61 protein-coding genes (2 of these 61 cut by a window edge) are annotated in these 52604 nt (G+C 68.8%); 27 read left to right on the top strand and 34 right to left on the bottom strand.

Annotated features, from left to right (window positions below; translation table 11 throughout):
- Nucleotides 1-950, bottom strand: partial view of an aspartate-semialdehyde dehydrogenase gene (locus tag M9M90_RS20305; RefSeq protein ID WP_254835043.1) — the 5' portion only. 82 nt of this gene lie to the left of the window's left edge; the window shows 950 of its 1032 coding nt (coding positions 1-950); its start codon is at nucleotides 948-950; its stop codon lies beyond the left edge, outside the window.
- A 155-nt stretch (nucleotides 951-1105) separates the two neighbouring features.
- Between M9M90_RS20305 and M9M90_RS21220 the strand changes: the two genes are divergently transcribed.
- Nucleotides 1106-1783, top strand: a complete 678-nt coding sequence (locus M9M90_RS21220; protein ID WP_305885130.1) for an EF-hand domain-containing protein — start codon at nucleotides 1106-1108, stop codon at nucleotides 1781-1783.
- Nucleotides 1784-1797: 14 nt separating this feature from the next.
- On the opposite strand, the gene M9M90_RS20290 is transcribed toward M9M90_RS21220, so the two are convergent.
- Nucleotides 1798-2784, bottom strand: coding sequence for a D-2-hydroxyacid dehydrogenase (locus M9M90_RS20290; protein WP_254835042.1), 987 nt, complete (start codon nucleotides 2782-2784; stop codon nucleotides 1798-1800).
- A gap of 85 nt (nucleotides 2785-2869) precedes the next feature.
- On the opposite strand from M9M90_RS20290, the gene M9M90_RS20285 reads away from it, so the two are divergent.
- The 3 genes from M9M90_RS20285 (at nucleotide 2870) to M9M90_RS20275 (ending at nucleotide 5638) form a co-directional block, all read left to right on the top strand.
- Nucleotides 2870-3313: a MarR family winged helix-turn-helix transcriptional regulator gene (locus M9M90_RS20285; protein ID WP_254835041.1), complete on the top strand. Its 444-nt coding sequence runs from the start codon at nucleotides 2870-2872 to the stop codon at nucleotides 3311-3313.
- A gap of 81 nt (nucleotides 3314-3394) precedes the next feature.
- Nucleotides 3395-4315 carry a bifunctional helix-turn-helix transcriptional regulator/GNAT family N-acetyltransferase gene (locus tag M9M90_RS20280; protein ID WP_254835040.1) on the top strand — a complete coding sequence of 307 codons (921 nt, stop codon included), beginning with the start codon at nucleotides 3395-3397 and terminating at the stop codon, nucleotides 4313-4315.
- A 54-nt stretch (nucleotides 4316-4369) separates the two neighbouring features.
- Nucleotides 4370-5638, top strand: a complete 1269-nt coding sequence (locus M9M90_RS20275; protein ID WP_254835039.1) for a sulfatase — start codon at nucleotides 4370-4372, stop codon at nucleotides 5636-5638.
- A 1-nt stretch (nucleotide 5639) separates the two neighbouring features.
- Here the strand turns inward: M9M90_RS20275 and M9M90_RS20270 are convergent, their stop codons facing one another.
- Complete coding sequence (locus M9M90_RS20270) at nucleotides 5640-5969, bottom strand: DUF6481 family protein (protein WP_254835038.1); 330 nt, start codon at nucleotides 5967-5969, stop codon at nucleotides 5640-5642.
- A 183-nt stretch (nucleotides 5970-6152) separates the two neighbouring features.
- Between M9M90_RS20270 and M9M90_RS20265 the strand changes: the two genes are divergently transcribed.
- Entirely contained in the window at nucleotides 6153-6758 is a 606-nt protein-coding gene (locus M9M90_RS20265; protein ID WP_254835037.1) for a DUF6134 family protein, read from the top strand.
- Here M9M90_RS20265 and leuB read toward each other — a convergent pair.
- Nucleotides 6755-7807 carry a 3-isopropylmalate dehydrogenase gene (gene leuB / locus M9M90_RS20260; protein ID WP_254835036.1) on the bottom strand — a complete coding sequence of 351 codons (1053 nt, stop codon included), beginning with the start codon at nucleotides 7805-7807 and terminating at the stop codon, nucleotides 6755-6757. The two genes, M9M90_RS20265 and leuB, sit on opposite strands and share 4 nt — an antisense overlap.
- 142 nt (nucleotides 7808-7949) lie before the next feature.
- Between leuB and M9M90_RS20255 the strand changes: the two genes are divergently transcribed.
- On the top strand, nucleotides 7950-8786 hold the full coding sequence (locus tag M9M90_RS20255) for a RimK family alpha-L-glutamate ligase (protein ID WP_254835035.1): 837 nt from the start codon (nucleotides 7950-7952) through the stop codon (nucleotides 8784-8786).
- On the opposite strand, the gene M9M90_RS20250 is transcribed toward M9M90_RS20255, so the two are convergent.
- From M9M90_RS20250 to leuC, 5 genes are read right to left on the bottom strand one after another with little or no spacing between them, the layout of a single operon-like run.
- Nucleotides 8783-9085 carry a putative quinol monooxygenase gene (locus M9M90_RS20250; protein WP_254835034.1) on the bottom strand — a complete coding sequence of 101 codons (303 nt, stop codon included), beginning with the start codon at nucleotides 9083-9085 and terminating at the stop codon, nucleotides 8783-8785. The genes M9M90_RS20255 and M9M90_RS20250 overlap by 4 nt on opposite strands.
- Complete coding sequence (gene leuD, locus M9M90_RS20245; protein WP_254835033.1) at nucleotides 9082-9693, bottom strand: 3-isopropylmalate dehydratase small subunit; 612 nt, start codon at nucleotides 9691-9693, stop codon at nucleotides 9082-9084. Before leuD ends, M9M90_RS20250 begins: the two co-directional genes overlap by 4 nt.
- The gene (locus tag M9M90_RS20240) at nucleotides 9690-10556 is read right to left on the bottom strand and encodes a VOC family protein (protein WP_254835032.1); all 867 of its coding nucleotides are present in this window, start codon (nucleotides 10554-10556) and stop codon (nucleotides 9690-9692) included. Before M9M90_RS20240 ends, leuD begins: the two co-directional genes overlap by 4 nt.
- Nucleotides 10553-11284, bottom strand: coding sequence for a hypothetical protein (locus M9M90_RS20235; RefSeq protein WP_254835031.1), 732 nt, complete (start codon nucleotides 11282-11284; stop codon nucleotides 10553-10555). Before M9M90_RS20235 ends, M9M90_RS20240 begins: the two co-directional genes overlap by 4 nt.
- A gap of 1 nt (nucleotide 11285) precedes the next feature.
- Nucleotides 11286-12710, bottom strand: a complete 1425-nt coding sequence (gene leuC, locus M9M90_RS20230; RefSeq protein ID WP_254835030.1) for a 3-isopropylmalate dehydratase large subunit — start codon at nucleotides 12708-12710, stop codon at nucleotides 11286-11288.
- Between the two features lie 81 nt (nucleotides 12711-12791).
- Between leuC and M9M90_RS20225 the strand changes: the two genes are divergently transcribed.
- Nucleotides 12792-13688 carry a LysR family transcriptional regulator gene (locus tag M9M90_RS20225; protein ID WP_254835029.1) on the top strand — a complete coding sequence of 299 codons (897 nt, stop codon included), beginning with the start codon at nucleotides 12792-12794 and terminating at the stop codon, nucleotides 13686-13688.
- 70 nt (nucleotides 13689-13758) lie between these two features.
- Here M9M90_RS20225 and M9M90_RS20220 read toward each other — a convergent pair whose 3' ends face one another.
- From M9M90_RS20220 to trmD, 4 genes are all read right to left on the bottom strand, one after another.
- Entirely contained in the window at nucleotides 13759-14268 is a 510-nt protein-coding gene (locus tag M9M90_RS20220; protein WP_254835028.1) for a helix-turn-helix domain-containing protein, read from the bottom strand.
- Nucleotides 14269-14278: 10 nt separating this feature from the next.
- Nucleotides 14279-15607, bottom strand: a complete 1329-nt coding sequence (locus M9M90_RS20215; RefSeq protein WP_254835027.1) for an SCP2 sterol-binding domain-containing protein — start codon at nucleotides 15605-15607, stop codon at nucleotides 14279-14281.
- Nucleotides 15608-15730: 123 nt separating this feature from the next.
- Complete coding sequence (gene rplS, locus M9M90_RS20210; RefSeq protein ID WP_254835026.1) at nucleotides 15731-16138, bottom strand: 50S ribosomal protein L19; 408 nt, start codon at nucleotides 16136-16138, stop codon at nucleotides 15731-15733.
- A gap of 37 nt (nucleotides 16139-16175) precedes the next feature.
- A complete protein-coding gene (gene trmD, locus M9M90_RS20205) occupies nucleotides 16176-16868 on the bottom strand; it encodes a tRNA (guanosine(37)-N1)-methyltransferase TrmD (protein ID WP_254835025.1) in 693 nt (230 codons plus the stop codon).
- Between the two features lie 113 nt (nucleotides 16869-16981).
- On the opposite strand from trmD, the gene M9M90_RS20200 reads away from it, so the two are divergent.
- The 3 genes from M9M90_RS20200 (at nucleotide 16982) to M9M90_RS20190 (ending at nucleotide 20350) form a co-directional block, all read left to right on the top strand.
- Nucleotides 16982-17845 (top strand): acyl-CoA thioesterase, encoded by an 864-nt coding sequence (locus tag M9M90_RS20200; protein WP_371876943.1) that lies wholly within the window; start codon nucleotides 16982-16984, stop codon nucleotides 17843-17845.
- Between the two features lie 70 nt (nucleotides 17846-17915).
- The gene (locus M9M90_RS20195) at nucleotides 17916-20078 is read left to right on the top strand and encodes a tetratricopeptide repeat protein (protein ID WP_254835023.1); all 2163 of its coding nucleotides are present in this window, start codon (nucleotides 17916-17918) and stop codon (nucleotides 20076-20078) included.
- Nucleotides 20079-20143: 65 nt separating this feature from the next.
- Nucleotides 20144-20350 (top strand): hypothetical protein, encoded by a 207-nt coding sequence (locus M9M90_RS20190; RefSeq protein ID WP_254835022.1) that lies wholly within the window; start codon nucleotides 20144-20146, stop codon nucleotides 20348-20350.
- Here M9M90_RS20190 and rimM read toward each other — a convergent pair.
- The 6 genes from rimM to M9M90_RS20160 all read right to left on the bottom strand — a co-directional run bounded on the left by rimM (nucleotide 20347) and on the right by M9M90_RS20160 (nucleotide 26690).
- Nucleotides 20347-20892, bottom strand: coding sequence for a ribosome maturation factor RimM (gene rimM / locus M9M90_RS20185; RefSeq protein WP_254835021.1), 546 nt, complete (start codon nucleotides 20890-20892; stop codon nucleotides 20347-20349). The two genes, M9M90_RS20190 and rimM, sit on opposite strands and share 4 nt — an antisense overlap.
- Nucleotides 20893-20921: 29 nt before the next feature.
- Nucleotides 20922-21533 carry a 30S ribosomal protein S16 gene (gene rpsP / locus M9M90_RS20180; RefSeq protein WP_254835020.1) on the bottom strand — a complete coding sequence of 204 codons (612 nt, stop codon included), beginning with the start codon at nucleotides 21531-21533 and terminating at the stop codon, nucleotides 20922-20924.
- A 19-nt stretch (nucleotides 21534-21552) separates the two neighbouring features.
- A complete protein-coding gene (gene ffh, locus M9M90_RS20175; protein WP_254835019.1) occupies nucleotides 21553-23094 on the bottom strand; it encodes a signal recognition particle protein in 1542 nt (513 codons plus the stop codon).
- Nucleotides 23095-23563: 469 nt separating this feature from the next.
- The gene (locus tag M9M90_RS20170; RefSeq protein ID WP_254835018.1) at nucleotides 23564-25681 is read right to left on the bottom strand and encodes a M3 family metallopeptidase; all 2118 of its coding nucleotides are present in this window, start codon (nucleotides 25679-25681) and stop codon (nucleotides 23564-23566) included.
- 86 nt (nucleotides 25682-25767) lie between these two features.
- Nucleotides 25768-26412: a TetR/AcrR family transcriptional regulator gene (locus M9M90_RS20165; protein WP_254835017.1), complete on the bottom strand. Its 645-nt coding sequence runs from the start codon at nucleotides 26410-26412 to the stop codon at nucleotides 25768-25770.
- A 14-nt stretch (nucleotides 26413-26426) separates the two neighbouring features.
- Nucleotides 26427-26690 carry a hypothetical protein gene (locus M9M90_RS20160; RefSeq protein WP_254835016.1) on the bottom strand — a complete coding sequence of 88 codons (264 nt, stop codon included), beginning with the start codon at nucleotides 26688-26690 and terminating at the stop codon, nucleotides 26427-26429.
- 213 nt (nucleotides 26691-26903) lie between these two features.
- Here M9M90_RS20160 and M9M90_RS20155 point away from each other — a divergent pair, with 213 nt between their 5' ends.
- Nucleotides 26904-27755, top strand: a complete 852-nt coding sequence (locus M9M90_RS20155) for a glutamate racemase (RefSeq protein ID WP_254835015.1) — start codon at nucleotides 26904-26906, stop codon at nucleotides 27753-27755.
- A 12-nt stretch (nucleotides 27756-27767) separates the two neighbouring features.
- Complete coding sequence (locus tag M9M90_RS20150) at nucleotides 27768-28301, top strand: ATPase (protein ID WP_254835014.1); 534 nt, start codon at nucleotides 27768-27770, stop codon at nucleotides 28299-28301.
- On the opposite strand, the gene M9M90_RS20145 is transcribed toward M9M90_RS20150, so the two are convergent.
- On the bottom strand, nucleotides 28298-28993 hold the full coding sequence (locus tag M9M90_RS20145; RefSeq protein ID WP_254835013.1) for a pyridoxamine 5'-phosphate oxidase family protein: 696 nt from the start codon (nucleotides 28991-28993) through the stop codon (nucleotides 28298-28300). The genes M9M90_RS20150 and M9M90_RS20145 overlap by 4 nt on opposite strands.
- Nucleotides 28994-29092: 99 nt before the next feature.
- Between M9M90_RS20145 and M9M90_RS20140 the strand changes: the two genes are divergently transcribed.
- Entirely contained in the window at nucleotides 29093-30544 is a 1452-nt protein-coding gene (locus tag M9M90_RS20140) for a PLP-dependent aminotransferase family protein (RefSeq protein ID WP_254835012.1), read from the top strand.
- A 155-nt stretch (nucleotides 30545-30699) separates the two neighbouring features.
- Here M9M90_RS20140 and M9M90_RS20135 read toward each other — a convergent pair whose 3' ends face one another.
- Entirely contained in the window at nucleotides 30700-31233 is a 534-nt protein-coding gene (locus tag M9M90_RS20135; RefSeq protein WP_254835011.1) for a carboxymuconolactone decarboxylase family protein, read from the bottom strand.
- 98 nt (nucleotides 31234-31331) lie between these two features.
- Nucleotides 31332-31889, bottom strand: a complete 558-nt coding sequence (locus tag M9M90_RS20130) for a peroxiredoxin (RefSeq protein WP_254835010.1) — start codon at nucleotides 31887-31889, stop codon at nucleotides 31332-31334.
- A 118-nt stretch (nucleotides 31890-32007) separates the two neighbouring features.
- Between M9M90_RS20130 and M9M90_RS20125 the strand changes: the two genes are divergently transcribed.
- From M9M90_RS20125 to M9M90_RS20115, 3 genes are all read left to right on the top strand, one after another.
- On the top strand, nucleotides 32008-32907 hold the full coding sequence (locus tag M9M90_RS20125) for a hydrogen peroxide-inducible genes activator (RefSeq protein ID WP_254835009.1): 900 nt from the start codon (nucleotides 32008-32010) through the stop codon (nucleotides 32905-32907).
- Nucleotides 32908-32950: 43 nt separating this feature from the next.
- Nucleotides 32951-33442, top strand: coding sequence for a hypothetical protein (locus tag M9M90_RS20120; protein WP_254835008.1), 492 nt, complete (start codon nucleotides 32951-32953; stop codon nucleotides 33440-33442).
- A gap of 79 nt (nucleotides 33443-33521) precedes the next feature.
- On the top strand, nucleotides 33522-34085 hold the full coding sequence (locus M9M90_RS20115) for a PadR family transcriptional regulator (protein ID WP_254835007.1): 564 nt from the start codon (nucleotides 33522-33524) through the stop codon (nucleotides 34083-34085).
- Nucleotides 34086-34137: 52 nt separating this feature from the next.
- Here the strand turns inward: M9M90_RS20115 and M9M90_RS20110 are convergent, their stop codons facing one another.
- On the bottom strand, nucleotides 34138-34638 hold the full coding sequence (locus M9M90_RS20110; protein ID WP_254835006.1) for a GNAT family N-acetyltransferase: 501 nt from the start codon (nucleotides 34636-34638) through the stop codon (nucleotides 34138-34140).
- On the bottom strand, nucleotides 34638-36689 hold the full coding sequence (locus tag M9M90_RS20105; RefSeq protein ID WP_254835005.1) for a prolyl oligopeptidase family protein: 2052 nt from the start codon (nucleotides 36687-36689) through the stop codon (nucleotides 34638-34640). The genes M9M90_RS20110 and M9M90_RS20105 overlap by 1 nt, the downstream gene beginning before the upstream one ends.
- A gap of 83 nt (nucleotides 36690-36772) precedes the next feature.
- On the opposite strand from M9M90_RS20105, the gene dapF reads away from it, so the two are divergent.
- From dapF to M9M90_RS20085, 4 genes are read left to right on the top strand one after another with little or no spacing between them, the layout of a single operon-like run.
- Nucleotides 36773-37600 carry a diaminopimelate epimerase gene (gene dapF / locus M9M90_RS20100; protein ID WP_254835004.1) on the top strand — a complete coding sequence of 276 codons (828 nt, stop codon included), beginning with the start codon at nucleotides 36773-36775 and terminating at the stop codon, nucleotides 37598-37600.
- The gene (gene lepB / locus M9M90_RS20095; protein ID WP_254835003.1) at nucleotides 37597-38181 is read left to right on the top strand and encodes a signal peptidase I; all 585 of its coding nucleotides are present in this window, start codon (nucleotides 37597-37599) and stop codon (nucleotides 38179-38181) included. Before dapF ends, lepB begins: the two co-directional genes overlap by 4 nt.
- A gap of 1 nt (nucleotide 38182) precedes the next feature.
- Nucleotides 38183-39478 (top strand): tRNA (N(6)-L-threonylcarbamoyladenosine(37)-C(2))-methylthiotransferase MtaB, encoded by a 1296-nt coding sequence (gene mtaB, locus M9M90_RS20090; RefSeq protein WP_254835002.1) that lies wholly within the window; start codon nucleotides 38183-38185, stop codon nucleotides 39476-39478.
- Nucleotides 39475-39948, top strand: coding sequence for a GFA family protein (locus M9M90_RS20085; protein ID WP_254835001.1), 474 nt, complete (start codon nucleotides 39475-39477; stop codon nucleotides 39946-39948). Before mtaB ends, M9M90_RS20085 begins: the two co-directional genes overlap by 4 nt.
- Here the strand turns inward: M9M90_RS20085 and M9M90_RS20080 are convergent.
- Nucleotides 39945-40586, bottom strand: a complete 642-nt coding sequence (locus M9M90_RS20080; RefSeq protein ID WP_254835000.1) for a trimeric intracellular cation channel family protein — start codon at nucleotides 40584-40586, stop codon at nucleotides 39945-39947. The genes M9M90_RS20085 and M9M90_RS20080 overlap by 4 nt on opposite strands.
- 47 nt (nucleotides 40587-40633) lie before the next feature.
- On the opposite strand from M9M90_RS20080, the gene ftsY reads away from it, so the two are divergent.
- From ftsY to M9M90_RS20065, 3 genes are all read left to right on the top strand, one after another.
- Nucleotides 40634-41569 (top strand): signal recognition particle-docking protein FtsY, encoded by a 936-nt coding sequence (gene ftsY / locus M9M90_RS20075; RefSeq protein WP_254834999.1) that lies wholly within the window; start codon nucleotides 40634-40636, stop codon nucleotides 41567-41569.
- Nucleotides 41566-42174 (top strand): inner membrane-spanning protein YciB, encoded by a 609-nt coding sequence (locus M9M90_RS20070; protein ID WP_254834998.1) that lies wholly within the window; start codon nucleotides 41566-41568, stop codon nucleotides 42172-42174. The genes ftsY and M9M90_RS20070 overlap by 4 nt, the downstream gene beginning before the upstream one ends.
- Nucleotides 42175-42287: 113 nt before the next feature.
- On the top strand, nucleotides 42288-42851 hold the full coding sequence (locus M9M90_RS20065; RefSeq protein WP_254834997.1) for a MarR family winged helix-turn-helix transcriptional regulator: 564 nt from the start codon (nucleotides 42288-42290) through the stop codon (nucleotides 42849-42851).
- Nucleotides 42852-42888: 37 nt separating this feature from the next.
- Here M9M90_RS20065 and M9M90_RS20060 read toward each other — a convergent pair whose 3' ends face one another.
- The 8 genes from M9M90_RS20060 to ccmA all read right to left on the bottom strand — a co-directional run bounded on the left by M9M90_RS20060 (nucleotide 42889) and on the right by ccmA (nucleotide 47236).
- Complete coding sequence (locus M9M90_RS20060) at nucleotides 42889-43131, bottom strand: hypothetical protein (RefSeq protein ID WP_254834996.1); 243 nt, start codon at nucleotides 43129-43131, stop codon at nucleotides 42889-42891.
- 60 nt (nucleotides 43132-43191) lie between these two features.
- Nucleotides 43192-43710, bottom strand: coding sequence for a DsbE family thiol:disulfide interchange protein (locus tag M9M90_RS20055; RefSeq protein WP_254834995.1), 519 nt, complete (start codon nucleotides 43708-43710; stop codon nucleotides 43192-43194).
- Nucleotides 43707-43850 carry a heme exporter protein CcmD gene (ccmD, locus tag M9M90_RS20050; RefSeq protein WP_254834994.1) on the bottom strand — a complete coding sequence of 48 codons (144 nt, stop codon included), beginning with the start codon at nucleotides 43848-43850 and terminating at the stop codon, nucleotides 43707-43709. The genes M9M90_RS20055 and ccmD overlap by 4 nt, the downstream gene beginning before the upstream one ends.
- Nucleotide 43851: 1 nt before the next feature.
- Nucleotides 43852-44538 (bottom strand): heme ABC transporter permease CcmC, encoded by a 687-nt coding sequence (gene ccmC / locus M9M90_RS20045; protein WP_254834993.1) that lies wholly within the window; start codon nucleotides 44536-44538, stop codon nucleotides 43852-43854.
- An 82-nt stretch (nucleotides 44539-44620) separates the two neighbouring features.
- Entirely contained in the window at nucleotides 44621-45241 is a 621-nt protein-coding gene (locus M9M90_RS20040) for a Spy/CpxP family protein refolding chaperone (RefSeq protein WP_254834992.1), read from the bottom strand.
- Nucleotides 45242-45381: 140 nt separating this feature from the next.
- Nucleotides 45382-45894, bottom strand: a complete 513-nt coding sequence (locus tag M9M90_RS20035; protein WP_254834991.1) for a Spy/CpxP family protein refolding chaperone — start codon at nucleotides 45892-45894, stop codon at nucleotides 45382-45384.
- Nucleotides 45895-45956: 62 nt separating this feature from the next.
- Nucleotides 45957-46622 (bottom strand): heme exporter protein CcmB, encoded by a 666-nt coding sequence (ccmB, locus tag M9M90_RS20030; RefSeq protein WP_254834990.1) that lies wholly within the window; start codon nucleotides 46620-46622, stop codon nucleotides 45957-45959.
- Nucleotides 46619-47236: a heme ABC exporter ATP-binding protein CcmA gene (ccmA, locus tag M9M90_RS20025; protein WP_254834989.1), complete on the bottom strand. Its 618-nt coding sequence runs from the start codon at nucleotides 47234-47236 to the stop codon at nucleotides 46619-46621. Before ccmA ends, ccmB begins: the two co-directional genes overlap by 4 nt.
- 178 nt (nucleotides 47237-47414) lie before the next feature.
- On the opposite strand from ccmA, the gene acnA reads away from it, so the two are divergent.
- From acnA to M9M90_RS20010, 3 genes are all read left to right on the top strand, one after another.
- A complete protein-coding gene (acnA, locus tag M9M90_RS20020) occupies nucleotides 47415-50105 on the top strand; it encodes an aconitate hydratase AcnA (protein ID WP_254834988.1) in 2691 nt (896 codons plus the stop codon).
- Between the two features lie 136 nt (nucleotides 50106-50241).
- Nucleotides 50242-50922 (top strand): DUF1223 domain-containing protein, encoded by a 681-nt coding sequence (locus M9M90_RS20015; protein ID WP_371876881.1) that lies wholly within the window; start codon nucleotides 50242-50244, stop codon nucleotides 50920-50922.
- A 358-nt stretch (nucleotides 50923-51280) separates the two neighbouring features.
- The gene (locus tag M9M90_RS20010) at nucleotides 51281-51613 is read left to right on the top strand and encodes a DUF2794 domain-containing protein (RefSeq protein ID WP_254834986.1); all 333 of its coding nucleotides are present in this window, start codon (nucleotides 51281-51283) and stop codon (nucleotides 51611-51613) included.
- 64 nt (nucleotides 51614-51677) lie between these two features.
- Here the strand turns inward: M9M90_RS20010 and M9M90_RS20005 are convergent, their stop codons facing one another.
- Nucleotides 51678-52427 carry a Bax inhibitor-1/YccA family protein gene (locus M9M90_RS20005; protein WP_254834985.1) on the bottom strand — a complete coding sequence of 250 codons (750 nt, stop codon included), beginning with the start codon at nucleotides 52425-52427 and terminating at the stop codon, nucleotides 51678-51680.
- A gap of 127 nt (nucleotides 52428-52554) precedes the next feature.
- On the opposite strand from M9M90_RS20005, the gene thpR reads away from it, so the two are divergent.
- Nucleotides 52555-52604, top strand: partial view of an RNA 2',3'-cyclic phosphodiesterase gene (gene thpR / locus M9M90_RS20000; protein ID WP_254834984.1) — the beginning only. The gene runs 487 nt beyond the window's last position; only the first 50 of its 537 coding nucleotides appear in the window; its start codon is at nucleotides 52555-52557; the stop codon falls past the right edge of the window.

The following is a 52604-nucleotide window of genomic DNA, read 5'->3' as shown; positions in this document are numbered from 1 at the left end:
CGCAGGTTGTCGGCGACGACCCACATGTTGAGGCCGTGCTCGACCGTGGGGTCGTTGCGGATGCGGCTGATGAAGACCGGGAACTCGCCCTGGGCCTCCTTGGGGGTCATGTAGCCCTTGTCGTGCCGCTGATCGATGACGATGACGCCCGGGCTCTCGCGCAGCAGGTCGCGGGCCTCGTCCTCGTCGATGGGGTCATGGAACTCGATGTTCACCGACTCGGAGTGACCGACCATCACCGGCACGCGGACGCAGGTGACCGTCAGCTTGATCGACGGGTCGATCATCTTGTGGGTCTCTTGCCACATCTTGGCTTCTTCGTCGGTGTAGCCATCCTCGTTGAACGACCCGATGAAGGGGATGACGTTGAAGGCGATCTGCTTGGGGAACTTCTTGGGCTCGGGCGCGCCCAGGACGAAGACGCCCTTGGTCTGGTCCCACAGCTCGTCCATGCCTTCCTTGCCCGCGCCGGAGACCGACTGGTAGGTCGAGACCACCACCCGCTTGATGCGGGCCCGGTCATGCAGGGGCTTCAGCGCCACGACCAGCTGGGCCGTCGAGCAGTTGGGGTTGGCGATGATGTTCTTCTTGGCGGCGTAGCTGACGTCGTCCGGGTTCACCTCCGGCACGATCAACGGCACGTCGGGGTCCATCCGCCAGGCCGAGGAATTGTCGATGACGATCGGGCCCTGGGCGCCGATCTTCGGCGCCCACTCCTTCGAGAACGTGCCCGAGACGCTCATCAGCACCAGGTCGACGGTGCTGAAGTCGAACTGCTCGACGTCCTCGCACTTGACGATCTTGTCGCCGAAAGAGACTTCGACCCCGATGGACTTGCGGCTGGCGATCGCGTGGATCTTGTCCACGGGGAAGTTCACTTCCTCGAGGATGTTCAGCATCTCGCGGCCCACATTGCCCGTGGCGCCGACCACGGCTACCCGATAGCCCATGGCGGTCTCCTCTAGATGACTTGTCGCGGAGCGTCCCGTTACGCCCTGTGGTTCTCGGGCGCAAGACGAAGGCTTCCAAGGGCTTAGATAGTGGGCCCATCGCCACTTGGCACGGTGGTTGCGTCGGGATTGGCGACATCCACCGGAGGACAGCCATGTCCGTCAACGGCCTCTCGCACGGAAAGCTCGCCTTGGCGCAGATCGCGCCCCTCCCGGACCGCAAGCCGGTCAAGGGCGGGGACCCCACGGCCGTTGCCCAGCAACGGATCGCCGCCAGGCTGGACACCGATGGCGACGGCGCCCTCAGCGTCATGGAGCTCCTGAAGCTGGAAAAGGGAGGACACGGCAAGAATGGTCGCCCCGCCCAGGCGATTCTTGCCGCCCAGGCGACTTCGGCCGAGCCCGCGGCCATGTCGGCCGAGCCTCCCGCCGCCCGTCGCTTCGGTCCCAAGACCCTGGACGCCCTGATCAAGAACCAGACCGTCCCCACCCCCGAGAGCATCGCCGAAAAGCTGGTGGCGGCCATCGACGGCGACGACGACGGCGCTTTCGGCCTCGATGAACTGAAGGACGCCCTCCCGGGGAAGTCCGGCCAGGCTAAAGGCCGCGCCGCCCATGCCGAGCGCGCCTTCGACCGCCTCGACGGCGATGGGGACGGCAAGGTCACCGTGGCCGAACTGGCCTTGGCGCTGGGCGCGACGCCGCCCCCGCCGGTCGAGCCGCCCGCTCCGCTGCCGCCTGTTCCGCCGCCGGTCGAGACCGCCGAGAACACCCCGCCCCCTATCGAAGAGCTCATCGCCCCGCCGCCGCCGGAGCCCCCCGCTAGCGCCTGATCACGGCCAGGGCGTCATCCCACTCCGATGTCCCCCGGATTGACCGGGTTGAGCAGGGGGGCGCCGCGGACGTAGCGGCCCAGGTTTTCGAGGAACAGTGTCTCGCCGCGCGCGCCGGTGAGCGCGCCTCGGTTGGAGGCGTGCGGGGTGACGCGGATCTTGGGGTGATCCCAAATCCAGGAGTCGGCCGGCAGGGGCTCGGTCTTGAAGACGTCCAGCACCGCATGGCCGGGCTTATCGGAATCGAGGCTCACGCGCAGGGCGTCCTCGTCCAGCAGGCCGCCACGGCCGATATTGATCAGGATCGAACCGGGCTTCATGGCCGCGAAGAAGCCGGCGTTCGCCAGGTCGCGGGTGTCGTCGTTCAGCGCGCAGGCCAGGACCACCACGTCGGCCTGGGGCAGGCGCGAGGGCAGGTCCGCGATCGTCGACACCGCGTCGGCCAGGCCCTCGGCGCCTGGCGAGCGCCGCACCGCCTCAACATGGGCCCCGAAGGCCTTGGCGCGGGCGGCGATCTCGCGGCCGATATTGCCGAAGCCGACGATCAGCCAGCGGCTCTGGCCCACCTCGCGGAAGTCCACCGGCTTCCATTCATGAGCCACCTGGTGACGGGCCTGGGCCTCGATGGGGTGCAGCAGGCTGAGCGCGTGGATCACCACATACTCGGCGATGGCCGGCGCCTGGGCGCTGGAATTGGTCACTCTCAGGCCGTCCCGCGCCAGGGGCTTGAAGCTGGGATGCTCGACTCCGGCAAACACCGTCTGGACCCAGCGGGCGTCTTCGCTATCCCGCAGCCGCCCGAAATATTCCCGTCGCTGAGGGCCAAAAGCCTCCAGGCTCAGCCACCAGACCTCGGGCTTCAGCTGGGCCGGGTCGAAGGCCGCGCCATTCAGGCTTAGGGCGCCATCGGGCTCCAGCACGACCACATCGAGATCGGGGGCGACGGCGGGAAGCCGTTCGGCGATGCGGTCGAAGGCCGCTCGAAACAGGAAAGCTTGCATGGCTCAATCGTACCGGCCGCCCGTCGAGGAAGCCAAGCGTGATCCTGTTTGACAACACCATGTCATGCGTCCAGCATCCTATATCATGCCGAACGATCCCCTCTCGCGACTCATCGCGGCGACGCATCGGGCCCACGACGCCCTGGTCAGCGCGGATGACAAATTGTTGTCCGATCTGGGCCTCAGCCACGCCCGCGCACGCATCCTGGCGACCCTGGCCGAGCAGGACGGGCCGCGTACGGTGTCGCAATTGGCCCGTGTCCTCGGTGTCGCCCGACAGGGCGTGCAGCGGTTGACCGACGATCTGGCGACGGCGGGCTTCGTCGCCTTCCAGAACAATCCCGGCCATGCCCGCGCCAAGCTGGCGCGCCTCACCGAGGCCGGATCGAACGCGCATTCGGAGGCCGAGCGCCGGCGGGCAGCCTGGGCCGAGGGCCTGGAATCCGGACTCTCGCCGACCTGGCTGGAGATCGGCGGCGAGCTGCTCACCTTGCTGCGACGGCGGGCCATCGCCGCCGGAAAGTCTTAACCCACAAGGGTTTTCTGACGGCCGGGGAAGTTGGTTGACTCAGTCAACTAACCTAGGCCAGCTATCGGCGGGAGGCTCGCCATGCTGCTTCAGGACCCGATCTCGGCCGTGCGCCGGTTCAATCGCTTCTACACCCGCCGCATCGGCGCTTTGGACGAGGCCCACCTGGGATCGCCCTACAGCCTGGCAGAGGGGCGGGTGCTGTACGAGGTCGCCCAGTCGCCCACCGGGGTGACGCCCAAGGCCCTGGCCGCCGCCTCCGGCCTCGACGCCGGCTATCTCAGCCGCATCCTCAAGCGGTTCGAGGCCGATGGACTGATGGTCCGCGAGACATCGCGCAAGGATGGCCGCAGCGTCTCCATCTGGCTGACCTCGGCGGGCATCGCGGCCTATAACGGCCTGCGCCAGACGGCGGAGGGGGCGGTCGAGGGTATCCTGGGCGGCCTGGCCACTCCGGAACGATCGCGGCTGGTCGACGCCATGCGGGAGATCGAGGGCCTGCTGGGCGGGCCGCCGCCCGGCGAGGTGATCCTGCGGCCGCATCGGGTCGGCGACATGGGCTGGGTGACCTGGCGCCACGCGGTCTTCTACGCCCGCGAGTATGGCTGGGGCGACGCCTTCGAAGCCCTGGTGGCGAAGATCGCCGCCGACTTCATCCAGAACTTCGACCCGGCCCGCGAGCGGTGCTGGATCGCCGAGCGCGGCGGCGAGATCGTCGGATCGATCTTCCTGGTCAAGGGCGAGGGTGACCAGTCCAAGCTGCGCCTGCTGCTGGTCGAGCCGTCGGCCAGGGGCCTGGGCCTGGGCAAGCGGCTGGTGGCCGAATGCGTCGCCTTCGCCCGTGAGGCGGGCTACGGCGAGATCACCTTGTGGACCCAGAGCATCCTCACCGCCGCGCGCGGCATCTACGCCGCCGCCGGCTTCGAGCTGGTCGACTCCACGCCGCACGACACCATCGGCGTCGACCTGATCGGCGAGACCTGGGTTCTCAAGCTGGCTTGACGAGCCCGGCGTCGAGCGGGCGAGGTGGCGACCCCGCACGAGAGGATTCCGCACATGAGGCCGCCCAACTTCATCGTCATCCTGGCCGACGACCTCGGCTACGGCGATCTCGGCTGTGACGGCGGCACGGTGATCCGCACGCCCAACCTCGACCGCATGGCGGCGGAGGGCGTGCGGCTGTCCGACTTCTACGCCTCGGCCAATGTCTGCACCCCGTCGCGGGCGGGGCTGCTGACCGGCCAGTACGCCATCCGCAACGGCCTAGCTCACGAGGTGATTCAGCCGGCCGACACCACCGGCCTGCCGGTCGATGCCCTGACCATCCCCAAGGCCCTGGGCGAGGGCTACGCCAGCGCGCTGATCGGGAAGTGGCACCTGGGCCACGCCGCGCCGCACTGGCCGCCCATGGTCTATGGCTTCGACCGGTTCTACGGACTGCCCTATAGCCACGATATGAAACCGCTATCGATTTTCGATAGCGCCACCACGCCGATGAGCGAGAGCAAGGCCGACTTCGCCAAGCTGACCGAATGGTTTTTCGCCCAGACCACGGCGTTCGTGGAGCAGAACCGCGAGAGGCCGTTCTTCGTCCTGCTGGCCCTGACCGCGCCGCACATTCCCCTGAAGCCAAATCCTGACGACCTGACCGGCTCGCCGGGCGGCGCCTATGGCGAGGTGGTGGAGGAGATCGACGTCAATGTCGGCCGCCTGCTGGAGCGGCTGAAGGCGCTCGATCTCGACAAGGAAACGATGGTGGTCTTCACCTCGGACAACGGACCCTGGTTCGAGGGCTCGTCGGGACCGTTCCGCGACCGCAAGGGCGGCTCGGCCTGGGATGGGGGATTCCGGGTGCCGTTCATCGCCTGGCGGCCCGGGACCTTGCCGGCCGGGACCGTGACTTCGGCGCTCTCCAGCAATCTCGACCTGCTGCCGACCCTGCTGGCCATGGCCGGGCTGTCGCCGGTGAGCGATCGCGAACTGGACGGGCGGGACATCTCGGGCGTGCTGACGGCCGGGGCGCCGTCGCCGCACCAGGAGATCGTGCTGTTCGACAACGCCCATGTGGCGGCCGTTCGCACGGCGCGCTGGAAGTATGTGGCGCGGTCATACTATCGGACCCACGACGTTCCGCTGGACCGCTATCCGCTCCTGTTCGACATGGATGCCGACCCGGGCGAGAACTACAGCGTGGCGCTGAACTTCCCCGAGGCGGCCGTGGAGATGCGCGCACGGTTGGAGTCGGCCAGGGCCCGCTATGAGCCGCTGGCCAGCGCCTTCCCGCCGCACGTGGCGCCGGCCTCGGCGGCCGATCACCCCGACTAGGTCAGCGGCGCTTCTGCTTGCGGGCCGCGTAGCGGGCGTCGCGGGCGGCCTTTTGGGCGGCGCGCGTCTCGAGCTCGCGGGTCTCGCTGTCGAAGGCCTCGATCTCGGCCTTGCGGGCCTCGGCCTCGGCGGTGACCCGGCGCTTCTCGGAGCGTTCGGCCTCGCGCTTGGCGCGCAGCTCGGCCAGTTCGGCGGCCTTCTGGGCGGCGCGGTCGGGGGCGACGGCGGCGGTGACGGTCGGCTTGACCTTCATCTTCGCCAGGAGGGCCTTCTTGGCCTCGAGTGAGGCGGCGGCGCGTTCGTCGAAACGGTTGTTCTTCAAGTCTCTCATGCGGGCGCTGACATGTGACATTTGGCGCGAAATTGCAACCGCTGCCGGGTGCGTTTCGTCGTCGCGCGCATCCGTGTGGCGCCGATGCACGTACCCGAAAGGCTTGCGGCGGGCCCTCGTCGCCCTATTCGAGGTTCACCGTTGGAGATCGACGCCAGGGACGCTCCGCGCCCGACTCGCAGGTTGTTGCTCGCCGCAGCCGGCTTCGCCTTCGCCCCGCCTGTCGCGCTGGCCGCCGCGCCGCCGCCCGGCCGCAGGCTGGCCTTCGCGGTGTTCCGCAATGGCGCCAGGGTCGGCGACCACGTGATGAGCTTCGCCGGCCAGCCCGGCGCCATGACGATCACCACGGAGGTCGCCATGACCGTCAAGCTCGGCCCCGTGCCGGTCTACCGGTATGGTCATCGGGCGGTGGAGCGCTGGCGTGGCGGACAGTTCGCGGGCCTGGAGACCAGCACCAATGGCGGCGGCAAGCTCCAGAAAGTCGTCGCCCGGCGCACGGCCGCAGGCGTGATCATCGAGACCGGCAAGGGTTCGACGACCGCGCCGGTCTCGGCCTTGCCGCTAACGCACTGGCACGCTGACGCGCTGGGCGGGCCCCTGTTCAACCCCCAGGATGGCAGGCTGCTGAGGGTCTCGGCGCGTCGCGGCCCAGGCGGGCCTATCGCCGCGGTTCGCTGGAGCCTCACCGGCGACGCCCAGATCGACAACTGGTACGACGAGGCCGGAACCTGGGTCGCGTTGCGCGGCAAGCTGCCGGATGGCTCGACGATGGAATACCGGCGCGTCTAGAGCGCCGCCAGCACGGCGTCGCCCATCTCGGTGGTCGAAAGCGTCCCGCCCAGGTCGCGGGTGCGGGCGCCGGCTTCCAGGGCCTTCACCACCGCCCCGTAGAGCCGGTCGGCCGCCGCGGCGCGGCCGAGCGACCAGCGCAGGGCCATTTCGAAGGACAGGATGGCGGCCAGCGGATTGGCGAGGTTCTGGCCGGCGATATCAGGCGCCGAGCCGTGGATGGGCTCATAGAGGCCGGGCTTGCCCGGCAGACCGAGCGCCGCCGAGGGCAGCATGCCGAGGGATCCGGTGAGCTGGGCCGCCGCGTCCGAGAGGATGTCGCCGAACAGGTTGTCGGTGACCATGACGTCGAACTGCTTGGGGTTCTTGACGATCTGCATGGCGGCGTTGTCGGCAAGGATATGCTCCAGCTGCACGTCGCTGAACTCGCGCCGGTGCAGGTCGGTGACCACCTCGCGCCACAGCAGGCCGGAGTCCATCACATTGGACTTCTCCGCCGAGTGGACCTTGTTGCGCCGGCCGCGCGCCAGTTCGAAGGCCACCCGGGCGACCCGCTCGATTTCCATGGTGGTGTAGACCTGGGTGTCCACGGCGCGCTTTCCGCCGCCCGGTAGGTCCTCGATGAAGCGCGGCGAACCGAAATAGATGCCGCCGGTCAGCTCCCGGACGATCATCATGTCCAGGCCCTCGACCACCTCGCGCTTGAGGGTCGAGGCGTCGGCGAGGGCGTTGAAGCACAGGGCCGGGCGCAGGTTGGCGAACACCTCCATGCCGGCGCGCAGGTTGAGCAGGCCCGCCTCGGGCCGCTTGTCGCGCGGGACGCCGGCCCATTTCGGGCCGCCGACCGCGCCCATCAGCACGGCCTTGGCCGCCTTGGCCGCGGCGAGCGTTTCGTCGGTGAGCGGGACGCCGTGGGCGTCGTAGCTCGCGCCGCCGAACAGCCGCTCCTCGATGGCGAGCTCGGGGGTGAGCGCCTCGGCCACGCGCCGCACCTGGGCGGTCACTTCGGGGCCGATGCCGTCGCCGGGCAGGAGAAGCAGGTCGGTCATGGCGGGAGCCCTCTTCTGGCGCGTGTTGCGAGGCGACCTCCTAGGGGAAGTGCGCCGCCACGGGAAGCCTGACGCGACAACACGGCTTGACCGTTAATCATATAAAGATATGCTTATATCATTATATCAACGAGGTTCGCCGATGTCGTTCGATGTGACCCTGGTCACCTATGAAACCCTGCCGGACGGCGGGCCCGACGATCAGTTGCTGGCCCAGGCCCTGAGCGCCACGGGCGCGCGGGTGCGGTTCGCGGTCTGGAGTGACCCGGCGGTTGACTGGTCCGCCGCGCCGGTGACGGTGATCCGCTCCACCTGGGACTACTTCCACCGGATCGCGGAATTCGCCGCCTGGCTCGACCTGGCGGCGTCGCAGACCCGGTTGGTCAACGCCCATCGCGTGCTGCGCTGGAACATGGACAAGCGCTACCTGGCCGACCTGGAGGCCCGCGGCGTCGCCGTGGTTCCGACGGTGTTCGTCCGCCAGGGCGAGACCGTCGATCTCGCCGCCCTTTGCGCGGATCGGGGCTGGGACGAGCTGGTGGTCAAGCCGACCATCTCCGGGGGCGCCTTCGGAACCAAACGGTTCGCCGCCAGCCAGATTTCCGAAGAGGCCAGCGCCCATCTGGCTGGCTTGACCGAGACCCGCGAGGCCATGATCCAACCCTATCTCGCCGCGGTGGAGACCGAGCGCGAACGCTCCCTCGTCTACCTGGGCGGCGCGTTCAGCCACGCCTTCCTGAAGTCCGCCTTCGGCATCGACTATTCCGCCTCGGTCCGCCATCCGCCGAGCGCCGGAGAGCTCGCTTTCGGCGCCCGCGTGCTGGAGGCGGTGGGCGAGCCCGTGGCCTATGCGCGGGTGGACATCGTGCCTTCGGCGAAGGGTCCGCTGCTGATGGAGCTGGAGGTGATCGAGCCGAACCTGCTGATGGGGCTGGCGCCCGGCTCGGCGGAGCGCCTGGCCGGCGTGCTGCTGGGCTAGAGCGCGCGCTCGGAGGCGGTCTCGTACAGGACGAGCCGCCGGTCGGCGACCCCGAACTCCGGCCAGTGGCTGCGCCAGGTCGCCATGTGCGGCGTCTGGAAGTGGGTGTCGAGGCAGGCCTGGTCGCGCCAGACCTCGTAGACCCGCACCAGGCCGGGCTCGGCCACGTCCTGGGCGTAGGAATATTCCAGGCAGCCGTCCTCGGCGCGGCTGGCGGTCAGCATGGCCAGCATGTGCGGCCTGAACCGTTCCAGGTTCTCGGGCGGGATTCGCACCGTGCCGGCGATGATGACGCTCACGCCCGTTCCAGCCAGGGCTGGCTGATCGCGCGCCGGCCCTCATAAACGTCGATGGAGGGCGCCTTCTGGAGCGTCTCGCCGATGGCGTCGAGGCCCTTCAGCATCTTCTCCTTGCGCTGCGGATCGATCTGGAAGGCGAAGGTCTTCCCCGAGGGGGAGATCACGGTCTGGGCCTGGAGATCGACGGTGACCATGTGGTTGCCGCCCTTGGCCTCCTCCATCAGGTCCTGGACCTCATCGGGCTTGAGCACCACGGGCAGCAGGCCGTTCTGGAAGCAGTTGTGGTAAAATATGTCGGCGAAGCTGGAAGAGATCACGCAGTCGATCCCGAAGTCCATCAGCGCCCAGGGGGCGTGCTCGCGAGACGAGCCGCAACCGAAATTATCGCCCGCCACCAGGACGCCGGCGCCCTTGTACTCCGGGCGGTTGAGGACGAAGTCGGGCTTCTCGCGGCCCTGCTCGTCGAAGCGCAGGTCGTAGAACAGGCCCTTGCTCAGCCCCTCGCGCTCCACCGTCTTGAGGAACTGCTTGGGGATGATCTGGTCGGTGTCGATATTCGCCAGGGGCAGGGGAGCGATCTTGGCGTCGAGGCGGGTGAAGGCTTTCATCGGTCGGCGGTCTCGGCGTTTTGCTGGATCATCAGGGCCGGCGCGGCGGGGACGCCCGAGCGGACAGTGAACACCTTGGTGCCCGGCTTACGGCCCGCGCGGACCTCGGAGACGTCGAAGCCGGCCGCGGCGATGCGCGCCCGCGCGGCATCGGCGTCGGTGACCCGCCAGGCCAGGCCGCCGAACCGGTCGGGGGCGTCGGAGACTGGGGTCTTCAGGCTGGCGCCCATCTCGACCACGGCGGACCCCGCGCGGAAGAAGAGTTGGCGCACCCCCCAATCGGGGTTGGAGCGGTCGAGCCGCAGGTCGAGGCCCAGCCGGCCGCCATAGACGGCGACGGCGCGCTCGGGGTTGGCGGTGTGGATCACGACGTGGTCCAGAAGGGGCGTGGCGGCGGCCTCGTCGCCCACCGGTTCGGAAAGAGGCCAGGTCGAGCCGTCGCGAGCCGGACCCACCAGCAGTATGTTCAGGCCACCCGTGTCGGCCGCATCGAGCGAGAAGTTGGTCCAGTAGCGCTTGCGCCCGTCATCATGGGTCGAGCGGGTGGAGTGCGGCTTGACCGCCCCGATCCCGCGCCGGGTGACCAGGGCGTGGGCGGCCTCGGCGTCTTCCACCGTGAAGGCCAGGGCCCAGATCCCCTCGCCATGGGTCTCGATGTGCTTGGCGATGACGCCCCCGAAGGCGCCGTCGCCGGCGGGCGAGATGACGTCCAGGGCCATGTTGCCGAGCTGGAACCAGGCGTGGCGCGCCCCGCCGTCGCCGCCGATCCAGTTGGGCGCCCGGCCCAGCAGGGCGGTGTAGCCGGCGACCGCGGCGTCGAGATCGGCGACGGCGAGCGCGATGTGATCAAGGCCGGTGATCACCGGGTCGGCCCCGGATAGCCGCCGTAGGCCGTCTCGTCTTCTTCCTCGTCCTCGTCTTCCGGCCAAAGCAGGCTGGCCGCCGTATAAAGGAAGGCGGTGGTGTAGAGGACCATCAGCACGAGGAGCGCGCCGTCGACCACGATGCGCCAGGCGCGCTGGCCGAAGGGCTTGAGCACGTTCTTGTCGTCGACGGTCATGCCGATGACCTCGTTGCGCGACAGGTAGAGGTCGGCCTTCGCCCCCTTGGGCAGCCGCATCAGGGGCACGGCCTGGCCGCAGTTGGGCCGGCCGTAGCAGGGCAGCACATAGGGTTGGACGGCGTTGTCGAGGGTGAGCGCGTAGCGGGCGCGCAGGCCGCCGATGGCCTCAACCCGCTCGATCTGGCCGCTGGCCTTCTTCACGCTGCCGAAATCGTTGAACAGGTTCGCGCCGAACGCCCACAGGCCCGCGACTATGAATGGCGCGCACATGGCCACCAGGGCCGCCTCCAGGGGGCGCTCGAACCGCTCGCGATCGCCCAGGGCCAGCTGGCTCTGTCGCATGCGGACGATCACGGCGACCAGGCCCGCCCCCGCCACATAGAGGCCGACGGCCAGCAGCGGCGTCAGCCGCAGACCGCCGACGTCGAAGCCTTCGACGATCCCCGTGAGGATGGCGATGGCGGCGCCGAGGCCCGCGCTGAGCACCGGAAGTCCGAACCAGAGCAGAAACCGGGCTCGCGGATCCATGTCAGAGGAACTCCCGGACGTCGACGATATGGCCGGCGATGGCGGCGGCGGCGGCCATGGCCGGGCTCATCAGGTGGGTGCGTCCGCCCCGGCCCTGACGGCCTTCGAAATTACGGTTGGAGGTCGAGGCGCAGCGTTCGCCCGGCTCCAGACGGTCGGGGTTCATGCCCAGGCACATGGAACAGCCCGGCTCGCGCCAGTCGAAGCCCGCGGCCTTGAAGATGGCGTCCAGGCCTTCCTCCTCGGCCTGGGCCTTCACCAGGCCGGAGCCTGGCACCACCATGGCCCGCACGTGGGGGGCGACCAGGCGGCCGTGGAGGAAGGCATGCTGCACGACGCCGGCGGCGGCGCGCAGATCCTCGATGCGGCTGTTGGTGCACGAGCCGATGAAGACGACATCGATCCTGGCGTCGCTGATCGGCTGTCCGGCGGCCAGGCCCATATAGTCCAGCGCCCGCTCGGCCGAGGCGCGCTTGTCGGGACTCGCGAAGCTCTCGGGCGCGGGGACCGCGTCGGTCACCGCGATGACGTCCTCAGGACTGGTCCCCCAGGTGACCAGGGGCGCGATCTTGGCGGCGTCCAGGCGGACCTCGCGGTCGAAGACGGCGTCGTCGTCGGAATAGAGCGTCTTCCAGTAGGAGAGCGCCATCTCCCAGGCGGCCCCCTTGGGCGCGGCCGGGCGGCCCATGATGTAGTCGAAGGTCTTCTGGTCCGGCGCCACCAGCCCGGCGCGGGCGCCGCCCTCGATGGTCAGGTTGCAGAGAGTCATCCGCCCTTCCATCGACAGGCCGCGAATGGCCTCGCCGGCGAATTCGATGACCGAGCCGGTGCCGCCGGCCGTTCCGATCGCGCCGATCACCGCCAGGGCGAAATCCTTGGCGCCCACGCCGGGCGCCGGGGTCCCGTCGATGGTCACCCGCAGGTTCTTCGACTTCTTCTGCCGCAGGGTCTGGGTGGCCAGCACATGCTCGACCTCCGAGGTGCCGATCCCCTGGGCGAGCGCTCCGAAGGCGCCGTGGGTCGAGGTGTGGCTGTCGCCGCAGACGATGGTCATGCCCGGCTGGGTGCGGCCCTGCTCGGGGCCGACCACGTGGACGATCCCGTTGCGGATGTCGCCCATCGGGAAGAACTCGATGCCGTTATCCTTGACGTTCCGATAGAGCGTCTGGAGCTGCAGGCGGGCTTCCTCGTCGGCCACGGCGTCGACGCCCAGGCCCTGGCCCTCGGTCGGGATATTGTGGTCGGCGACCGCCAGGGTGCGGTCGGGGCGCCGTACCGGACGATGGGCCGAGCGGAGGCCGGCGAAGGCCTGCGGGGTGGTCACCTCGTGGATCAGGTGCAGGTCGATATAGAGGATCGCCTCGCCGTCGGTCTCGTCGACGACGTGCCCGTCCCAAATCTTGTCGTAAAGCGTCTTGCCAACCATGGGCGGCATCTAGTTCCGTGAGACGCCCAAAGTCCAGCAGCCGCAATTGCCGAGCGAGCCGGATAGGTTATTCATGCATGCATGGCTTCAACCGACTGGGACCTGTTCCAGACTCTGCATGCCGTCCTTGAGGCCGGCTCGCTCTCCGCCGCGGCCCGCGCGCGGGGGCTGACCCAGCCGACGCTCGGCCGCCACATCGACGAGCTGGAACGGCGGCTGGGCGCGCCGCTGTTCCTGCGCAGCCCGCGGGGCCTGATCGCCACTGACCTGGCCAACGAGCTGCGGTCGCACCTGGAGGACATGTCCTCGGCCGCCGCCGCGGCCCTGCGCGACGCCTCCGGCGCCGACGGCGTGGGCGGTACGGTGCGGGTCACGGCCAGCGAGATCATGGGCGTGGAGGCCATGCCGCGGATCCTCACCGAATTCCGCATCGCCCATCCCACCATCGATCTCGAACTGGTGCTGACCAACCGCAACGAGGACCTGTCGCGGCGCGACGCCGACATCGCCGTGCGCATGGCCCGGCCGACCCAGAACACCCTCGTCGCGCGCCGGGTGGGAGAGCTGCACTTCGGCTTCTACGCCACCGCCGAGTACCTGGAGCGGGCGGGGACGCCCAGGTCCCTGGACGACCTCGATGATCACACCATCATCGGCTACGACAAGCGCGACGTCAGCGTACCGGGCGGGCTGGACATCGGCCGGCCGATCCGCCGCGAGATGTTCGCCCTGCGCAGCGACAGCGATAACGCCCAGCTGGCCTTCCTGCGGGCCGGCTACGGCATCGGGGTCTGCCAGCACCGCCTCGGCCGGATGAGCGGCCTTGTGCACATCCTGCCTGGGACCTTCGCCTTCCGGCTCGAGATCTGGATCGCCATGCACGAGAACCTGAAGGGCAGCAAACGCATGCGCCTGATGTTCGACCATCTGGTCGAGGGCCTGGGCGCCTTCTCGGCGGAGGCCAACCGAGAGATCTAGCCGCGACCCGCCAGGTCAGCGCGAACGGCCGCCTCCGGGTCGCCGCGGAAATGGCGGGAGAAGTGGGCGCTCATGGCGCGCGCTCCTTTCCCGGAGGGCGTCGGCTGAAACGGAAATGGACCAGCTCGTCGGCGGCGGGGCCCGGTCGGGCCTCGGCGCGACCGGCGGGCACGACCTCGCCGCTCTCGGTGTCGACCAGGGCGAGCTTCACCGGCCGATCGGTCTCGCGGTCGACCAGCAGCACGGTCGGCGCACCCAGGCCCGAGGTGTCCCAGCGGTCGCCCCATTCGCGCAGGGCCGTGGTCACCTTCCAGAGGTCGCGGCCCTTGGCGGTCAGCAGGTATTCGAAGCGCGGCGGCCGGTCCTGGTACCGGCGGCGCTCGGCGAGCCCGGTGGCCTCGAGGTGCTTCAGCCGCTCGGCAAGGGTTGTGGTCGGCATGCCGGTGGAGGTTCGCAGGTCGTCATAGCGGCTGAGCCCCAGGAACAGGTCGCGGAGCAGCAGCATCCCCCACTTGTCGCCGATGGCCTCCATGGCCCCGGCGATGGAGCAGGTCATTCCGGAAAAGGACTTGGCGCGCATCGGATACGTCTCAGCCGGGGAAGCAGCGCCCGAAGGCGCGGAAGAGCGCCATCTCGCCCTTCACCCGCACCTTACGCAGCACGATGGCGGTGAGCAGGCCGTATTCGCGGTTCATGATGTCGATCCAGGTCTTGGCGTCGGCGGTGACCTTGACCTGGGCCTCGCCTCGATGGCCCGCCTGGACGACGATCTTCTGGTTCTCGATACGGATGGTGGCCTTGGCCTCCTCCTGGCCCGTGAAGGTCCAGTGGTAGACGGCCGCCAGGCCCTTGGCGCGGCCGCGCTGGAAGGCCAGCGGGACCTGGGCGAGGAACGAATTGACCGAGGTGGTGCGCAGGGTGCGGCGGACCCGTTTGAGGGGCTTATGGGGGAAGCGGTCTGCGGCGTACTTCTCCGCGTCCGATCCGGGCAGGACGTAGAGCGTCTCGCGCTTGTCGGTCAGCGGCTTCAGCACCCGCTCCATGTAGCCGGGGCGGTCCTCGAGGAACGGGTTGATCACGTCCTCGCCCGCCGGACAGACGGCGATGCAATAGGCCGCCTTGTAGCCTGGTTTGAAGGACAGCGACTGCCACATCGACGTGGTCTCGCCGTCCGAGAACCGCTCCCGATAGGTCTTCATGTCCTTGCTCTCGACCACGGCGCCGACGAAGTCGGAGAAGTTGCCGAGGAACTCCCGATAGTTGTGGGTGTAGCAGGTGACGAAATCGAAGCCGCCGTCGGGCTTCAGCGCCCCCACCGGGCAGGCGGCCACGCACAGCTTGCAGCCCAGGCAGGGGTTGTAGTCGATCGGCTGGTCGTAGGCGTCGGCCTCCGCCCCGATCAGCACCGTGCCCAGCAGGACGAAGGAGCCGAACTTCGGGTGGATGACGCTGCGGTGGACGCCGATCCTGCCCAGGCCCGCGGCCACCGCCACCGGCTTGTGGGCCACCATCCAGCCGCGCCCGGGAAGCTGCACCTCCATGGGGAATGCGGCCACCGCGTTGCAGGCCGGCACGCCGGCCTCGTCCAGGGCGCGGACGATGGCGCGGGCGGTCTCGTTCACCTCGTCATAGACGGCGTGGAATTCCTGGTTGGCCACCGAGCGGACCTGGGAGCGGACGGGCTCGCGGTTCATACGCACCACGAAGGCGAGCAGGGCGCGGGTCTGCGGATAGACCTGACGGATGTAGCTGAGCTGGTCGGCGAGCTCGGCGCGGCCGACCTCGACCAGGCCCACGTCGTCGGCGCCGTGCTTCCGGGCCAGGGCCTTCAGCCATTCCGCCGACAGGGGCTGGGCGTCGACCGGGAGCTTGGCGGCCGCCCGCGCGCGGCGGACGGTGGGATGGTCTTCGAGGCTCATTGGCGGTCCCGCTTAGTAACTCTAATAATAAGAGTGACTGTTTTGAGCCAGATGGCAAGCGGAAACGAAAGCGGCGGCCGTGTCGCCACGGCCGCCGCTGGAAGGTCGTATTGTCCGAAGGGTCTAGTCTTCGGCGGCTTCCGGAGCCGCTTCGGCCTTGTCGGCCTTGGCGCCCATCTGGCGCTCGGCGATCCGGGCCGACTTCCCGCGACGGTCGCGCAGGTAATAGAGCTTGGCGCGACGGACGACGCCGCGACGCTTCACCTCGATGGAGTCGATGTTCGGCGAGTGAATCGGGAACACCCGTTCCACGCCCTCGCCGAAGGAGATCTTGCGGACGGTGAAGCTCTCGTTGATGCCGCCGCCCTGACGGGCGATGCAGACGCCTTCATAGGCCTGGACGCGCTCGCGCTCGCCTTCCTTGATCTTCACGTTGACGCGGACGGTGTCGCCCGGCTGGAAGTCAGGAATGGCGCGGGTGGCCAGCAGGCGGTCGCGCTCTTCTTTTTCGAGCTGCTGAATGATGTTCATCGGTCTGATCCTTTCGGGCTTGATCGCCCTTTGCCTGTTATTTGGCGGGACGCCGCGCCCAGAGGTCCGGACGCCGTTCCCGCGTGGTCTCTTCCCGCTGGGCCTGCCGCCACTTCCGAACCTCGGCGTGGTGGCCTGAAAGCAGCACATCGGGAATGTCGAGCCCTTCGAACGTCCGCGGTCGCGTGTACTGCGGATGCTCCAGGAGCCCGTCCTCGAAACTCTCTTCACTCAAGCTCTCCGCCTGGCCGAGGACGCCGGGCACGAGCCTTACGCACGCTTCGATCGTCACCATCGCCGCCGCCTCGCCACCGGCGAGCACCGCGTCTCCGACGCTGATCTCCTGGAACCCCCGGGCGTCGAGCACCCGCTGGTCCACCCCCTCGAACCGGCCGGCCAGGACGATCAGTCCAGGTCCGGCGGCCCACTCTCGAACGCGCGCCTGGGTCAGGGGCCTGCCCCGTGCGCTCATGTACAAAAGCGGCCGTCCTCTCTGGTCCACGCTGTCCAGCGCAGCCGCGATGACGTCCGCCCGCATTACCTGTCCCGGGCCGCCACCCGCGGGGGTGTCGTCGAGGAAGCCGCGCTTATCCTTGGAAAATCCCCGAATGTCCACTGTTTCCAAGGACCAAAGCCCAAGCTCGCGCCAGGCCGTCCCGATCAGCGACACGCCGAGCGGCCCCGGAAAGGCCTCGGGAAACATGGTGAGAACGGTGGCGTCGAAGGACATGGTGCGGCTTTTGGACCAAACGGCGCAGGTTTTCCACCGACCCCTCGAACTTGCCGCAGCGGCGCTATGGGCCTAATCGGGGTCCTTTCGCACCGCAGCATTTTCCGAGACCGATTATGGACACCCCCGAGAGCCTGCCTGAAACCCTGTCGCTGGAGCGCCTGGAGGTGAACCTGTTCCGGGGCGTCAGTCCGGAATTCGGCCCGCCGCGCATCTTCGGCGGCCAGGTGATCGCCCAGTCTCTGCTGGCGGCTTACGAGACGGTCGAGGACCGGATCTGCCACTCGATCCACTGCTACTTCATCCGACCGGGCGACCCGCGCATCCCCATCGTCTTCGACGTCGACCGTTCGCGCGATGGCGGCAGCTTCACCACCCGGCGCGTGGTGGCGATCCAGGGCGGCAAGCAGATCTTCAACCTCGCCGCCTCGTTCCAGGTGGCCGAGACCGGCTTCGAACACCAGACGCCTATCCCCGCCGTGCCCGGCCCGAACGACTTGCCCGACGAGTCCGAGGCGCAGAAGAAGATGATGGCCAAGATGCCCGAGGAGATGCGCAAGATGATGTCGCGTCCTCGGCCCATCGAGATGCGCCCGGTGGACGGGGACCTGTTCGGCGGTAGGAGCAAGGGCCCCAGGCCCGCCACCCAGGACGTCTGGTTCCGGGCCCGGGCCCCGATCGGGTCGGACCCGCACATGCACCAGGTGATCCTGGCCTATGCGTCGGACATGAACATGCTGTCGACGGCCATGCGGCCGCACGGGGTGCAGTGGCAGACCCCGGGCTTCCAGTCGGCGAGCCTCGACCACGCCATGTGGTTCCACCAGCCGTCGAACTTCAACGAGTGGCACCTCTACACCCAGGACAGCCCCTCGGCCTCGGGCGGCCGCGGCTTCGTGCGCGGCGCGATCTACAACGAGGCCGGCGTGCTGGTCGCCTCCACCGCCCAGGAAGGCCTGATCCGGATGCGCAAGTAGCGCCTCGGATTCCGATAGCTTCTCGACCAGGGATTGTTAGGTCATAGTTCGTCTGTCGGGGGACAGGCGGATGTTCGGACAATTCCTGAGCGAGTTGAAGCGGCGCAACGTCATCCGCGTCGCGGCGCTCTATACGGTGACCGCCTGGGCGATCTTCCAGGTCGCCAAGACCATCTTCGAGACCCTCGAATTTCCCAAGTGGACCTCGGCCCTTGTGCTTGTCCTGCTGGCGCTTGGCCTGCCGATCACGATGATCATCGCCTGGGCCTTCGAGCGCGCGCCGGACGGGACGGTGACCCGGACCGAGGCTCCCGACGGGGAGGCGCCCAAGGCCAGGCTCAACCGGATGGACCTGATCCTGGTCGGCGGCTTCGTCGCCGTCCTGGGGCTGTCCGCCGCGCAGATGGGCGGACTGTTCGGCGACCGGGCGACCGTGTTCGGCCGCGGGGCGCCGGAGAAGTCGGTTGCGGTCCTGCCCTTCGCGACGTTCAGCGCCCTGCCGGACTCCGAATATTTCGCCGACGGCCTGACCGAGGAGGTGATCAACAGTCTGGCGCAGGTGCCTGAGCTGAAGGTCGCCGGCCGTACCTCGGCCTTCTATTTCAAGGGTAAGAACGAGGACCTGCGCGAGGTCGGCCGCAAGCTCGGCGTCGCCCATGTGGTCGAAGGCAGCGTGCGCCGCGACGGCGACAACCTGCGGGTCACCGCCCAGCTGATCAGCGTCAAGGACGGCTTCCACCTCTGGTCCAAGACCTACGACCGCAAGATGGACGACGCCTTCGCCATCCAGACCGAGATCGGGGTCGCGGTGGCCGAGGCCCTGAAGGTCAGCCTTGCCAAGCCGCGCAAGGGCGCCCCCAACCGCCGCGATCCCCAGGCCTACCAGCTTCAGCTGACGGCCCGGGCCCACTTGCGCAACCGCTCGAAGGAGGACCTGGAGACGGCGCGGGCGTCCTATACGCGGCTGATGGCCCTGGAGCCCGAGAACGCCGACGCGCTCGCCGGCTACGCCCAGACCACCATGATCCTGGCCCAGAACCACCTGGCCCTCGACTTCGCCGAGGCCCGGCGGGTGAGCGAGGCGGCGCTCGACAAGGCGGTGAAGCTGGATCCGAACTCCGCCCAGGTCTGGCTGGCCCGCAGCTACCTGCACCGGGTCCTGGCCCTGCGGCTGGGCGGTGTGCGGTACGATCGCGAAATCGAGGCCGATCTCGCCCGCGCGCTGAGGATCGAGCCGCGCAATCCGGAAGCCCTGACCCACATGGCGACCTATCTCAGCGAACACGGCCGGCCCGCCGAGGCGGTGGCCTCGGCGCAGAAGGCCGTGGATATCGACCCGCTCAACCAGATCTCGCGAATGGTCCTGGCCCAGTCGCTGCAGCGTGTGGGGCGCATGGAAGAGGCGGAGCGCCAGTTCCGCGCGCTCACCGACCTGCATCCCGACTTCCAGGAAGGCCAGTACAAGCTTGGCATGCTGCTGGTCGAACAGGGTCGGCTGGCCGACGCCGAGCCCTGGATGAAGGCGTCCGTCGAGGGCGGCGAGGACCCCTATCCCACCTTCGTGTTGTCCTGGCTCTACCTGAACCTCGGCCTGATGGACGAAGCCGACCAGGTCATCACGGCCATAAAGGTGGAGCCGGGCAAGTCTCTGGGCGAGGCGGGCCGCTTCGCCAATAAGGGCGATTGGCAAGGCCAGCTCGAATTCGGCCGGGCCAAGGCCGCCCGGCACAAGGACGAGCCGTTCTGGCCGGCGGTGATTTTCCAAGGCGCGGCCATGACGGGGCGGTTCGATGAGTCGTACGCGGCTCTCAAGAGTTATCGGCCCGACCTGATGTCGCCTGAGCCTGGGGTCGCCGTGGCCGACCCGAACTCCCCCCTGCTGGGCGCCTATGTCATCGAGAAGCTCGGGGACAGGCAGCAGGCCATCCGCATCTACAACCGCGTGCTGGTCGTGACGGAGCCCGCCCCCGGACAGCGCCTGCCCAACGACCTGCGCGTGCCGCGCGCCATCGCCTATGCGGGCAAGGGCGACAAGGCCCGCGCCCTCGCCGAGCTGGAGGCCGCCTATGCGGGAGGCTGGCGCACGGCCTTCCTGTTCGACTTCAACTGCTGGATCGACGAGGTGCCCCACTTCGCCGGCATGCGTGACGAACCGCGTCTCAAGGCCCTGGTGGCGCGGATGAAACAGGACCTCGCCAAGCAGCGGGCCGTGCTGCTGGCCCGACGGAAATAGCGCTGATACCTTCGGCTTCAATCTCGGTCGGCGCGCAAAACGGACAATCGGTGTAGCGTCCGCCCATGGATGACCTGCCGACCGCCCAACTCGAAGCCCTGCGCGACCTTGCGCGGAAGAAGACCGGGGCGGCCGTGCCGTTCGTCAATATCAGCGCGGCCCGCGCCCTGACCGACCTGGGCCTGGCCGAGCGCAGCCAGGAGGGCTGGGATATCACCCCTGCCGGGGCGGCCTATCTGGCGCGCCAGGGCGGACCGCCCTCGGAAGCCTAGTCCTCGGGGGGCAGGTCCTCGCGGCCCTCATTGGGGTCTGCCTCGGTCACCGCCGGCGGAGCGGCGATGACCTTGCCCTCCGCGAGCCGCACGTCAGGCACGGCCTCTCGCGTGAAGGGCAGCCACCAGCTCTGGCCGACCCTGGGCTGGATTTCCAGCAGGTCGCCCGCCCCGAAGTCCCGGACGTCCTTGACCTTGCCAAGCGCCTCGCCGGCGGCGGTCTCGACCGCCAGCCCGATCAGGTCGGCCAGATAGAATTCGTCTTCCTCGGGCTCGGGCAGCACGTCGCGGGCGATGAACAGTTTCAGGCCGCGCAGGGCCTCGGCGGCGTTGCGGTCGTCGCAGCCCTTCACGCGGGCCACGATGCCGCCCTTCGAAGGGCGGGCCGAGGCGATGACCGGGCCGGGCGAGCCGTCCTGGCGCATCAGGTTCTTGTAGTTGGCCACCGCCATCGGATCGGCGGTGTAGGTGGTGATCTTCAGTTCGCCGCGGACGCCATGGGCGCCCCCGACCTGGGCCACGAGGAGGAGCTGGTCGCTCACGCGGGGGCTCCTCCTCGCAGCATAGGGGTTTAGCCCTCGGCCTTGTCGGCTTCGGCTTCGGCGGCCGGAGCTTCCTCGGCGGCGGCTTCAGCAGCCGGGGCCTCTTCAGCAACGGCTTCGGCGGCGGGCGCTTCAGCTTCAGCAGCGGGAGCTTCCTCGGCGACCACTTCGGCGGCGGGGGCTTCTTCGGCGGCGGCTTCGGCGGCCGGAGCCTCCTCGGTCACGGCCTCGGCTGCGGGGGCTTCCTCGACGACCGGTTCCGGCTCGGGCGGACGGGCGGCGGCTTCAGCGGCGGCGGCGGCCAGGTCGGCCTCGCGCTTGGCGCGCTCTTCGACGCGTTCCTTCGCCTTCTGGCCGGGCTCACCCTTCTTCGGGTTGTTGCCGTGCTCCCACTTCACCACGCCCTCGTTGGAGAGGAAGCGGGCGACGCGGTCGGTGGGCTGGGCGCCCTTGCCAATCCATTCCTGGATGCGCTCGACCTTCAGGGTGACGCGGTTGCCGTCTTCCTTCTTGAGCATCGGGTTGTAGGTCCCGACCTTCTCGATGAAGCGGCCGTCGCGGGGCGAGTGGCTGTCGGCGACGACGATGGAATAGTAGGGGCGCTTCTTGGCGCCGCCACGGGCGAGACGGATCTTCAGCATGGGTAGTCCTTTGTAAGATCTAGGATTTCTTGAATGGGTTGAAGACGGAGGGCATGTTCATGCCGCCCAGTCCCGGGAGTTTCGGAGGTTCGGCTTGGCCGAGATTGGCGGCCAGGCCGCCGGGCTTGCCCGCCAGCCTGCCCAGCTCCTCGAGCTGTTTGGTGTCGGGCGGAGGCAGCTTGCCGCCGCCCAGGGCCTTGAGGCGGTCCGCGCCGCCGCCGCCGCCGATCATGCCGGCCATGCGCGCAAAGCCCTTGCCGCCGTCGCGGCTCATCATCTTGAAGGCGTCGGCCATCTGGCGGTGCTGCTTCAGCAGGCGGTTGACGTCGGCCACGTCCACCCCGGCGCCGGCGGCGATGCGGCGCTTGCGGGACGCCTGGAGGATGTCGGGCTTCTTCCGCTCGGCCTTGGTCATGGACGAGATGATCGCCGACTGACGGTCGAGCGTCTTGTCCGAGACATTGGCCTCGGCCATCTGCTTCTTCATCTTCTGGACGCCGGGCAGCAGGCCCATCAGGCCCTCCATGCCGCCCATCTTCTTCATCTGGGCGAACTGGTCGGCCATCATGTCCAGGTCGAACTGGCCCTTGGCGAGCTTGCGCGCCATGGCCTCGGTCTTGGCCTGGTCCAGGTCCTGGGCGGCCTTCTCGACCAGGGCTACGACGTCGCCCTGGCCCAGGATTCGTCCGGCCACCCGGCGGGCGTCGAACACGTCCAGGCCGTCGATCTTTTCGGACACGCCCAGATACTTGATCGGCAGGCCGGTGACCGCGCGCATGGAGAGCGCCGCGCCGCCCCGGCCGTCGCCGTCGGCCCGCGTCAGGACCAGGCCGGTGAGCGGCAGGCGCTCGTGGAAGGCCTTGGCGGTGCGCACCGCGTCCTGGCCGGTCAGGCTGTCGGCCACCAGCAGGGTCTCGGACGGGGTGGAGATCTTCGCGATCTCCGCCGCCTCGTTCATCATCGCCTCGTCGAGCGTGGTGCGTCCGGCGGTGTCGAGGATGAGGATGTCGTAGCCCTGCAGCCTGGCCGCGGTCATCGCCCGCTTGGCGATGTCGGTGGCCATCTGGCCCGCAACGATGGGCAGGAACTCCGCGCCGGCCTGCTTGGCCAGCATGCCCAGCTGCTCCATGGCGGCCGGGCGGCGGGTGTCCAGCGAGGCCAGCAGGACCTTCTTGCGTTCCTTGACCAGCTTCAGCGCCAGCTTGCCGGCGGTGGTGGTCTTGCCCGAGCCCTGCAGGCCGGCCATCAGGATGACGGTCGGCGGGTTCAGGCTAATATTGAGGCCTTCGGCGGTGTCGCCGCCCAGCATCTCCACCAGGCCGTCATAGGTGATCTTGACCACCTGGTCGGCGGGGCGGATCGAGCGGATCACGTCCTCGCCCGAGGCGCGTTCCTTGGCCTTGGCGATGAACTCGCGGACCACCGGCAGGGCGACGTCGGCCTCGAGCAGGGCCACGCGCACCTCGCGCAGGGCCTCGTCGATGTCCTTTTCCGAGAGCACGCCCCGCCCGGAGAGGCGGTCGAAAACCCCGGATAGCCGATCTGTCAGCGCGTCGAACAAATACCAACTCCTAGTGGCCCAAACGCAATCGACCCCCGTGGACGATCACGTCGACGGGGGGCCTCGCCGCCCTCGTCCCACATCATTCCGTGGGGGTCGTGGCGGTGGAGGGCGCGATTGCTCTGCGCCGGAAGGGGCGGCTTATGCGCCGAAGGGGCCCGCAGGTCAAGGCGAGCGGGGCGCCGCAGGGCGGCTTCAGTCTGGTCCTGGCCGGCGCCAAGGCGTGGCTGGACCACGGCATCGCGCTCAACCTGGTTCCCGACCGCCACCTGGACGCGCAAGTGTCGGGGTGGAAGGGTTGGTTTCCGCCCAGGTCCTCCCCCAGCGCGCAGCGCGGTTTGGGGGAGGTGGCTCGGAGCGAAGCGGAGAGACGGAGGGGGTTGAAGCGCGCGGACGCGAGTCAAAGTCCCCCTCAGTCGGCTTCGCCGACAGCTCCCCCAGAGGGGAAGCAACTAGGAAGCAGACCCCCCTAGGCCGTCGGGAAGCCCTTGTTTCGAAGGTAGGGCTTCACGTCCACGTCGCGGCCCATGAGCGTCCGGAAGGCGATCTCCGGGTCGACGGAGTTGCCGATGCTCATGACATTGGCGCGCAGCTTGGCGGCCATGGCCTTGTCGTACATGCCGCCCGGCGTGCGCTTGAAGGCGTCCACCACGTCCAGCGCCAGGGTCTCCGACCACAGGTAGCTGTAATAGCCGGCCGAGTAGCCGTCGCTGGCGAAGACATGGCCGAACTGCGGGGTGCGGTGGCGCATGACCAGCTCGCTGGGCATCCCGAGCTTGGTGAGCTCCTCGCGCTCGAAGGCGTCGGGATCGATGTCCACGTCGCCGGCCAGGTGCAGCTTCATGTCGATGATCGCCGAGGAGAGGTACTCGGTGACCTCGAAACCCTGGCGGAAGGTCGAGGCCTTCTCCAGCTTCTCCACCAGCTCGGCCGGGATCGGCTTCCCGGTCTTGTGGTGCAGGGCGTAGCTATTCAAAATTTGAGGCGTTGGCAGCCAGTGTTCGTTGATCTGGCTGGGGAACTCCACATAGTCGCGCGCCACCGCCGTGCCCGAGAGCGAGGGATAGGCGACGTCGGAGTTGAGGCCGTGGATGGCGTGGCCGAACTCGTGGAACATGGTCTCGGCGTCGTCCCAGGAGATCAGCACCGGCTCGCCGGGGGCGCCCTTCACGAAGTTCGAGTTGTTGGAGACGATGGTGGTGACCGGCTTGTCGAACTTCTCCTGGGTCCGATAGGCGTTCATCCAGGCGCCGGAACGCTTGCCCGCGCGGGCGTAGGGGTCGAAGTACCAGAGGCCCTGGTGCTTGCCGTCGCGCTTGACCTCCCAGACGCGGATGTCGGGGTGGGCGACCGGCACATTGGACACCTGCTCGAACTGGAAGCCGTAGACCTGGCCCGCGGCCCAGAACATGCCCTCGCGCAGCTTCTCCAGCTGCATGTACGGCTTCACCTCGTTCATATCGAGGGCGTAGCGGTCGGCCCGGACCTTCTCGGCGTAGAAGCGGTAGTCCCAGGGCTCGATGCGGTGGCCGGCCTTCTCCTTGTCGGCGATGGCCTGCATCTCGGCCACCTCCTCCTTCACCCGCGCGATGGCCGAGGGCCAGACGCGCAGCATGAGCGCCATGGCGGCCTCCGGCGTCTTGGCCATGGCGTTCTCGAGTCGCCAGTGGGCGTGGGTCGGATAGCCCAGCAGCTTGGCCCGCTCGACCCGCAGCTTGAGGATCTTCTTGATATTGGCGTTGTTGTCCTTGGCGTCGCCGTTGTCGCCGCGGCTGTAATAGGTGCGCCAGACCTTCTCGCGCAGGTCGCGGCGGGTGGAATAGGTCAGGAACGGGTCCATCGAGGAGCGGGTGTTGAGGATCGCCCACTCGCCCTCGTGGCCACGGTCCTTGGCGCCTGCGGCGGCGGCGGCTCGGACGTCGTCGGGCAGGCCCGCCAGCTCGCTCTCGGTGCGCAGATAGAGGACGTAGTCGGTCTCGTCGGCCAACAGGTTCTGGGTGAAGCTGGTGAACAGCCCGGCCAGTTCCTGGTTGATCTCGGCGACGCGCTTCTTGTCGGCCGGCGAGAGTCGGGCGCCGGCGCGCACGAAGCGGTTCCAGTAGAGCCAGGACAGCCGCTGCTGCTCGGGGGTCAGCTTGGCGCGGGCCTCGTAGACCGCCTCGATGCGCTTGAAGAGCTTCTCGTTCTGCAGGGTCTCGTCGTCATGAGCCGAGAGCTTGGGCGACATCTCCTTCTCGATGTCCCGGAGTTCGGGCGTCGAGAGGGTGCTGGACCAGACCCCGTAGAAGGTCCCCACCCGGTCGCTCATGTCGCCGGCGCGCTCCAGAGCCGCGATGGTGTTCTCGAAGGTCGGCGGCGTCCTGCTGTCGGCGATGGCGTCGATCTCGGCGCGCTCGGTCTTCATGCCCAGCTCGAGGGCGGGCTTGAAGTCGGCGACGGCGACCTTGTCGAAGGCGGGCACGCCGCCATAGGGGCCGGTCCAGGCCGCGGTCAGGGCGCCGGCTGCGCCCTGGGCGAAGGCGGCTGCGGGCAGGGTCGAGGCGGCGACGATCGCGCCCGAGGCGGCAAGGAAAGTGCGCCGTTTCATGGAGTCTCCCGAGAGTTCGTTCAGAGTTGGCGGGACCTTAGGGTCAACCTTGCTGAACGTCACATGACGGGATGGTAATGTGACACCTAGGCAGGGGCCCTGCGGGCGGCCTCGGCGCACTCGCGACTGATCTGGTGGGCCTCGTCTTCCCGCAGTCCGCAGGCGACGAGGAGCAGGGCCACGACGTGGGTCCCGTGCTCCGGAGGTGCGTCGCCGCGGAAGATGTCGCGCTGGGCCATGCGGAAGGCGCCGACGACGATGTTGCGCGCCGCGACCACGTCGGCGGCCTCGCTGAATCGCCCTTGCTCGACACCCCGGAGGAAAAGGATGTCGAACTGCGCCGCGAAGGCCGAGTCGGTCGGGGCGTCGGACTCGCTCAGCCGCAGCGCCATCCACCCTTGGACCGGGTCGGCGGTGAAGGTGGCCAGGATGTGGTGCAGCACCGTGGCGAAGCGGACGGCGATGTCCTGGTGGGGCGGCACGGGCTCGAGGGCCTGGACCATGGCCGAGGAAACCCGGGCGTTGAGGGCGATGATCAGGTCGCCGATCGCGGGGAAGTAGTTGTAGAAGGTGCCGCGCGATACGCCGGCCGCGGCGACGAAGTCCTCGATGGACGCGGCTTCCGGCCCCTTGCGGGAGATGACCTCGGTGGCTGCGTCGAGCAGGCGCTCGCGCGTCTTCGCGCGGCGGTTCTCCGCCGTCGCGGCTCGGGCCTCCAGGTTGACCCGCATGGGACGGCGTTGGGTCAGGCGGCCTCGGGCAGATACTGTTTCACGGCGTTGGCGGCAGCGAGCGAGAGCGGATCGCTCTGCATCTCCAGGACGTCGATCTCCTGCTGCAGGGCCGCCGTGATCTCGCGATGCGACAGCGGCGACAGATGGAGCAGTGCCTTGGTGGTGGCCCGCGCCAGCGCCAGCGCCGTCTGCAGGTCGACCTCGACGCCGATGCCCCAGGTGGAGGCGGGGTCGTCCGAAGACGGGTCGCGATTGGCGGCCAAAGGATAGCTCATAAAGAAATCTCAACGGATGACGACGCGTAAAACTCCACGGGCAGGAGCGTCCTGGGCAGCCCGTCGCGACCCTGACTTGGCCACGTCTGGATAACTTCGGGCTGACAAGTATGTCAGGATGACACTGGCGTCAATTCGAAATATCCAGATTCGCTGAACGAAGTCATCAAGCCGCTCATGGACGCCTGATCGGCGCCCGGCTACATCGGTCTCATGGCCATTGGCGTTTTCGATTCAGGCGTGGGCGGTCTCTCCGTCCACCGTGCGCTCGTGGAGCGCCTCCCCACCGCGGACTTCGTCTATCTGGCCGACCAGGCCAACGCCCCCTATGGCGGGCGCGAGGGCGAGAACATCGTCGACCTGACCCGGGCCGGCTGCGAGCGGCTGTTCGCCGAGGATTGCGACCTCGTCGTCCTGGCCTGCAACACCGCCTCGGGGATCGCGCTTCGCCGGCTGCAACAGACCTGGTTGCCGGGCTACCGCAAGCAGCTGGGGCGCCCGGTGAACATCCTGGGCATCATCGTGCCGACCATCGAGGCGGCCACGGGCCTGCCCTGGGAGCATGAGGCCGACCGGCGCGGAGACAAGATCGAGAAGCTGGACGTGCTGGCGGTGTTCTCGACGCCGGCCACCGCCCGCTCGCGCGTCTACGAGATCGAGATCGACAAGCGCCGCCAGGACGTGGCGGTGTTCTCCGAGCCCTGCCCGGACCTGGCGGCGATGATCGAGGCGGGCGCCGGCGACGCCGAACTCGCCGCCACCATCAAGGGACATGTGGAGGCCATCACCCGGCGGATCGGGCGCGCGCCCGACCGGGCGATCCTCGGTTGCACCCACTACGAGATCGTCGCCGACATGTTCCGGGCGGCGCTGAAGCCGGGCACTCCGCTGATCCACCAGCCGGGCGCGACGGCGGACGCCCTGGAAGGCTATCTGGCCAAGCATCCTGAGTACCGGGCGGGCGAGGGCGGTTCGCGGCGGTTCCTGACCACGGGAAAGCCGGGGGTCCAGTCCAGCTTGGTGGAGACTTTCTGGGGAGGCCCGCTAAGCTTCGAGAAGGCTTAGGGAGCTGACCTCATGAAGATCGATTGGGCCGCGGCGTTGATCCTGTCGCTCGCGCCGCTCGCCGCGCAGGCCGAGGTGGTCGAGCGCGCCGACACAGGTTTCCGCACCAGGAAGGTCGTCGAGGTCGCCGCGTCGCCGGACAAGGCCTATGCGGCCCTTGGGCAGATCGGGTCCTGGTGGGACGGCGCTCACACCTATACCGGCAAGGCGTCCAACATGACCGTCAAGCTGGAGGCCGGCGCCTGCTTCTGCGAAGCCCTGCCCGGCGGGGGCGTGCGCCATGGCGTCGTCGCCCTGGCCTGGCCCGACCAGCACACCCTGCGCCTCGATGCGGCGCTCGGTCCGCTTCAGGATGAAGGCGCGGCCGGGGCGCTGACCTTCAAGATTTCGCCGAAGGCCGGCGGCGGCTCCACCGTCACCGTCACCTATCATGTGGGTGGCATGCGCGCCGGCGCCGCCAAGGCCTTCGCCGACCCCGTCGACCAGGTCATCGGGACCCAGGCGCTCCGGTTCGGCAGGTTCGTGGACACCGGCAAACCGGACTAGGGGCGGGCCGACGCCGTCAGGACGGCGTCGAGGCGCGCGCCGTCCAGATAGAGGGCGAGGCTGGGCGAGGGCTGGGCGCCGGCGCTCTGAACGGCGTCGGCCTGCCGGGGGCCGACCATGGTTGTGATGGGAATAACCCCGCTCCAGGCGCTCCAGGCCTCATCCTCGGCGAGGCGGTTGACGCCGCCGGCCCTGACCTTCGCCGAGGCTTCGTCGATGGTCATCTCCACTAGGCCGATCTGCTTGATCTCGCTGTCCAGGGCCGGGCGCAGCTCGGCGGAACGGTTCGGATAGAGCCGGTCGATGAAGGCGCTCATCGCCGCCCGCCGCGCCTCCAGCCCCTCGACCATCCGCGCCGTGCCGAAGGCCATGACCGAGCGGTAGTTCATCGAGTGGGCCAGGCCCGAGCGTGCCAGGACCAGGCCGTCCATGTGGGTGACCGTCACGCACACCGGCAAGCCTGAGCCCTGGGCGCGGATCATCCGGCTGGCGGCCGAGCCGTGCCAGTAGAGCTTTCGCCCCTCGCGCCAGAAGGTGGTTGGCGTGACGAAGGGCTCGCCGTCCAGGACGTAGCCCACGTGGCAGAGGACGGCCGAGTCGAGGATCGCGTAGACGCTCGCTTCGTCATAGGCGGCGCGGTCGGGCTTGCGCCGCGCCTTGGACCGGGCGGTGGGGTGGAAGGTCTCGCTCATCTCAAGCTCCGTTCGTACCGTTTGGTACCGACGATGCGGTCTGGCCGACAGGTCCAATCCCTACTGGTTGGTCAGACCACTTTCCGGCATGATCGCGCCATGAGCTGGGCCGACATCTATCCCTGGAGTCCGCCGGAGCCCGGCGAGCCGGTGGTCCGGCGCCTGTACGACCAGGTGCGCGGGGCGATCCTGTCCGGAGCCCTGAAGCCGGGGGGGCGCCTGCCGTCGAGCCGCGATTTCTCGGCCCGGCTGGGCGTGGCGCGGGCCTCGGTGGTCGCCGCCTACGACCTGCTGCTGGCCGAGGGCTATGCGGAGGGCCGCGCCGGATCGGGCACCTATGTCTCCAGCGACCTCAGCGGGGTGATCGACGTCAGGCCCCAGGCGCCGGCGCCCTCCGCGCCGCCGCCGCCGATCCCGGCACGGGCGCGGGTGCTGGACGAGATCACCTTCCCCGCGCCCCACGCCGAACCCCGGCTGTTCGCCACCGGTCGCACCCTGCTGGACGCGCGCGCCCTGGACGCCTGGTCGGCCTCAACGCGGCGGGCCCTGCGCACGCTGGGGCCGGTCCATTTCGGCTACTCGGACGCCGCCGGCGAACGGCCCCTGCGCGAGGCGATCGCCGACTACCTGCGCGCCGCCCGGGGGGTGGTCTGCGAGCCCGACCAGGTGATCGTCACGTCCGGCGCCCAGCACGCCGTGGACATCGCCGCGCGCCTGCTGTTGCACCCCGGCGACCGGGTGTGGATGGAGGATCCGGGCTATCCGGCGACCCTGCACGCCCTCAACTCGGCGGGGGTGGCGATCCAGCACGTGGCGGTGGACCGCTCGGGTCTGATCGTCGCCGAGGGGGTCGCCGCGGCGCCCGACGCGCGGGTGGTGTTCGTGACGCCGTCGCACCAGTACCCGCTGGGGGTGACGCTCTCGATGGCGCGGCGTCTGGAGCTGCTGGCCTGGGCGCGGGAGACCGGCGCCTGGATCGTCGAGGACGACTACGCCTCGGAGTTCCGCTACGCGGGCCCGCCCCTGGCCTCCCTGCAGGGCCTCGATGGCGGGGAGCGGGTGATCTATGTGGGCACGCTCAACAAGGCGCTCTTCCCCGGCCTGCGGATGGGCTACGCCGTCGTGCCCAGGGCGCTGGCCACCGCCTTCGCCAACGCCCGCCAGGCGATCGACCGCCAGCCGCCGACCCTGACCCAGGCCATCCTGCTGGACTTCATGCGCGAGGGCCATTTCGCCGCCCACATCCGCCGTCGGCGCCTGGCGGACAAGGCCAAGCGCGACGCGCTCGCCCACGCCCTGACCGACCAGATGGGCGAAGTCCTCGAGGTCGACGTGCCCGACCAGGGCATGCACCTGATCGCCTATTTCAAGAACGGGCGCTTGGACCTGGACGCCGAGGCGGCGGCGGATCGGGCCGGGATCTATGTCCGCGCCATCAGCCGGCTCTATCGCGTGGCGGCGCCCAGGTCAGGGCTGATGCTGGGCTTTTCCGGTTTCCCGGCGCGGACGATGGCCGCCGGCGTGGCGCGGTTGAAGAGGGCGCTGGAGTGAATCGCACCGACGAGTTGCTCCCCTCCTGGGGGAGCTGTCGGCGAAGCCGACTGAGGGGGACTTTGACCCTTGCCGTTGGGCTTCAGCCCCCTCCGTCACCTCGCCGAAGAGGGCGACGCGCCACCTCCCCCAGAAGGGGAGGAGCTTGAAAGTGTCTACGCCGCCGCGGCTTCTCCCGCGATCACGCGGCCGACCGCGTTCACCACCGAGGCGATGCGCAGGGCCGCCTGGATGCTGGTGTTGGGCACGCCGTGCTTCTTCAGCTCGGCCTCGTGGGCGTCCAGGCACATGCCGCAGCCGTTGATCGCCGAGACGGCGGTGCACCAGAGCTCGAAGTCGACCTTCTCGACACCCGGATTGGCCAGGACGTTCATGCGCAGCTTGGCCGGCAGGGTCTTGTACTCGCCGTTCGAGATCAGGTGCAGCGAGCGGTAATAGACATTGTTCATGCCCATGATCGCCGCCGCGGCCTTGGCCGCGGTCTTGGCCTCGGCGCTGAGGCCCGCGGCGCTGGCTGCGGCCTCCACCGCCTGGACCACGGCCGGAACGCCGACGGCGTGGGCGGAGGCCACGAAGGCGCCCCACTTCTGCTGGTCGCTGAGCAGGGTCTCGGCGGCCAGGCTCGAGAGGTTCAGGCTCAGGTCCTTGGCATAGGCGGGCAGGGTCTCGCGCAGGGCGTCGAGCGACATGGGAAACTCCGGAACTGAAAGGGAAGGGGGGTCCGGGCGCGCGGGGAGATCGCGCGCCCGGACCGGAAGGCCAGCCTTAGGGGGCTGGAGGGAGAAACCTAGGCGGCCTTCAGGGTTTCGCCGCCAACCGAACGGTTGCACGGGCAGAGTTCGTCGGTCTGCAGGGCGTCCAGGACCCGCAGGGTGTCGGCGGGATTGCGGCCGACGCTCAGGTTGGTGACGTAGACGTGCTGCACGACGTTGTGCGGATCGACCACGTAGGTGGCGCGCAGGGCGACGCCCTCGTCCTCATTGAGCACGCCGAGCGCACGGGCGAACTTCCCGGAATTGTCGGCGAAGTTCCAGATCGGCAGGCTGTTGAGGTCCGGGTGCTCCCGGCGCCAGCCCAGCTTGGAGTGCTCGTTGTCGGTCGAGCCGCCCAGGACCACGGCGTCGCGCTCCTCGAACTGGCCGTTCAGGCGGGCGAACTCGGCGATCTCGGTCGGGCAGACGAAGGTGAAATCCTTCGGATAGAAGAAGATGACCTTCCACTTCCCCGGGAAGCTTTCCTGGGTGAGCGTCTCGAAGGCGCTCTCGCCGTTCTCTTCATGACGGTTGAACTTGGGCTTCACGCCCACGACCTTGAAGTCCGGCAGTTTCTCGCCAACGCCCAGCATCAGTCTCTCCTTGAAAATTACACGCGGCCGAAGCCGTGACGGGGAGATAGGGATGCTGCGGTGCAATATCCAATCGATTGTCTCTGGAAATTAGATAGATTTTCCCTATCTTGGATTCATGAGCCTGCCCACCCTGCGACAGCTGCAATATCTGAAGCTCCTGGCCGAGCATGGCTCCTTCGGCCGGGCGGCCGACGCCGCCCATGTGACCCAGCCGACCCTCTCGTCCGGCGTGCAGGAGCTGGAAAAGATCCTCGGCGCCCCCGTGGTCGACCGGGCCCGCTCGGGCATGATCCTCACCGCCGTGGGCCAGGCGGCGCTGGAGCGGGCGATCGTCATCCTCAACGAAGCCGAGGAACTGGTGCAGGCCGCCCGCAACGCCGGCCAGCCGCTCACCGGCCGCTTCCGGCTGGGGGTCATCCCCACCATCGCCCCCTTCCTGCTGCCCAAGGCCCTGCCGCTGCTGCGGGCCCGCTTCCCCAAGCTGCGGCTGTTCCTGCGCGAGGACCTGACTCATCGGCTGCTCGCGGCGCTCAAGGCCGGCCAACTGGACGCCGCCCTGATCGCCCTGCCCTACGATATGGCGGGCCTCGCCCACGCCCATGTGTCGGATGACGAGCTGCTGGCCGCCCTGCCGGGCAACCATCCCCTGGCCCACGAGAAGGAGGCGCCGCCCTCGGCGCTGGAGAACGACGACCTGATCCTGCTGGAGGATGGCCACTGCCTGCGCGACCACGCGCTCGCCGCCTGCGGCCTTAAGCCGCCCAAGGCCACCGGCGAGGAGGAAGCCTTCGCCGCCACGTCCCTGCCGACCCTGGTGCAGATGGTGGGGTCGGGCCTCGGGGTCAGCTTCATCCCGGCCATGGCGGTGGCCGCGGGCCTCACTGACGCGGCCGACGTCGCCGTCCTGCCGCTGAAGGGCGACCATCCCAACCGCGAGATCGTGGTCGCCTGGCGGGCGGGCTCCAGCCGCGCGCCCGAGGGTCGGCTGCTGGCCGAGACTCTTCGCGGAGCTTGAGCTTAGCTGGGGCGTTAGTGGCTGGCTGACAGGAGCATCCCTTTTGACCCGATTTCCCTCTCTGGCGCTCGCGAGCGTCGCCGTCTGCCTTTCCGGCTGCATGAGCATGTCGCGCAGCGAGACCGTATCGGCGCTCTCGACCGACTGGACCGCCAACGGCCGGGTGGACGAGATCACCCTGACCAAGGGCGACCTCAAGGTGACGCCGCAGTTCGACGACATCTTCAAGGCCAGGGTGAAAGCAAAGCTGGACGCCTGCGCCAAGGGGACCCGGCCTCTGCGCCTGGAGGCCATGATCGACCGCCTCGACAAGGCCAATCCCGTCATGACCACGGTGGTGGCCGGCGCAAATGTCCTGCGGGGCGAGGCGCGGCTGGTGGATATCGCCACCGGCAAGGTGGTGGCCGACTACAAGGTCGGCCAGACGATCGTCGGCGGCCGCTTCGCCATCGTGGTGATGGGCGAGGCCGAGGAGCAGCTCTCCGAGGCCTTCGGTGACGAGCTCTGCAAACAGGCGTTCCCCGCGTCAAAATAGAATAGTTTCGATATATCTATTGCAATCCGATCCGCTCGAGATATATCTGTCAAATCGACATATCTAAATAGGATCGAAAATGTATCGACACCACTGGAAACAACACGAGCAGCGGAGCCGCCATGCGTTCGGCGGCCACGGCCATGGGGGGCATCGCCGCGGCGGCCCCGGGCGGGGCGGGCGCATCGGCCGCATCCTGGACCACGGCGACCTGCGCTTCGTGATCCTGGCCCTGCTGAAGGAAAAGCCCAGCCACGGCTACGAGCTGATCCGCGCCCTGGAAGAGCGCACCGGCGGCGCCTATCGCCCCAGCCCGGGCGTCATCTACCCGACCCTCTCCCTGCTGGAGGACGAAGGGTTCGTCCGTCAGACGGGCGGCGACGGCGGCCGCAAGGCCTATGAGATCACGCCGGAGGGCGACACGGCTCTGGAACAGAACCGCGCGGCCGTCGACGCTGTCTTCGCCCGTCTCGACGAGGCCGGCGAGCAGTCGCCCCGGTCTTCGCCACGGGTGGCCCGGGCCATGCAGAACCTGGGCGTCGCCTTGAAGCTGCGCCTGCAGGGCGAAAGACCCAGCGAGGCGCAGATCGACGCCATCGCCGCGGCGATCGACGCGGCCGCTGCGAAAATCGAGCGGGTCTAGGGATTGGCGCCTTGCGCGAGCCGGGCCTGGCCGTGGAGTGGCGGCGCGGGGCCTAGAGCGCCTTGGTGAAATAGAGGGCCAGCTCGTCGTCCACCTCGACGATCTGGCCGGGCGTGACATTGGTCCCGTTCCAGGCGATGCCGCGTCCGTCCGGCAGATAGCCGCGCAGCACGTAGAGCCGCTGGGCCGGGCCGTAGTCCGGATAGAGACCGACCCCGATCCCGGCCACCGGCGAACGCTCGCCGATCAGGGCCTCGGCCGCGTCCATCAGGCGTGAGCCGATACCCTGGCGGCGGAATGGGGGTAGGACGTTGAAATCCTGGATCTCCGGAATCCCCATCGCCCGGAACGGCCGGTAGGTGGATTCCCAGCGCACGGTCAGATAGCCCGCGAAGGCCCCGTCCAGGCGAGCCACCAGCACGGGCCGCTCGCCGGCGGTCTGCTCGTCGAGATAGCGCTCGTACTGGGCGGCCGGCTTGATCCACCCCATGTCGGCGAACGCCGCCTCGAAGGCCGCCGGATCATCCTTGGCAAGCCAACCGATCTTCAGCATCAGTCGAACAACTTCTGGCTCAGATAGACATAGTGCCTCGCCCAGCGCCGGGCGTTCAGCTCGGGGTCGGCGTCGTTGGCGTGGCCGCCGAAGGTGTTCTCGAAATAGAGGTAGGGATAGCCAAGAGACTCGAGCTTGGCGGCGAACTTGCGGGCGTGACCGGGATGCACACGGTCGTCGCGGGTATTGGTCGTGACATAGGGTTCGGGATATTTCCGGCCGGGCTTGAGGTTCAGGTAGCCGTCATACTTGGCGATGATGGCGCGGTCGGCCGGGACCTCCGGATCGCCGTACTCGCCCACCCACGAGGCGCCGGCCGAGAGCTTGTGGTAGCGCAGCATGTCGGTCAGCGGGCTCTCCACCACCACGGCGTTCCAGAGCTCGGGATGCTGGGTGAGCGACACTGTGGTCAGCACGCCGCCGTTGGAGCGGCCGTAGATGCCGAGCCGGCGCGCCGAAGTGATCTTCCGCGTGGCCAGGTCGCGGGCCACGGCGGCGAAGTCGTCAAAGGCCAGCTGGCGCTTCTCACGCAACACCGACTGGTGCCAGGCCGGTCCGAACTCCCCGCCGCCGCGGATATTGGCGATGACATAGGCGCCGCCGCGCTCCAGCCAGATCTTGCCCATTTCCGGGATGTAGACCGGCGGCTTGGCGACCTCGAAGCCGCCGTAGCCGTACATGATGGTCGGGGTCGAGCCGTCCAGCTTGGCGGTCTTCGGGCGGACCACGAAATAGGGGATCTTGGTTCCGTCGCTGGAGGTCGCCCAGTACTGGTCGACCCGGTCCCTGGAGGCGTCGAAGCGGGCGGGCAGGGTCTTGACCTGCCGGGCCTGGCCCGTGGCGGCGTCGGCCAGCCAGAGGCTGTTGGGTGTGAGGAAGGTCTCGCCGGCGACGAACAGTTGGTCGTCCTTCCCCGAGGTCGAGCGCAGGGTCAGGGTGGCGTCCTTGGGCAGGGCCAGGCGCCGAACGGTCCACTTGCCGTTCCTGCGATCATAGACGTCGATCGCGCCCTTCACATCCTCCAGCAGTTCGACAGCCAGCATGCCCTTGGTGTCGGCGACGTCGCGGACCGCCTGACGCGGACTGGGCTGGAAGATCAACTCCGGCTTCAGGGTGGCGGGATCGACGCCGATCAAGGCCCCGCTCTGGAAGCCGGACCACGCCTTCTGCAGGGTGAAGACCATGACGCCATCCACATAGGCCTTGAACTGCGCCTTTCGCGGCAACGGCACCCGGGTCAGCAGGCCGTCGGCGTACAGGCTATGTTCGGACTCGAAGAACGACAGGCCGCGCCGGATCAGGATTCCATCCACCTTGCCGCCCTGGCCGCGCAGAACGGCGCCATTCGCGGCGACATCGGACTTTTCCCCACGGAAGATCTCCTTGGGGTCGCCGGAACGGCTGACGATCTTGACCACATAGCCGTACCCGGAACTGGTCACTTCGCCCGGAGTCCACTCCCGTGACGCGATCAGACTGTCGCGATCGATCCAGTCCACCTCCTGCTTGCCTTCGGCCAGCCGGAATCCGCCCTCGACGAAGGCCTTCCTGGCGGTGTCGAACTCGCGCAGTTCGACCGCGTCGCCGCCGCCGTTGGAGAGTCTGACCAGGCAGGTGGTCTCCGCCGGCTTGAGGCAGGTCGCGCCCTTCCAGAACCAGTTCTTGCCCTCGGCCTTGGCCAGGGCGTCGAGGTCGAGCAGCACATCCCAGGCCGGATCGGCCCCGCGATAGGAGGCCAGCGAGGCGCTGCGCCAGATCCCGTGGGTGTTGACCGAGTCCTGCCAGAAATTGTCCACGCCCGCGCCGCGGAAAGTCGGCTGGGCGATGCGATCCTCGGCGGTGAAGATCGCCCGGCCCTGCGCCAGGAACGGGTCGTAGCGGGCGTCGCCTTCCAGGCGCTTGGCGGCCTTGGCGTTCTGCGCCTCGACCCAGGCCATCGACCGCGGCGAGTCGATGTCCTCGAGCCAGATGAAGGGGTCCTCGGCCTGGGCGACGGCGGCGGCCGGGGCGATGAGCAGGGCGCCTGCGAGCGCCGCGGGGAAGAGTTTCATGACGCCATGGATAGGTCGGCCGGGCAGGGCCTGTCTTCCTAAAGGTGATCGGCGGACAATTCTCCCCTATATAGCCCGCCATCATGAGCCGTCCGTTCCTGAAGATGAACGGGCTCGGCAACGACTTCGTCGTGGTCGAGGCCCGATCCGCGCCCTTCGCGCCGACGCCTGAAGAGGTGCGCGCGATCGCGAGCCGCGAGTCCGGCATCGGCTGCGACCAGCTGGTCTCCATCGAGGCCTCGGACAAGGCCGACGCCGCCGTGCGCTTCTGGAACGCCGACGGCGAGGAAGTGGGCGCGTGCGGCAACGCCAGCCGCTGCGTCGGCTGGCTGCTGATGGAGGCCTCGGGGCGCGACCAGGCGGTGATGGAGACGCAAGGGGGGTTGCTGACCGCGACCCGGGCCGGCGACCGGATCGTCAGCGTCGACATGGGCGTCCCGGGCCTGGACTGGACGGACATCCCGCTCGCCGAGGAGATGGACACCAAGGGGATAGAGCTGCAGGTCGGGCCCATCGACGCCCCGATCCTGCACACTCCGGGCTGCGTCTCCATGGGGAACCCGCACGTGGTGTTCTTCGTGCCCGACATCGAGACCGCGCCGGTGGTCCAGGTCGGGCCGATGATCGAGCACCACCATCTCTTCCCGGAAGGCGTGAATGTCGGCTTCGCCCAGATCGTCGCCCGTGACCGCATCCGCCTGCGGGTGTGGGAGCGCGGGGCGGGCCTGACCAAGGCGTGCGGCACCGGCGCCTGCGCGGCCCTGGTCGCTGCCCACCGCCGCGGCCTGACCGACAACAAGGCCACCCTGGTGCTGGACGGCGGCGAGCTCACCATCGAGTGGCGCGAGTCCGACGGCCATGTGATCATGACCGGACCCGCCCAGGTGGATTTCACCGGGACCCTGCCGTGACCCGACGCATCGCCATCCTCGGCCTCATCCTGGCGCCGCTGCTGGGAGCCGCCAGCCCGCCCATCGCCACCTACGCGATGAGTTCGGATTCCATGCGTCCCAATCTCGAAAAGGGCGACCTGGTCGGGGCCGACATGCTGGAGGGCATGTGTGGCCAGACCCATCCGCAGCCCGGCGACGTGGTGGTCTACCGCCCCAAGGACAAGGCCCAGCCCTATCTCGGCCGCGTGGTCGCGGGACCCGGCCAGACCCTGCGGATCCGCCGCGGCCGGCTGGTGATCGACGGCCGCACCGTGCCTGCCGCCCGCGTCGGCGAGGCGCCCGGTGGGGCCGGCGCGGTGGTGCAGGAGACCCTGAGCAACGGGCGCAGCTACTTCACCCTGGCCAGCGGCGAGGAGGCGCTGTTCGACGACATCGCCCCCGTGCGCCTGGGGCCGGAGGACTGGTACATCCTGGCCGACAACCGCGACGACGCCACCGACTCGCGGATCTCGGGCCCCTTCGAGAACAAGGACATCTGCGCCGTCGCAACCGTGATCCTCCAGGCCAAGGACAAGAAGCGTGTCGGCGCAAAGCCCTGATATGGACCTGCCCGTGGCCGCGCCCGGCGACGACGTCGATGTTCGCATCGTCACGTTCGGTTGCCGGCTCAACGCCTATGAAAGCGAGGTCATCCGCGCGCGGGCGAGCGAGGACGGGCTGGCCAACGCCATCGTCTTCAACACCTGCGCGGTGACCGGCGAGGCCGTCCGCCAGGCTCGTCAGGCGATCCGCAAGGCGCGCCGCGAACGGCCCGACGCCCGGTTGATTGTCACGGGCTGCGCCGCCCAGATCGATCCCGCCGCCTTCGCCGGAATGGCCGAGGTCGACCTGGTGCTGGGCAACGCCGAGAAGTCTCAGGCCGGCGCCTATTCGGCCAGCGCGCCGGAAGGCCGGGTCCGCGTCAACGACATCATGAGCGTGCGCGAGACCGCCGGCCACCTGATCGACGGGCTGAAGGACCGGGCGCGGGCCTATGTCGAGGTCCAGAACGGCTGCGACCACCGCTGCACCTTCTGCGTCATCCCCTATGGCCGGGGCAATTCCCGCTCGGCCGCCGCCGGCGAGGTGGTGGAGCAGGTCCGCAAGCTCACCGCCCAGGGCTATCTCGAGGTGGTGCTGACTGGGGTGGACATCACCAGCTGGGGCGCCGACCTGCCGGGTCAGCCGACGCTCGGCCAGCTGGTCGCCCGTATCCTCAAGCTGGTCCCGGAACTGCCGCGCCTGCGGCTGTCGTCCATCGACGCAGCCGAGATCGATCCGGACCTGATGCGCTGCCTGGCCGAAGACCCGCGGCTCATGCCCTATCTGCACCTGTCGCTGCAGGCTGGGGACGACATGATCCTCAAGCGCATGAAGCGCCGCCACCTGCGCGCCGACGCGCTGAAGCTGATCGCCGATGTCCGCGCCGTGCGGCCCGATACGGCGTTCGGCGCCGACCTGATCGCCGGCTTCCCGACCGAGACCGAGGAGATGTTCGAGAACACCCTGCGGCTGGTGGAAGAGGGCGGCCTGTCGTTCCTGCACGTCTTCCCGTTCAGTCCCCGTCCGGGCACGCCCGCGGCGCGGATGCCGCAGCTGCAGCGTCCGGTGATCAAGGACCGCGCCGCGCGCCTGCGGGCGGTGGGCGAGGCGGCTCTGGTCCGCCATCTGGAGCGCCAGGTCGGCCGGACGATCACCGGCCTGGTGGAGCGCGAGGGCGTGGCGCGGGCGGAGGACTTCACTGAGATCGCCTTCACGGGCGAGGCGGCGGTGGGTTCGATCGTCGCGATGCGGATCGTCGGCCATGCGGGCGGCAAGGCGCTGGGCCACGTAGCGATCCTGGAGGCGGCGGAATGAGCGGTGAGACCGGCGGGTGCCAGTGCGGCGCGGTGCGGTTCCGCGTCACCGGCTCCCTGGGCCGGCCGTCCATCTGCCATTGCCGCATGTGCCAGAAGGCGTTCGGCGCGCCCTACGGCGCCCTGGTCTCGGTGAAGATCGCCGAGCTGGAATGGACGCGGGGCGCGCGCAAGCGCTTCGCCAGCTCCAACAAGGTTGAACGCGGCTTCTGCGGCGACTGCGGCACGCCGCTGACCTTCGAGTGGAGCGACAAGGTAATAGATCTGGCCATCGCCGCTTTCGACGACCCGGCGCCGATCGCGCCGGTGGTGCAGATGGCCCTGGACAGCGCCCTGCCCTGGACCGCGGGAACGGCCGACCTCCCGACGCCGCCGGCCACGCATCAGGCGCAGATGCAGGCCCATTACGAGGCCGTGGTCAGCCGCCAGCATCCCGACCACGACACCGAGACTTGGCCGCCGGCGCCCTAGGACCTGTCCGGCTCGCGGTCGCGCCCGCGTCCCGGGAAGCCCGGCAGGCTCCAGCCCCAGAGGATGGCGCCGGTGCGGATCAGGAAGGCGGCCAGGAACCCGGCGATACCGGCCGGGATCGAGGGCACGCCCGCCAGCTCCAGCACGACGAAGACCCCGGCGCCGATCAGGGCGCAGCTCACATAGATCTCCCGGCGCAGCAGCACAGAGGGCTCGTGGGCGAGGACGTCGCGGATCACCCCGCCGAAACAGGCGGTCAGCACGCCCATGACCACGGCGGAAAACGGCGCCACGTCCAGGGCGCCGGCCTTGGCCGCGCCAACCACGCTGTAGGCGGCCATGCCCAGGGCGTCGAGCCAGAGCAGCACCCGCATCCGCGCCTGGCCGGCGCCGAACACCCAGACCGCCAGGGCCGCGGCCAGACAGGCCAGGATGTAGCCTGGCCGGTCCACCCAGAAGACCGGCGCGCCGATCAGCAGGTCGCGAAGGGTGCCGCCTCCGACCCCAGTCACGGCGGCGAAGAAGCCGAAGGTGATGATGTCGTGCTTGCGGCGCGCGGCGGCGAGCGCCCCGGTGGCCCCAAAGACGGCTACGGCGCCAAAGTCGAGCCAGACGAGGGTGGCGGCCAAAGCGTCCATGCCCCAAGCTCTATCGCGCAAGCCCTCTTCCCGCTAGAAGCCCGCCCATGACCGAACCGAAAAAGGGCTGGCTCCAGCGTCTGACCAGCGGGCTGTCGCGCTCGTCGAAGCAGATGACCGAGCAGGTGGTCTCCACCTTCACCAAGCAGCCGCTGGACCAGGCCAAGCTCGACGAGCTGGAAGAGATGCTGATCGAGGCCGACCTCGGCCCGCACTCGGCCGCCCGCATCACCCAGCGCTTCTCCGACGCCAAGTTCGGCAAGAGCGTCGATGAGGGCGAGATCAAGGAAGCCCTGGCCGAGTATATCGGAGAGGAGCTGGAATCCCGCGAGGGCGACTTCGACCCGCTGTCCGGACCCAAGCCCTATGTGGTGCTGTTCATCGGGGTGAACGGCTCCGGCAAGACCACGACGCTCGGCAAGATCGCCGCCGACCTGACCGGGCGGGGGGCCAAGGTCCTGGTGGTGGCCGGCGACACCTTCCGCGCCGCGGCCGTCGAGCAGCTCAAGATCTGGGCCGACAGGGCGCAGGCCGACTTCATGTCGCGGCCCACCGGTTCGGACGCCGCGGGCCTGGCCTTCGACGCCATCGAGACGGCCAAGGAGAACGGCCACGACGTGGTGCTGATCGACACCGCCGGCCGGTTGCAGAACAAGCAGGGCCTGATGGACGAGCTCCTTAAGGTGATCCGGGTGGTCAAGAAGACCCTGCCCGACGCGCCGCATGAGACCCTGCTGGTCCTGGACGCCACGGTGGGCCGCAATGCGCTCGCCCAGGAGAACATCTTCGGCAACCAGATCGGGGTGTCGGGGATCGTGATGACCAAGCTGGACGGCACCGCCCGCGGCGGGGTCCTGGTGCCGGTGGCCCAGGCCAGTGACAGTCCCATCAAATTGATCGGCGTGGGCGAGGGGATCGAGGACCTCCAGCCCTTCAAGGCGCGCGCCTTCGCCCGTACCCTGGTCGGTCTGGAGGACGCATGACCCTGTCGCCCACCATGAAGAAGTACGTGCGCAGCTTCGTCGACTTCGGCGGACTGATCGCCTTCCTCGCCGCCTTCATCTATTTCAGGGTCTCGGGCGTGGCCCAGTCCGAGGCGCTCATGCAGGCGACCTGGGCCCTGGTCGCCGGCTCGGCCGTCGCGCTCGCCGTGGGCTTCATCGTCGAGCGGCGGATCGCGCCCTTCCCCCTGATCGGCGGGGTAGCGGCCCTGTTCTTCGGCTCGCTCACCCTGTTCTTCCATGACCCCCGGCTGCTGAAGATCAAGCCGACGGTGATGAACACCGTCTTCGGGCTCGCCCTGCTGGGCGGCCTGGCCCTGCGCAAGAACCCGCTGAAGCTGCTGATGGGCGAGTCTATCCAGATGCCGGATGAGGGCTGGCGGCGGCTGACCCTGCACTACGCCCTGTTCTTCCTGGCCCTGGCCGGACTGAACGAGGCGGTCTGGCGCACCCAGCCGGACGACATCTGGGTGGCCTTCCGCTTCCCGGGCATCCTGGTCCTGACGGTGATCTTCTCATTCGCCCAGGTGCCGCTGATGATGAAATACGCCAAGACCGACGAACCGCCGCCGCCGCACGTCGAATGACCTTCTCGGAGTAGACCCCTGGCGGTTGCGCCGCCCACGGACCATCTGTCGTCAAATCGACACCGTGGCGCGCTAGCGTCAGCGTGCGGATGACGCTCAGATTGGGACAGCCGATGGCCAAGACCAAGTCGAACGACAAGTCGGGCAAGGGGCTGCCGGCCCTCGACCGCTCTCCCAGCCACCTTCTGCACAGGGCACTGCAGCTCGCCCTCGACATCTACGGCGACGAGTTGGGGACGGGCGCGATCACCCAGCGTCAGTACGCGGTCCTGGCCGCGGTGGAGGCCCACGAGGGCCTGACCCAGACCGACCTGGTGAAGATCACCGGCATCGACCGTTCGACGCTCGCCGACATGGCCGCGCGGATGATCGCCAAGGGCCTGCTGGAGCGCCAGCGCTCGATCTCGGACGCGCGCGCCAACGCGGTCAGCCTCACCGACGCAGGGCGCGTCGCTCTGGATGAGGCTCGGCCGAAGATGGCCAAGGCTGACGCCCGGCTGCTGAAACTGCTGGGCTCCAACAAGCGCGAGGCCCTGGTCGGCGCCCTGCGCGACTTGGTCCGGGCCGGCGAGCAGGCCGCCGATCCGCCGGCCGAGAAGCCGCCCAAGGCCGACAAGCCCAAGAAGGCCGAAAAGGCTGCCAAGCCGAAGAAGAAGAAGCTGAAGAAGGCGGCTTAGAGCCGCCGCCCCAACCCTACCAAGTTCCGGGGCGAACCTAGACCCGGATATCCAGCAGCGAGCCCGGGCGCAGGATCTTCTCCGGAGGATCGGCGGGCAGGGACGTGGGGATCTTCTGAACCGGCGCGGCGGCGGGCGCGGCCATCGCCGGGGCGGCCTGGGGCGCGGCCTTGCCGAGCGCGGCTTCGAAGAAGGCGCGCTGGCCCGGATTGCGCGACGGCTGGACGCCTTGGCCGGGGACCTGGGTCTGCGGAAAGATCGGCGGGCGGACCGTGCTCACGGGCGGACCTTATGGTTAACGAAGTCCTGGCGAACCTGCCTGCGCCACCTCAAGGTTTGGTTAACGGCGCGCCTTGGCCATCAGCGCGCGGGCGGTTTCGGCGGTCAGGGGGCCGGTGTGCTTGGCCAGGATCACCCCGTCGGCGCCGACCAGGTAGGTCTCCGGCACCCCGGTGACGCCGAGCTCGATGCCGGCGCGTCCGTCGCGGTCCACCAGCCGTTCGGCGAAGGGATCGCCCAGCCGCCCCAGGAAGGCCTTGGTGTTCTCCGGCGCGTCCTTGTAGGCGACGCCGACGATCCGCACGCCTTGGCGCCGCAGGTCGACCAGCACCGGATGCTCGATCTCGCAGGGCGCGCACCAGGACGCGAAGACGTTGACCAGGGCGGGGCCCTCGCCCAGGGCCGTGCGCAGGGCGGCGGGCCGGCCGTCGTCCAGGCGCGGCAGGGTGAGTTCGGGGACCGGCTTGCCCACCAGGGCGTCAGGCTGCACCTGCGGGTCGCGCTTCAGCGAGTAGACCCCGAACAGCAAGGCCAGCGCCGCCAGGGCGACCAGCGGCAGGATCGCCAGCCAGCGGCTCACTGGCCCTCCTTCTCCGCGCGGCGGCGCCAGCGATGGGCTCGGGCCAAGGTCGCCCAGATCATGCCGCCGAAAACCGCCGCGGTGATCGCGTAGGCCGGCCATACGAAGGCCGCGTACTTGCCGGCGTCGAGGTCCAGCATGTCAGCTCCTCGCCGCGCGCAGGGCGGCGGCCTCGGCGCGACGGCGCCAGACTTCGGCGCGGATGCCCACCAGCCACAGCGACCCGAAGGCCGCCGTGTAGGCCAGCGCCATCAGGCCAAGTGGCCAAAGGAAGATCGGCGGCATCGCGGGGCCGTCCGCCCGGAACACGGATGCGCCCTGATGCAGGCTGTTCCACCAGTCGACCGAGAACTTGACGACGGGCAGGTTGACGATTCCCACCAGGGCCAGGATCGCCGCCGCGCGAGCCGCCTTTGTCTCGTCGTCCAGCGAGGCGCGCAGCGCCATGTAGGACACGTAAAGCAGGAACAGGATCAGCACCGAGGTCATGCGCGCATCCCATTCCCACCAGGTCCCCCACATCGGGCGTCCCCAGAGCGAACCCGTCACAAGCGCCAGGAAGGTGAAGGCCGCGCCCAGCGGGGCGGCCGCCCGCGCCGCGGCGTCAGCCAGGGCGTGGCGGAAAATGAGCGACAGGAAGCTCGCTCCGGCCAGGCAGGCATAGACGAACATGCTCATATAGGCGGCGGGCACGTGGATGAACATGATCCGCACCGTGTCGCCCTGCTGGTAGTCCTCGGGCGCGGTGAAGCTCAGCCACAGTCCGGCGGCGGCCAGGCACGCCGCCAGAACGCCGAACATCGGCGCGGCCCAGCGGGAGAAGGCCATGAACCGCTCAGGGTTCGACAGAAAGGCCGGCGCCGGGATCATGCGGGCGGATTAGACCCCGGCGCGGCCGTGGGCAAGGCGCCTAGCGCGGCGACCGCGGCGGAGCGGGGGGCTCCGGGGGCATTGGCGGCTGCGGCGGCAGGGTCTCGCCGTCGAAGTGATGCATCCCTGGCATCGGGTGCATCTTCGGCATGCGGTGCATCACCGCCATGGGGCCGAGCGGCATGGGCCCGAAGCCGGGGCCGGCGAACATCATCATCGGCATCTCGTCGAAGGCGCGCTTCTGACGCTCGTCCAAGGCCGCGTAGAAGGTCCGCGTCGCGGCGATGCGTGCCCGTAGGGCGCCCTGGTGTTCGGCCATCCGCGCCTCCATCTCGTCCAGCCGCGCGAGGGTGGAGCGCTGTTCGGCGGCGCGGTCGAAGCCGACCCTGTGCTCGTGCTTGGGTTTCACGGCCTCGAGATAGGCCTTGAGCGCCGGCTCCTGGTCGGGGCGAAGCTGCAGGATCGCGCTCAGGTGGCCGCCGCTGTGGCCATGGCCCATCATCATGGCGTGCCGATCGGCGCCGGCATGGCTCCCCTCGTCCACGAATTCCGTGGCCGCGGTCGTGGGGGCCGGCGCCGGTTTGGGATCGGCGGCGAGCGCCGCGCCGGCGGAAAGGGACAGGGCGGCTCCCGCGAGCAGCCAGGTCAAGGCTCGAGTCATCGCCGTTTCTCCCTGATGGCGGTTGCCGAGAGATCGACGATCCGCGCCGACCATGGCGAAATGTAGCCAATGGCGGCGCTTCCAGGCGAAGCATTCGTAATGTCGCGGGACGGACGCTGGGCCCGCCCCGCGATCAGGGTCTAGCTGCGTCCGCCCATGCCGCCATGATGCCGGCCGCCGCCGTGACCGCCACGTCCGGCGTGCAGGGCGTCGAAGGCCTTCTGCTGGGCGGGCGAGAGCTGGGCGTAGAACCGCTTGGTGGCCGCCGCGTGCTGTTCGAACCGCGCCTGGTGTTCGGCCATCCGCGCCTTCCTGGCGTCCAGTCTTTGCGGGGTGGTGAGCCCGGCCATCTCGCCGCGGCCTTCGTGGTGCTTCTCGCGGGCGCCGGCGGGCCGCTGGTGGGAGTCGATGAAGGCCTTGAGCGCCGCTTCCTGGTCGGGACGCAGCTGCAGGGCCGCGCGCAGATGCTCGGCGCGCTTGGCGGCGTGTTCGGCCGGATCGGCGTGGCGCATGCCGCCATGCCGTCCGTCGTGCTCGCCGTGGCCGGGCATGGCCGCGGCCGGCGGCGGCTGTTGGGCGATGCTCGCCGTGGCGAGACCCGCCGATAGGATGACGCCGCCCAAGGCCAGCGGCGCGAGCTTTCCAAGTTTCATAGATCGCAACTCCAGTTTCACGCCCCTCGCATCTTGAACGCGCGGCCGTCCGGAGTCCGTCGCTAGGAAAGCGCGTTGCGGCAGGCTGCGGCCATGGCGACGGGCCCGAGCGCCACCGCGGCCGCCGCGTAGGCGCTGAGCAGCAGGAAGCCCGAGGCCCAGGGCATGCCGCCGGCCATGGCGTCCAGCGCTCCGCCGCCGAAGATCACCGGTGGGACGAACAGGGGCAGGACGATCACGGCGGTGAGCAACCCGCCACGCCGTGCGCCCAGGCTGAGCGCCGCCCCGATGCCGCCGATGAAGGCGAAGGCCAGGCCGCCGACCAGGGCGCAGGCGAAGATCAGCGGCGCAAGGCGCGGCTCGGCGCCCAGCGCGATGGCGGCGATCGGGGCGGCCAGGCCCAGGGGTGCGGCGGTCGCGATCCACTGGCCCAGACACTTGACGGCGCAGGTGATCTCCAGGGGTGTCGGGGCCATGACCAGCAGGTCCAGCGCCCCGTCCTCGTAGTCGCGCTCGAACAGGCGATCCAGCGAGAGCAGGGCGGCGAGCGCCAGGGCGACCCAGGCCGCGCCCGGCGCCACGGCCACCAGCCGCGCGGACTCCGGCCCGATGGCGAGCGGCAGCAGGGTGGCGACCCCGGCGTAGAATCCCACCGAGACCAACGGCCCGCCGCCGCGGCCCCAGGCCAGGGCCGTCTCGCGGCGGAGCAGGGCCAGGGCGCGGCTCATGCTTCGTTCCCCTGGGCGGAAATCTCCAGCGCCTTGGCGGGGATCGGCAGGGGGTCGTGGACGGCGGCGACGATCATCCCGCCGCCGGCCAGGTGTTGCGCCATCATCGCCCCGAACCGCACCCGCCAGTCGGCGTCGAGGGGGCTCAGAGGCTCATCCAGCAGCCACAGGCCGCGCGGAGCGGCCAGCAGCCGCGCCAGGGCCAGCCGGCGCCTCTGGCCGGCCGACAGGCGCCGGACCTCAAGGTCGAGCAGGGGCGTCAGTTCCAGGGCCTGGGCGGCGGTCTCGGCCGAGGTCGGAGTCCCGCCGGTCCAAAGCGTCCAGAATTCGAGCTCCTCGCGCACAGTGCGAGCGGGCTTCTGGCCGTCCTGGTGGCCGACCAGGTGGATATGGTCGCTGCGGGCCAGGACGGGGTCGAGATCGCCGAAGCCGATGCTGCCGGCCTCCAGCCCCACCAGGCCTGCGATGGCGCGCAGCAAGCTGGTCTTGCCCGCCCCGTTTCGGCCGGTGAGCGCCGCGGCCTCGCCCCCCTTCAGGGTCAGGTCCAGGCCCTGGAACAGCAGGCGCCCGCCCCGGCGAAGGGCCAGGTTTCCGATCTCCAGGCCCGCGATCATCTCAGGGTGGTCCCCGCCGCATGGACGAGCCGAGTTCCACGGGCTATGACGCGCGCGGCCGTCGCCACCTCGGGGGGCGTACGCGGCGCTGGGGCGAACGCTGTGTGTCCGCCTCCAAAAGCGCGCGATCCCCGGATTGGACGTTGAGCGGCCGCGAACAGAGGAAGGATCCTTGAAAATGGCGTCAGCCAACAGTTTGAATAGCCGCCGCGAACTCGCGGTGGGCGGCAAGTCCTACGTCTACTACAGCCTTCGCGCCGCGGAGGAAGCCGGTCTTTCGGGCGTCTCGCGCCTGCCGGTCTCCATGAAGGTGCTGCTGGAAAACCTGCTGCGCAACGAAGACGGCAAGACCGTCACCCCCGAGGACCTGAAGGCGCTGGCCGCCTGGCTCGACAACAAGGGCTCGGTGGAACACGAGATCAGCTTCCGCCCGGCCCGGGTGCTGATGCAGGACTTCACCGGCGTGCCCGCCGTGGTCGACCTGGCCGCCATGCGCGACGCCATGACCAGCCTGGGCGCCGACCCGGAGAAGATCAACCCGCTGAACCCCGTCGACCTGGTCATCGACCACTCGGTGATGGTCGATCATTTCGGCACCGCCAAGGCCTTCGGTGAGAACGTCGAGCGCGAATACGAGCGCAACATCGAGCGCTACCGCTTCCTGCGCTGGGGCTCCTCGGCCTTCAACAACTTCCGCGTCGTGCCCCCGGGCACCGGAATTTGTCACCAGGTGAATCTCGAGTACCTCGCACAGACCGTCTGGCTGGGTGAGGAAGGCTCCGACGCCGTCGCCTATCCCGACACCGTGGTCGGCACCGACAGCCACACCACGATGGTCAACGGCCTGGCGGTCCTGGGCTGGGGCGTGGGCGGCATCGAGGCCGAGGCCGCCATGCTGGGCCAGCCGATCCCGATGCTGATTCCCGAGGTCATCGGCTTCAAGCTTTCCGGCGCGATGCCGGAAGGCGCGACGGCCACCGACCTGGTGCTCACCGTCACCCAGATGCTGCGCAAGAAGGGCGTGGTCGGAAAGTTCGTCGAGTTCTTCGGCCCCGGCCTGTCGGGCCTGACCCTGGAAGACCAGGCGACCATCGCCAACATGGCTCCGGAATACGGCGCCACCTGCGGCTTCTTCCCGGTGACCAAGTCGACCATCGACTATCTGCGGGCGACCGGACGCGCCGAAGAGCGCGTGGCGCTGGTCGAGGCCTATGCCAAGGAACAGGGCATGTGGGTCGAGCCGGGCGACGCCGATCCGGTGTTCTCCGACACCCTGGAGCTCGACCTCGGCTCCGTCCTGCCCTCGCTGGCCGGACCGAAGCGTCCGCAGGACCGCGTTCTGCTCTCCGACGCCGCCGCCGAGTTCGCCCTCGCGCTCACCAAGGACTTCGGCAAGGGCGACGCTCCCGACGCCCGGATCCCGGTGGCCGGCGAGAAGTTCGACGTCGGCCACGGCGACGTGGTGATCGCCGCCATCACCTCCTGCACCAACACCTCCAACCCCTCGGTGCTGATCGCCGCGGGCCTGGTCGCCAAGAAGGCGGTCGAAAAGGGCCTGAAGGTGAAGCCCTGGGTGAAGACCTCGCTGGCGCCCGGCTCCCAGGTGGTCACCGACTATCTCAAGTCCGCGGGCCTGACCAAGTCGCTGGATGCGCTGGGCTTCAATCTGGTCGGTTACGGCTGCACCACCTGCATCGGCAATTCCGGCCCGCTGCCGGAAGCCATTTCCGACGCTGTGAACCAGGGCGACCTGGTGGCCTGCTCGGTGCTGTCGGGCAACCGCAACTTCGAAGGCCGGGTGAACCAGGACGTGCGGGCCAACTACCTGGCCTCGCCGCCCCTGGTGGTCGCCTATGCGCTCGCCGGCTCCATGAAGATCGACCTGACCACCGAGCCGCTCGGCGAGGGCAAGGACGGCAAGCCGGTCTACCTGAAGGACATCTGGCCGACCTCGGAAGAAATCGCCGTCCTGCAACGCAAGCACGTCACCAAGAAGATGTTCGACACCCGCTACGCCGACGTCTTCAAGGGCGACAAGAACTGGCAGGGCATCAAGGTGGCCGGCGGCCAGACCTACGCCTGGGACACGGGCTCCACCTATGTCCAGAACCCACCCTATTTCCAGGGCCTGAAGATGGAGCCGACCCCGGTGGTCGACATCGTCGAGGCCCGGGTGCTGGGGGTGTTCGGCGACTCGATCACCACTGACCACATCAGCCCGGCCGGTTCGATCAAGGCGACGGCCCCGGCCGGCGTCTATCTGCGCGAACGCCAGGTTCCGCCGACGGAGTACAACTCCTACGGCGCGCGCCGCGGCAACCACGAGGTCATGATGCGCGGCACCTTCGCCAACATCCGGATCCGCAACAAGATCACCGCCGACATCGAGGGCGGTGTGACCAAGCACTTCCCGTCCGGCGACGTCATGTCGATCTATGACGCGGCCATGCGCTACCAGTCGGAAGGCCGGCCGGCGGTGGTGTTCGCGGGCAAGGAATACGGCACCGGATCGTCGCGCGACTGGGCGGCCAAGGGCACCAAGCTGCTGGGCGTCCGCGCGGTGATCGCCGAGAGCTTCGAGCGCATCCACCGCTCGAACCTGGTCGGCATGGGCGTGCTGCCGCTGCAGTTCACCCAGGAAGGCTGGCAGAAGCTGAACCTGACCGGCGAGGAGATCGTCACCATCCGCGGCCTGACGGAGCTCTCGCCCCGCAAGCAGCTGACGGTGGAGATGTATCGTCCGTCGGACGGCCGCATCGCGCGTTTCCCGGTCCGTTGCCGGATCGATACGCCCACCGAGCTCGAGTACTACAAGCATGGCGGCGTGTTGAACTACGTGCTGCGCAACCTCGCGCGCTCGGCCGCCTAACCCCATGACTTGAGGCAGGAGGTTCGCCGCACCGCGGACCTCCTGCATCTTCCCCGCCGCAGCCGGTCACACCTTGTTGAAATTCATTCTCCGGGGAAGTCCGCTTTATTGCGCCACGATGCGTAAAGCCGCGCTTTTGTGCCTGACCCTCATCGCGACCCCTGGCCTGGCCGCGGCGGCCAAGCCGCCCGTGGTCATCGAGCTCTACACCGCCCAGGGCTGCGCCTCCTGCGGCGAGGCCAACAGCTATGTCGGCAAGCTGGCCGAGAAGCCCGGCGTGCTCGCCCTGACCTTCCCGGTCGACTACTGGGACTATCTCGGCTGGCCCGACACCTTCGCCAAGCCGGAGTTCGCCGACCGCCAGCGGGCCTATGTGACGCGGCTGGCCTTGCGCGAACCCTATACGCCTCAGGTGGTGATCGCAGGCCACGCCCAGGCGGGCGGCCTGCAGACCGACAAGGTCGACAAGCTGCTGGCCACCGCGGCCCAGGACGCGCGCCCCGCGCCCGACATGGCATTCATTGGCCTGCGCCGGGTTGATGTGGGATCGGGACCGGTCCCTCGGGGCGGGGCCGAGGTCTGGCTGGTCCGCTACGATCCCCGCGAGCAGGACGTGGTGGTCAAGAAGGGCGACAACCGTGGCCAGACAGTCGCCCACCGGAACGTGGTGCGCGAGATCCGGCGGCTGGGAAGCTGGCGCGGCCGGCCCACCGCCTATCGCCTGCCGCCCCCAACCGAGGACGGTCTGGCCACGGCGGTCCTGGTCCAGGGCCCCAACGGCGGGCGCATCGTGGCCGCGGCCCAGCGGACGCCCTGACGGCGACGTCGGCGCGATCCAAGACCCAGACATAAAGAAGCCCGCGCAGGTGGGGGGCATCCCGCGCGGGCTGTTGTCTCATGTGGTCCAGACTGGAGGGTCTGGCAGATAAAGCGTCGGCTGACCGAAGCCCACGATCCAGGGGGGCTGGGGGGGCTGTTCAGGATCCGGGACCAACAGGTTCCGACCAACCGACAATTAGGACTATCGGTAGTGGATCAGGCGGGCGGGAGACCGAAATAAGGTCATTCCATGGCGTGAGGTTACGGTTGTTTTAGATTGGCCGGAGGGCGTGTCTCCACCGCAACGCTTCGCCCGGATTGTCGAGCGGAGCGATTTGGGGTTACCCTTCGCGGCGATGGTCTTCGATCCGTCCCACCAGACCTCCCGCGCGCAGGTCTTTTTCGACCGCCACGAACTGGGGCGCATCCTCTCGCTCTATGGCCGAATGGTCGCCGCCGGCGAATGGCGCGACTACGGCGTCGGCGCCACGGCGGACGCCTGCATCTTCTCGATCTTCCGCCGGGCCTCGGAGGCCCCGCTCTACCGCATCGAGAAGCGGCCATCGCTGGCGCGACGCCAGGGCGCGTGGGCGATCATCGGCCAGGGCGGCCTGATTCTGCGCCGGGGCCATGAGCTGGACCAGGTCCTGAGGTTCTTCGACAAGGGCCGCTTCAAGGTGGTGGACTAGCCCCAAAGCAAAAGCCCCGGCGGTTTCCCGCCGGGGCTTCGAGATTTCAGGTTCTCAACCAGATCTAGCGGCGGTCGCCGAAGATGCTGAGCAGGAACTGGAAGAGGTTGATGAAGTTCAGGTAGAGGCTGAGCGCGCCGTAGTTGGTCGCCACGCCCATGGCGGCTTGGTCCCCACCCATTTCGTAATAGCTCATCTTCAGGCGCTGGGTGTCGTAGGCGATCAGGCCCGCGAAGATCAGCACGCCCACCACGCTGATGAGGAAGCCCATCACCGAGTTCTGCAGGAACATGTTGACCAGGCTGGCGATCACCAGGCCCACCAGGCCGACGATCAGGAAGCTGCCGAAGCCGGTCAGGTCCTTCTTGGTGGTGTAGCCGAACAGCGACAGGCCGCCGAAGGCCGCCGCGGTGATCAGGAAGGTCGAGAAGATCGACGTGCCCGTATAGACCAGGCTCAGCACGCCGAGACCCGCGCCGATCAGGGCGACGATGGTCCAGTAGAAGATGCCGGACGAACGCGGGGTCGCGTTCTTCATGGCGAACATGCCGAACAGCATCACCGCCAGCGGCGAGAACGCCACGACCATGCCCAGGAGGGTGTAGCCGATGCGACCCGTGGGCGAGGTCGAGAACATCAGGTCCCGCACCGGCGGGAAGCTGCCGGTCAGGAAGGCCAGTCCGGCCGAAACGAGCAGGCCCAACGCAACCTTGTTGTAGACGCCGAGCATGAAGCTGCGCAGGCCCGCATCCACCGACATGTCGGCGCGATCCACCGGGATCGTGCGAGCAGCGCCGCGGTTGAAGTCGCTCATCAGAGAAAAAGCCCTTTTCGAAACGCCCCAAGTGGACGCACCTCCGAATATCGGGGTCCGGGCTGTTCTACGCAAGGGAGGGCGGATTACGTTTGCGTCAGTCCTTCCGCATCCTAGGTAGGCGCCGATGATTCGCCTGTTCGCCGCCCTGTCCATTCCTCCCGAGCTGGGCGAGGG

It is taken from the genome of Phenylobacterium sp. LH3H17 (genome assembly GCF_024298925.1).
Lineage (GTDB): Bacteria > Pseudomonadota > Alphaproteobacteria > Caulobacterales > Caulobacteraceae > Phenylobacterium.
The sequence above is the reverse complement of the archived record's forward strand: the minus strand, read 5'-3'. Positions and strand labels throughout refer to the sequence as shown.

Excerpts from the sequence above, each read along its gene's own strand:
- M9M90_RS20195 (WP_254835023.1), top strand. The coding sequence starts at position 17,916 with ATGTTCGGACAATTCCTGAGCGAGTTGAAGCGGCGCAACGTCATCCGC.
- ccmA (WP_254834989.1), bottom strand. The coding sequence starts at position 47,236 with ATGATCGCGGGCCTGGAGATCGGAAACCTGGCCCTTCGCCGGGGCGGG.
- M9M90_RS20035 (WP_254834991.1), bottom strand. The coding sequence starts at position 45,894 with ATGAAACTTGGAAAGCTCGCGCCGCTGGCCTTGGGCGGCGTCATCCTA.
- M9M90_RS20080 (WP_254835000.1), bottom strand. The coding sequence starts at position 40,586 with ATGGACGCTTTGGCCGCCACCCTCGTCTGGCTCGACTTTGGCGCCGTA.
- M9M90_RS20105 (WP_254835005.1), bottom strand. The coding sequence starts at position 36,689 with ATGAAACTCTTCCCCGCGGCGCTCGCAGGCGCCCTGCTCATCGCCCCG.
- dapF (WP_254835004.1), top strand. The coding sequence starts at position 36,773 with ATGAGCCGTCCGTTCCTGAAGATGAACGGGCTCGGCAACGACTTCGTC.
- leuC (WP_254835030.1), bottom strand. The coding sequence starts at position 12,710 with ATGGTTGGCAAGACGCTTTACGACAAGATTTGGGACGGGCACGTCGTC.
- M9M90_RS20130 (WP_254835010.1), bottom strand. The coding sequence starts at position 31,889 with ATGCTGGGCGTTGGCGAGAAACTGCCGGACTTCAAGGTCGTGGGCGTG.
- M9M90_RS20220 (WP_254835028.1), bottom strand. The coding sequence starts at position 14,268 with ATGCGCGCCAAGTCCTTTTCCGGAATGACCTGCTCCATCGCCGGGGCC.
- M9M90_RS20160 (WP_254835016.1), bottom strand. The coding sequence starts at position 26,690 with ATGAGCTATCCTTTGGCCGCCAATCGCGACCCGTCTTCGGACGACCCC.
- leuB (WP_254835036.1), bottom strand. The coding sequence starts at position 7,807 with ATGACCGACCTGCTTCTCCTGCCCGGCGACGGCATCGGCCCCGAAGTG.
- M9M90_RS20255 (WP_254835035.1), top strand. The coding sequence starts at position 7,950 with ATGTCGTTCGATGTGACCCTGGTCACCTATGAAACCCTGCCGGACGGC.
- M9M90_RS20040 (WP_254834992.1), bottom strand. The coding sequence starts at position 45,241 with ATGACTCGAGCCTTGACCTGGCTGCTCGCGGGAGCCGCCCTGTCCCTT.
- M9M90_RS20010 (WP_254834986.1), top strand. The coding sequence starts at position 51,281 with ATGGTCTTCGATCCGTCCCACCAGACCTCCCGCGCGCAGGTCTTTTTC.
- ccmD (WP_254834994.1), bottom strand. The coding sequence starts at position 43,850 with ATGCTGGACCTCGACGCCGGCAAGTACGCGGCCTTCGTATGGCCGGCC.
- M9M90_RS20065 (WP_254834997.1), top strand. The coding sequence starts at position 42,288 with ATGGCCAAGACCAAGTCGAACGACAAGTCGGGCAAGGGGCTGCCGGCC.
- M9M90_RS20290 (WP_254835042.1), bottom strand. The coding sequence starts at position 2,784 with ATGCAAGCTTTCCTGTTTCGAGCGGCCTTCGACCGCATCGCCGAACGG.
- M9M90_RS20125 (WP_254835009.1), top strand. The coding sequence starts at position 32,008 with ATGAGCCTGCCCACCCTGCGACAGCTGCAATATCTGAAGCTCCTGGCC.
- rplS (WP_254835026.1), bottom strand. The coding sequence starts at position 16,138 with ATGAACATCATTCAGCAGCTCGAAAAAGAAGAGCGCGACCGCCTGCTG.
- M9M90_RS20225 (WP_254835029.1), top strand. The coding sequence starts at position 12,792 with ATGGCTTCAACCGACTGGGACCTGTTCCAGACTCTGCATGCCGTCCTT.
- M9M90_RS20150 (WP_254835014.1), top strand. The coding sequence starts at position 27,768 with ATGAAGATCGATTGGGCCGCGGCGTTGATCCTGTCGCTCGCGCCGCTC.
- ftsY (WP_254834999.1), top strand. The coding sequence starts at position 40,634 with ATGACCGAACCGAAAAAGGGCTGGCTCCAGCGTCTGACCAGCGGGCTG.
- M9M90_RS20165 (WP_254835017.1), bottom strand. The coding sequence starts at position 26,412 with ATGCGGGTCAACCTGGAGGCCCGAGCCGCGACGGCGGAGAACCGCCGC.
- trmD (WP_254835025.1), bottom strand. The coding sequence starts at position 16,868 with ATGTCCTTCGACGCCACCGTTCTCACCATGTTTCCCGAGGCCTTTCCG.
- M9M90_RS20005 (WP_254834985.1), bottom strand. The coding sequence starts at position 52,427 with ATGAGCGACTTCAACCGCGGCGCTGCTCGCACGATCCCGGTGGATCGC.
- M9M90_RS20135 (WP_254835011.1), bottom strand. The coding sequence starts at position 31,233 with ATGTCGCTCGACGCCCTGCGCGAGACCCTGCCCGCCTATGCCAAGGAC.
- M9M90_RS20215 (WP_254835027.1), bottom strand. The coding sequence starts at position 15,607 with ATGAGCCTCGAAGACCATCCCACCGTCCGCCGCGCGCGGGCGGCCGCC.
- M9M90_RS20280 (WP_254835040.1), top strand. The coding sequence starts at position 3,395 with ATGCTGCTTCAGGACCCGATCTCGGCCGTGCGCCGGTTCAATCGCTTC.
- M9M90_RS20085 (WP_254835001.1), top strand. The coding sequence starts at position 39,475 with ATGAGCGGTGAGACCGGCGGGTGCCAGTGCGGCGCGGTGCGGTTCCGC.
- M9M90_RS20170 (WP_254835018.1), bottom strand. The coding sequence starts at position 25,681 with ATGAAACGGCGCACTTTCCTTGCCGCCTCGGGCGCGATCGTCGCCGCC.
- M9M90_RS20285 (WP_254835041.1), top strand. The coding sequence starts at position 2,870 with ATGCCGAACGATCCCCTCTCGCGACTCATCGCGGCGACGCATCGGGCC.
- M9M90_RS20070 (WP_254834998.1), top strand. The coding sequence starts at position 41,566 with ATGACCCTGTCGCCCACCATGAAGAAGTACGTGCGCAGCTTCGTCGAC.
- M9M90_RS20275 (WP_254835039.1), top strand. The coding sequence starts at position 4,370 with ATGAGGCCGCCCAACTTCATCGTCATCCTGGCCGACGACCTCGGCTAC.
- mtaB (WP_254835002.1), top strand. The coding sequence starts at position 38,183 with ATGGACCTGCCCGTGGCCGCGCCCGGCGACGACGTCGATGTTCGCATC.
- M9M90_RS20235 (WP_254835031.1), bottom strand. The coding sequence starts at position 11,284 with ATGGATCCGCGAGCCCGGTTTCTGCTCTGGTTCGGACTTCCGGTGCTC.
- leuD (WP_254835033.1), bottom strand. The coding sequence starts at position 9,693 with ATGAAAGCCTTCACCCGCCTCGACGCCAAGATCGCTCCCCTGCCCCTG.
- ccmC (WP_254834993.1), bottom strand. The coding sequence starts at position 44,538 with ATGGCCTTCTCCCGCTGGGCCGCGCCGATGTTCGGCGTTCTGGCGGCG.
- M9M90_RS20190 (WP_254835022.1), top strand. The coding sequence starts at position 20,144 with ATGGATGACCTGCCGACCGCCCAACTCGAAGCCCTGCGCGACCTTGCG.
- M9M90_RS20155 (WP_254835015.1), top strand. The coding sequence starts at position 26,904 with ATGGCCATTGGCGTTTTCGATTCAGGCGTGGGCGGTCTCTCCGTCCAC.
- ccmB (WP_254834990.1), bottom strand. The coding sequence starts at position 46,622 with ATGAGCCGCGCCCTGGCCCTGCTCCGCCGCGAGACGGCCCTGGCCTGG.
- M9M90_RS20115 (WP_254835007.1), top strand. The coding sequence starts at position 33,522 with ATGTATCGACACCACTGGAAACAACACGAGCAGCGGAGCCGCCATGCG.
- M9M90_RS20270 (WP_254835038.1), bottom strand. The coding sequence starts at position 5,969 with ATGAGAGACTTGAAGAACAACCGTTTCGACGAACGCGCCGCCGCCTCA.
- M9M90_RS20110 (WP_254835006.1), bottom strand. The coding sequence starts at position 34,638 with ATGCTGAAGATCGGTTGGCTTGCCAAGGATGATCCGGCGGCCTTCGAG.
- rpsP (WP_254835020.1), bottom strand. The coding sequence starts at position 21,533 with ATGCTGAAGATCCGTCTCGCCCGTGGCGGCGCCAAGAAGCGCCCCTAC.
- M9M90_RS20145 (WP_254835013.1), bottom strand. The coding sequence starts at position 28,993 with ATGAGCGAGACCTTCCACCCCACCGCCCGGTCCAAGGCGCGGCGCAAG.
- M9M90_RS20140 (WP_254835012.1), top strand. The coding sequence starts at position 29,093 with ATGAGCTGGGCCGACATCTATCCCTGGAGTCCGCCGGAGCCCGGCGAG.
- M9M90_RS21220 (WP_305885130.1), top strand. The coding sequence starts at position 1,106 with ATGTCCGTCAACGGCCTCTCGCACGGAAAGCTCGCCTTGGCGCAGATC.
- acnA (WP_254834988.1), top strand. The coding sequence starts at position 47,415 with ATGGCGTCAGCCAACAGTTTGAATAGCCGCCGCGAACTCGCGGTGGGC.